The 57671-nt window shown below is 50.6% G+C and carries 51 protein-coding genes, 1 tRNA gene and 2 other RNA genes (2 of these 54 cut by a window edge); 38 read left to right on the top strand and 16 right to left on the bottom strand.

The genetic code is table 11. The features are described 5' to 3' along the window. Positions 1-884, bottom strand: partial view of a D-xylose ABC transporter substrate-binding protein gene (gene xylF / locus BEB42_RS15650; protein WP_001296518.1) — the 5' portion only. Its footprint begins 109 nt before the window's first position; only the first 884 of its 993 coding nucleotides appear in the window; it begins with the start codon at positions 882-884; its stop codon lies beyond the left edge, outside the window. A gap of 365 nt (positions 885-1249) precedes the next feature. On the opposite strand from xylF, the gene xylA reads away from it, so the two are divergent. From xylA to yiaA, 4 genes are all read left to right on the top strand, one after another. Continuing rightward, complete coding sequence (gene xylA, locus BEB42_RS15645; RefSeq protein WP_001149598.1) at positions 1250-2572, top strand: xylose isomerase; 1323 nt, start codon at positions 1250-1252, stop codon at positions 2570-2572. Positions 2573-2643: 71 nt separating this feature from the next. Further along, entirely contained in the window at positions 2644-4098 is a 1455-nt protein-coding gene (gene xylB / locus BEB42_RS15640; protein ID WP_074496933.1) for a xylulokinase, read from the top strand. A 167-nt stretch (positions 4099-4265) separates the two neighbouring features. Next, entirely contained in the window at positions 4266-4607 is a 342-nt protein-coding gene (gene yiaB, locus BEB42_RS15635) for an inner membrane protein YiaB (protein WP_010360977.1), read from the top strand. Positions 4608-4652: 45 nt separating this feature from the next. Next, positions 4653-5090 (top strand): inner membrane protein YiaA, encoded by a 438-nt coding sequence (gene yiaA, locus BEB42_RS15630; RefSeq protein ID WP_001296808.1) that lies wholly within the window; start codon positions 4653-4655, stop codon positions 5088-5090. Positions 5091-5131: 41 nt separating this feature from the next. On the opposite strand, the gene wecH is transcribed toward yiaA, so the two are convergent. Further along, positions 5132-6127 carry an O-acetyltransferase WecH gene (gene wecH, locus BEB42_RS15625; RefSeq protein ID WP_001182666.1) on the bottom strand — a complete coding sequence of 332 codons (996 nt, stop codon included), beginning with the start codon at positions 6125-6127 and terminating at the stop codon, positions 5132-5134. Between the two features lie 174 nt (positions 6128-6301). Between wecH and BEB42_RS15620 the strand changes: the two genes are divergently transcribed. The 4 genes from BEB42_RS15620 to hokA all read left to right on the top strand — a co-directional run bounded on the left by BEB42_RS15620 (position 6302) and on the right by hokA (position 10160). Continuing rightward, positions 6302-6601 (top strand): YsaB family lipoprotein, encoded by a 300-nt coding sequence (locus BEB42_RS15620; protein WP_000980156.1) that lies wholly within the window; start codon positions 6302-6304, stop codon positions 6599-6601. Positions 6602-6695: 94 nt separating this feature from the next. Next, positions 6696-7607: a glycine--tRNA ligase subunit alpha gene (gene glyQ / locus BEB42_RS15615; protein ID WP_001168544.1), complete on the top strand. Its 912-nt coding sequence runs from the start codon at positions 6696-6698 to the stop codon at positions 7605-7607. 9 nt (positions 7608-7616) lie between these two features. Beyond that, entirely contained in the window at positions 7617-9686 is a 2070-nt protein-coding gene (glyS, locus tag BEB42_RS15610) for a glycine--tRNA ligase subunit beta (RefSeq protein ID WP_001291786.1), read from the top strand. 321 nt (positions 9687-10007) lie between these two features. After that, positions 10008-10160 (top strand): type I toxin-antitoxin system toxin HokA, encoded by a 153-nt coding sequence (hokA, locus tag BEB42_RS15605; protein ID WP_001135727.1) that lies wholly within the window; start codon positions 10008-10010, stop codon positions 10158-10160. On the opposite strand, the gene BEB42_RS26735 is transcribed toward hokA, so the two are convergent. The 3 genes from BEB42_RS26735 to BEB42_RS15595 all read right to left on the bottom strand — a co-directional run bounded on the left by BEB42_RS26735 (position 10137) and on the right by BEB42_RS15595 (position 11132). Beyond that, entirely contained in the window at positions 10137-10208 is a 72-nt protein-coding gene (locus tag BEB42_RS26735; RefSeq protein WP_212734940.1) for a hypothetical protein, read from the bottom strand. The genes hokA and BEB42_RS26735 overlap by 24 nt on opposite strands. Before the next feature lie 140 nt (positions 10209-10348). Then, positions 10349-10561 (bottom strand): transcription antiterminator/RNA stability regulator CspE, encoded by a 213-nt coding sequence (gene cspE, locus BEB42_RS15600; RefSeq protein ID WP_000014594.1) that lies wholly within the window; start codon positions 10559-10561, stop codon positions 10349-10351. 280 nt (positions 10562-10841) lie between these two features. Further along, positions 10842-11132: an HTH-type transcriptional regulator gene (locus BEB42_RS15595; protein ID WP_000455798.1), complete on the bottom strand. Its 291-nt coding sequence runs from the start codon at positions 11130-11132 to the stop codon at positions 10842-10844. Between the two features lie 433 nt (positions 11133-11565). Here BEB42_RS15595 and BEB42_RS15585 point away from each other — a divergent pair, with 433 nt between their 5' ends. Continuing rightward, a complete protein-coding gene (locus BEB42_RS15585; protein WP_000190516.1) occupies positions 11566-12276 on the top strand; it encodes a DUF3053 domain-containing protein in 711 nt (236 codons plus the stop codon). A 48-nt stretch (positions 12277-12324) separates the two neighbouring features. On the opposite strand, the gene ghrB is transcribed toward BEB42_RS15585, so the two are convergent. Together ghrB and BEB42_RS15575 are read right to left on the bottom strand one after the other, a co-directional pair. Further along, on the bottom strand, positions 12325-13299 hold the full coding sequence (gene ghrB / locus BEB42_RS15580) for a glyoxylate/hydroxypyruvate reductase GhrB (RefSeq protein ID WP_000805005.1): 975 nt from the start codon (positions 13297-13299) through the stop codon (positions 12325-12327). Positions 13300-13402: 103 nt separating this feature from the next. After that, positions 13403-14062, bottom strand: a complete 660-nt coding sequence (locus tag BEB42_RS15575; RefSeq protein WP_000747625.1) for an OmpA family lipoprotein — start codon at positions 14060-14062, stop codon at positions 13403-13405. A gap of 152 nt (positions 14063-14214) precedes the next feature. On the opposite strand from BEB42_RS15575, the gene bisC reads away from it, so the two are divergent. Next, positions 14215-16548 carry a biotin sulfoxide reductase gene (gene bisC / locus BEB42_RS15570; protein ID WP_000013995.1) on the top strand — a complete coding sequence of 778 codons (2334 nt, stop codon included), beginning with the start codon at positions 14215-14217 and terminating at the stop codon, positions 16546-16548. Here the strand turns inward: bisC and BEB42_RS15565 are convergent. Further along, complete coding sequence (locus BEB42_RS15565; RefSeq protein ID WP_000617470.1) at positions 16517-16957, bottom strand: N-acetyltransferase; 441 nt, start codon at positions 16955-16957, stop codon at positions 16517-16519. The genes bisC and BEB42_RS15565 overlap by 32 nt on opposite strands. Then, on the bottom strand, positions 16954-17517 hold the full coding sequence (gene tag / locus BEB42_RS15560; protein ID WP_000438936.1) for a DNA-3-methyladenine glycosylase I: 564 nt from the start codon (positions 17515-17517) through the stop codon (positions 16954-16956). Before tag ends, BEB42_RS15565 begins: the two co-directional genes overlap by 4 nt. 157 nt (positions 17518-17674) lie before the next feature. Here tag and BEB42_RS15555 point away from each other — a divergent pair, with 157 nt between their 5' ends. From BEB42_RS15555 to dppF, 11 genes are all read left to right on the top strand, one after another. Continuing rightward, on the top strand, positions 17675-18373 hold the full coding sequence (locus BEB42_RS15555) for an autotransporter outer membrane beta-barrel domain-containing protein (protein WP_000584470.1): 699 nt from the start codon (positions 17675-17677) through the stop codon (positions 18371-18373). A 228-nt stretch (positions 18374-18601) separates the two neighbouring features. Continuing rightward, positions 18602-19810: an L-lactate MFS transporter gene (locus BEB42_RS15545; protein WP_000189052.1), complete on the top strand. Its 1209-nt coding sequence runs from the start codon at positions 18602-18604 to the stop codon at positions 19808-19810. A 323-nt stretch (positions 19811-20133) separates the two neighbouring features. After that, the gene (eptB, locus tag BEB42_RS15540; protein ID WP_001269242.1) at positions 20134-21825 is read left to right on the top strand and encodes a kdo(2)-lipid A phosphoethanolamine 7''-transferase; all 1692 of its coding nucleotides are present in this window, start codon (positions 20134-20136) and stop codon (positions 21823-21825) included. Positions 21826-21916: 91 nt separating this feature from the next. After that, positions 21917-21993, top strand: a tRNA-Pro gene (locus BEB42_RS15535). 34 nt (positions 21994-22027) lie between these two features. Continuing rightward, a non-coding RNA gene (locus BEB42_RS15530) (RtT sRNA) lies at positions 22028-22161 on the top strand. Positions 22162-22194: 33 nt separating this feature from the next. Beyond that, positions 22195-22315: non-coding RNA, RtT sRNA (locus BEB42_RS15525), on the top strand. A gap of 627 nt (positions 22316-22942) precedes the next feature. Beyond that, positions 22943-24550, top strand: coding sequence for a dipeptide ABC transporter substrate-binding protein DppA (dppA, locus tag BEB42_RS15520; protein ID WP_001222892.1), 1608 nt, complete (start codon positions 22943-22945; stop codon positions 24548-24550). Between the two features lie 150 nt (positions 24551-24700). Next, entirely contained in the window at positions 24701-25720 is a 1020-nt protein-coding gene (gene dppB, locus BEB42_RS15510) for a dipeptide ABC transporter permease DppB (RefSeq protein ID WP_000938853.1), read from the top strand. 9 nt (positions 25721-25729) lie between these two features. Then, positions 25730-26632 carry a dipeptide ABC transporter permease DppC gene (gene dppC, locus BEB42_RS15505; RefSeq protein ID WP_000084677.1) on the top strand — a complete coding sequence of 301 codons (903 nt, stop codon included), beginning with the start codon at positions 25730-25732 and terminating at the stop codon, positions 26630-26632. A gap of 10 nt (positions 26633-26642) precedes the next feature. Beyond that, positions 26643-27626, top strand: coding sequence for a dipeptide ABC transporter ATP-binding protein (gene dppD / locus BEB42_RS15500; protein WP_001196486.1), 984 nt, complete (start codon positions 26643-26645; stop codon positions 27624-27626). Next, positions 27623-28627, top strand: coding sequence for a dipeptide ABC transporter ATP-binding subunit DppF (dppF, locus tag BEB42_RS15495; protein ID WP_000107019.1), 1005 nt, complete (start codon positions 27623-27625; stop codon positions 28625-28627). The genes dppD and dppF overlap by 4 nt, the downstream gene beginning before the upstream one ends. Positions 28628-28656: 29 nt before the next feature. Here the strand turns inward: dppF and BEB42_RS15490 are convergent, their stop codons facing one another. Further along, positions 28657-29928 carry an aromatic amino acid transport family protein gene (locus BEB42_RS15490; RefSeq protein WP_001353583.1) on the bottom strand — a complete coding sequence of 424 codons (1272 nt, stop codon included), beginning with the start codon at positions 29926-29928 and terminating at the stop codon, positions 28657-28659. A gap of 475 nt (positions 29929-30403) precedes the next feature. Between BEB42_RS15490 and BEB42_RS26270 the strand changes: the two genes are divergently transcribed. Both BEB42_RS26270 and BEB42_RS15470 read left to right on the top strand, forming a co-directional pair. Beyond that, positions 30404-30511, top strand: coding sequence for a type I toxin-antitoxin system toxin Ldr family protein (locus tag BEB42_RS26270; protein ID WP_001295224.1), 108 nt, complete (start codon positions 30404-30406; stop codon positions 30509-30511). 375 nt (positions 30512-30886) lie between these two features. Beyond that, positions 30887-30994, top strand: a complete 108-nt coding sequence (locus BEB42_RS15470; protein ID WP_001295224.1) for a type I toxin-antitoxin system toxin Ldr family protein — start codon at positions 30887-30889, stop codon at positions 30992-30994. A gap of 86 nt (positions 30995-31080) precedes the next feature. On the opposite strand, the gene bcsG is transcribed toward BEB42_RS15470, so the two are convergent. Genes bcsG through bcsE form a run of 3 tightly spaced genes read right to left on the bottom strand, consistent with a single transcriptional unit; the run spans position 31081 to position 34516 of the window. Next, complete coding sequence (bcsG, locus tag BEB42_RS15465) at positions 31081-32760, bottom strand: cellulose biosynthesis protein BcsG (protein WP_000191596.1); 1680 nt, start codon at positions 32758-32760, stop codon at positions 31081-31083. Beyond that, entirely contained in the window at positions 32757-32948 is a 192-nt protein-coding gene (gene bcsF / locus BEB42_RS15460) for a cellulose biosynthesis protein BcsF (RefSeq protein ID WP_000988308.1), read from the bottom strand. Before bcsF ends, bcsG begins: the two co-directional genes overlap by 4 nt. Continuing rightward, positions 32945-34516 carry a cellulose biosynthesis c-di-GMP-binding protein BcsE gene (bcsE, locus tag BEB42_RS15455; protein WP_001204922.1) on the bottom strand — a complete coding sequence of 524 codons (1572 nt, stop codon included), beginning with the start codon at positions 34514-34516 and terminating at the stop codon, positions 32945-32947. The genes bcsF and bcsE overlap by 4 nt, the downstream gene beginning before the upstream one ends. A 271-nt stretch (positions 34517-34787) precedes the next feature. Here bcsE and bcsR point away from each other — a divergent pair, with 271 nt between their 5' ends. From bcsR to BEB42_RS15375, 14 genes are all read left to right on the top strand, one after another. Beyond that, positions 34788-34976 (top strand): cellulose biosynthesis protein BcsR, encoded by a 189-nt coding sequence (gene bcsR / locus BEB42_RS15450; protein ID WP_001063314.1) that lies wholly within the window; start codon positions 34788-34790, stop codon positions 34974-34976. A gap of 11 nt (positions 34977-34987) precedes the next feature. Then, positions 34988-35740, top strand: a complete 753-nt coding sequence (gene bcsQ / locus BEB42_RS15445) for a cellulose biosynthesis protein BcsQ (RefSeq protein ID WP_105267442.1) — start codon at positions 34988-34990, stop codon at positions 35738-35740. After that, positions 35737-38355, top strand: coding sequence for a UDP-forming cellulose synthase catalytic subunit (bcsA, locus tag BEB42_RS15440; RefSeq protein ID WP_000025853.1), 2619 nt, complete (start codon positions 35737-35739; stop codon positions 38353-38355). Before bcsQ ends, bcsA begins: the two co-directional genes overlap by 4 nt. A 10-nt stretch (positions 38356-38365) precedes the next feature. Next, entirely contained in the window at positions 38366-40705 is a 2340-nt protein-coding gene (gene bcsB / locus BEB42_RS15435; RefSeq protein ID WP_001353586.1) for a cellulose biosynthesis cyclic di-GMP-binding regulatory protein BcsB, read from the top strand. 6 nt (positions 40706-40711) lie between these two features. Next, a complete protein-coding gene (gene bcsZ / locus BEB42_RS15430) occupies positions 40712-41818 on the top strand; it encodes a cellulose synthase complex periplasmic endoglucanase BcsZ (RefSeq protein ID WP_001353587.1) in 1107 nt (368 codons plus the stop codon). Next, positions 41800-45273 (top strand): cellulose synthase complex outer membrane protein BcsC, encoded by a 3474-nt coding sequence (gene bcsC / locus BEB42_RS15425; protein ID WP_105267441.1) that lies wholly within the window; start codon positions 41800-41802, stop codon positions 45271-45273. Before bcsZ ends, bcsC begins: the two co-directional genes overlap by 19 nt. 81 nt (positions 45274-45354) lie before the next feature. After that, on the top strand, positions 45355-47343 hold the full coding sequence (hmsP, locus tag BEB42_RS15420) for a biofilm formation regulator HmsP (protein WP_105267440.1): 1989 nt from the start codon (positions 45355-45357) through the stop codon (positions 47341-47343). Positions 47344-47525: 182 nt separating this feature from the next. Next, positions 47526-48812: a C4-dicarboxylate transporter DctC gene (gene dctA / locus BEB42_RS15410; protein ID WP_000858214.1), complete on the top strand. Its 1287-nt coding sequence runs from the start codon at positions 47526-47528 to the stop codon at positions 48810-48812. Between the two features lie 219 nt (positions 48813-49031). Next, complete coding sequence (locus BEB42_RS15400; protein WP_001163161.1) at positions 49032-50528, top strand: M16 family metallopeptidase; 1497 nt, start codon at positions 49032-49034, stop codon at positions 50526-50528. 203 nt (positions 50529-50731) lie between these two features. Further along, entirely contained in the window at positions 50732-51157 is a 426-nt protein-coding gene (locus BEB42_RS15395) for a hypothetical protein (protein WP_000960685.1), read from the top strand. Continuing rightward, the gene (locus BEB42_RS15390) at positions 51157-51411 is read left to right on the top strand and encodes a hypothetical protein (RefSeq protein WP_000323301.1); all 255 of its coding nucleotides are present in this window, start codon (positions 51157-51159) and stop codon (positions 51409-51411) included. The genes BEB42_RS15395 and BEB42_RS15390 overlap by 1 nt, the downstream gene beginning before the upstream one ends. 99 nt (positions 51412-51510) lie before the next feature. Further along, entirely contained in the window at positions 51511-51990 is a 480-nt protein-coding gene (locus tag BEB42_RS15385) for a hypothetical protein (protein WP_000345504.1), read from the top strand. A gap of 21 nt (positions 51991-52011) precedes the next feature. After that, positions 52012-52314, top strand: a complete 303-nt coding sequence (locus tag BEB42_RS15380) for a hypothetical protein (protein ID WP_000286426.1) — start codon at positions 52012-52014, stop codon at positions 52312-52314. A 61-nt stretch (positions 52315-52375) separates the two neighbouring features. Then, on the top strand, positions 52376-52909 hold the full coding sequence (locus BEB42_RS15375; protein ID WP_001244697.1) for a hypothetical protein: 534 nt from the start codon (positions 52376-52378) through the stop codon (positions 52907-52909). On the opposite strand, the gene BEB42_RS15370 is transcribed toward BEB42_RS15375, so the two are convergent. From BEB42_RS15370 to kdgK, 3 genes are all read right to left on the bottom strand, one after another. After that, positions 52887-54881 carry a hypothetical protein gene (locus BEB42_RS15370; RefSeq protein WP_074500958.1) on the bottom strand — a complete coding sequence of 665 codons (1995 nt, stop codon included), beginning with the start codon at positions 54879-54881 and terminating at the stop codon, positions 52887-52889. The two genes, BEB42_RS15375 and BEB42_RS15370, sit on opposite strands and share 23 nt — an antisense overlap. After that, positions 54868-56076, bottom strand: coding sequence for a DUF3142 domain-containing protein (locus BEB42_RS15365; protein WP_001141112.1), 1209 nt, complete (start codon positions 56074-56076; stop codon positions 54868-54870). Before BEB42_RS15365 ends, BEB42_RS15370 begins: the two co-directional genes overlap by 14 nt. A 101-nt stretch (positions 56077-56177) precedes the next feature. Beyond that, positions 56178-57107: a 2-dehydro-3-deoxygluconokinase gene (kdgK, locus tag BEB42_RS15360; RefSeq protein ID WP_000037561.1), complete on the bottom strand. Its 930-nt coding sequence runs from the start codon at positions 57105-57107 to the stop codon at positions 56178-56180. 230 nt (positions 57108-57337) lie between these two features. Here kdgK and pdeH point away from each other — a divergent pair, with 230 nt between their 5' ends. Next, a protein-coding gene (gene pdeH, locus BEB42_RS15350; RefSeq protein ID WP_001353592.1) for a cyclic-guanylate-specific phosphodiesterase crosses the window boundary here: on the top strand, positions 57338-57671 show its start. 434 nt of this gene lie beyond the right edge of the window; 334 of the gene's 768 nt are visible here — the first part of the coding sequence; it begins with the start codon at positions 57338-57340; its stop codon lies off the right edge, out of view.

The following is a 57671-nucleotide window of genomic DNA, read 5'->3' as shown; positions in this document are numbered from 1 at the left end:
TTATTCAGTGTGGTATCTGCTTTTGGTTCCTGACCATTGCCCAACTCAACGGCAATTTCTGCGGCAGTATTTGCCAACAATGTAATAGGTTTATACACCGTCATAGTTTGCGTACCGGCAGCAATACGTTTAATACCTGCGAGATCCGCATCCTGGCCGGATATTGCTACTTTCCCTGATAAACCTTGCGCACTTAATGCCTGAATTGCCCCACCTGCGGTGGCATCGTTTGAGGCAACTACAGCATCAATTTTGTTATTATTGGCGGTTAGCGCGTTTTCCATAATTTTCAATGCGTTTTCCGGTAACCAGCCATCAACCCATTGGTCACCAACGACTTTAATTTTTCCGGAATCAACGTAAGGTTTTAACACTTTCATTTGTCCGGCGCGGAACAGCTTAGCGTTGTTATCTACCGGCGAACCGCCCATCAGGAAGTAATTACCTTGCGGAACAATATCGACCAGGGCTTTTGCCTGCAGTTCACCGACTTTTTCATTATCGAAAGAAATATAAAAATCGATATCCGCATCGTTAATCATACGGTCGTAAGCTAATACTTTAATACCTTCTTGTTTGGCTTCTTTTACAACGTTACTTAATACCTGACCGTTATACGGAATAATGACAAGAACATCGACACCCCGGTTAATCATGTTTTCAATCTGCGACATTTGTGTTTCTTCATTGCCATTTGCAGACTGTACAAATACTTTCGCGCCGAGAGATTCTGCCTTTTTCACAAAGATATCTCGATCTTTTTGCCAGCGTTCAAGACGGAGATCATCAATCGCCATACCTATTTTGACTTCTTTGGCGTGCGCCGCAACGTTGGTAAGCAGAAGTGAGGTGCAAAGGGTGAGTAGAATGTTCTTTATTTTCATGGTGTAGGGCCTTCTGTAGTTAGAGGACAGCTTTAATAAGTAACAATCACCGCGATAAACGTAACCAATTTTTAGCAACTAAACAGGGGAAAACAATTACAGATTTTTATCTTTCGATTACGATTTTTGGTTTATTTCTTGATTTATGACAGAGATCTTACTTTTGTTGCGCAATTGTACTTATTGCATTTTTCTCTTCGAGGAATTACCCAGTTTCATCATCCCATTTTATTTTGCGAGCGAGCGCACACTTGTGAATTATCTCAATAGCAGTGTGAAATAACATAATTGAGCAACTGAAAGGGAGTGCCCAATATTACGACATCATCCATCACCCGCGGCATTACCTGATTATGGAGTTCAATATGCAAGCCTATTTTGACCAGCTCGATCGCGTTCGTTATGAAGGCTCAAAATCCTCTAACCCGTTAGCATTCCGTCACTACAATCCCGACGAACTGGTGTTGGGCAAGCGTATGGAAGAGCACTTGCGTTTTGCCGCCTGCTACTGGCACACCTTCTGCTGGAACGGGGCGGACATGTTTGGTGTGGGGGCGTTTAATCGTCCGTGGCAGCAGCCTGGTGAGGCACTGTCGTTGGCGAAGCGTAAAGCAGATGTCGCATTTGAGTTTTTCCACAAATTACATGTGCCATTTTATTGCTTCCACGATGTGGATGTTTCCCCTGAGGGCGCGTCGTTAAAAGAGTACATCAATAATTTTGCGCAAATGGTTGATGTTCTGGCAGGCAAGCAAGAAGAGAGCGGCGTGAAGCTGCTGTGGGGAACCGCTAACTGCTTTACAAACCCTCGCTACGGCGCGGGCGCAGCGACGAACCCAGATCCTGAAGTCTTCAGTTGGGCGGCGACGCAAGTCGTTACGGCGATGGAAGCAACCCATAAATTGGGCGGTGAAAACTATGTTCTGTGGGGCGGTCGTGAAGGTTACGAAACGCTGTTAAATACCGACTTGCGTCAGGAGCGTGAACAACTGGGCCGCTTTATGCAGATGGTGGTTGAGCATAAACATAAAATCGGTTTCCAGGGCACGTTGCTTATCGAACCGAAACCGCAAGAACCGACCAAACATCAATATGATTACGATGCTGCGACAGTCTATGGCTTCCTGAAACAGTTTGGTCTGGAAAAAGAGATTAAACTGAACATTGAAGCTAACCACGCGACGCTGGCAGGTCACTCTTTCCATCATGAAATTGCCACCGCCATTGCGCTTGGCCTGTTCGGTTCTGTCGACGCCAACCGTGGCGATGCACAACTGGGCTGGGACACCGACCAGTTCCCGAACAGTGTGGAAGAGAATGCGCTGGTGATGTATGAAATTCTCAAAGCAGGCGGTTTCACCACCGGCGGTCTGAACTTCGATGCCAAAGTACGTCGTCAAAGTACTGATAAATATGATCTGTTTTACGGTCATATCGGTGCGATGGATACGATGGCGTTGGCGCTGAAAATTGCAGCGCGCATGATTGAAGATGGCGAGCTGGATAAACGCATCGCGAAGCGTTATTCCGGCTGGAATAGCGAATTAGGCCAGCAAATCCTGAAAGGCCAAATGTCACTGGCAGATTTAGCCAAATATGCTCAGGAACATAATTTGTCTCCGGTGCATCAGAGTGGTCGCCAGGAGCAACTGGAAAATCTGGTAAACCATTATCTGTTCGACAAATAACGGCTAACTGTGCAGTCCGTTGGCCCGGTTATCGGTAGCGATACCGGGCATTTTTTTAAGGAACGATCGATATGTATATCGGGATAGATCTTGGCACCTCGGGCGTAAAAGTTATTTTGCTCAACGAGCAGGGTGAGGTGGTTGCTTCGCAAACGGAAAAGCTGACCGTTTCGCGCCCGCATCCACTCTGGTCGGAACAAGACCCGGAACAGTGGTGGCAGGCAACTGATCGCGCAATGAAAGCTCTGGGCGATCAGCATTCTCTGCAGGACGTTAAAGCATTGGGTATTGCCGGCCAGATGCACGGTGCAACCTTACTGGATGCCCAGCAACGGGTATTACGCCCTGCCATTTTGTGGAACGACGGGCGCTGTGCGCAAGAGTGTACTTTGCTGGAAGCGCGAGTTCCGCAATCACGGGTGATTACCGGTAACCTGATGATGCCCGGATTTACTGCGCCTAAATTGCTATGGGTTCAGCGGCATGAGCCGGAGATATTCCGTCAAATCGACAAAGTATTATTACCGAAAGATTACTTGCGTCTGCGTATGACGGGGGAGTTTGCCAGCGATATGTCTGACGCAGCTGGCACCATGTGGCTGGATGTCGCAAAGCGTGGCTGGAGTGACGTCATGCTGCAGGCTTGCCACTTATCTCGTGACCAGATGCCCGCATTATACGAAGGCAGCGAAATTACTGGTGCTTTGCTACCTGAAGTTGCGAAAGCATGGGGTATGGCGGCAGTGCCAGTTGTCGCAGGCGGTGGTGATAATGCAGCTGGTGCGATTGGTGTGGGAATGGTTGATGCTAATCAGGCAATGTTATCGCTGGGGACGTCGGGGGTCTATTTTGCTGTCAGCGAAGGGTTCTTAAGCAAGCCAGAAAGCGCCGTACACAGCTTTTGCCATGCGCTACCGCAGCGTTGGCATTTAATGTCTGTGATGCTGAGTGCAGCGTCGTGTCTGGATTGGGCCGCGAAATTAACGGGCCTGAACAATGTCCCAGCTTTAATCGCGGCTGCTCAACAGGCTGATGAAAGTGCCGAGCCAGTTTGGTTTCTGCCTTATCTTTCCGGCGAGCGTACACCACACAATAATCCCCAGGCGAAGGGGGTTTTCTTTGGTTTGACTCATCAACATGGCCCCAATGAACTGGCGCGAGCAGTGCTGGAAGGCGTGGGTTATGCGCTGGCAGATGGCATGGATGTCGTGCATGCCTGCGGCATTAAACCGCAAAGTGTTACGTTGATTGGTGGCGGGGCGCGTAGTGAGTACTGGCGTCAGATGCTGGCGGATATCAGCGGTCAGCAACTCGATTACCGCACGGGGGGGGATGTGGGGCCAGCACTGGGCGCAGCAAGGCTGGCGCAGATTGCGGCGAATCCAGAGAAATCGCTCATTGAGTTGTTGCCACAACTGCCGTTAGAACAGTCGCATTTACCAGATGCGCAGCGTTATGCCACTTATCAGCCACGACGTGAAACGTTCCGTCGCCTCTATCAGCAACTTCTGCCATTAATGGCGTAAACGTTATCCCCTGCCTGACCGGGTGGGGGATAATTCACATCTATATATATCAGTAATTAATTAATATTTAGTATGAATTTATTCTGAAATCATTTGTTAATGGCATTTTTCAGTTTTGTCTTTCGTTGGTTACTCGTAATGTATCGCTGGTAGATATGGAGATCGTTATGAAAACCTCAAAGACTGTGGCAAAACTATTATTTGTTGTCGGGGCGCTGGTTTATCTGCTTGGGCTATGGATCTCATGCCCATTGTTAAGTGGAAAAGGCTATTTTCTTGGCGTGTTAATGACGGCAACTTTTGGCAACTATGCATATCTTCGTGCTGAAAAACTCGGGCAACTGGATGATTTTTTTATCCATGTCTGCCAGTTGGTAGCGTTAATCACAATCGGTCTCTTGTTTATCGGTGTTTTAAATGCGCCTATCAATGCTTATGAAATGGTGATTTATCCCATCGCCTTTTTTGTTTGCTTGTTTGGTCAAATGCGTTTGTTTCGCTCGGCATGAGCAACATAAAGCTCTTACACATTCAGGAATGAAAGGAATACTGTGATGGACAACAAAATATCAACCTATTCTCCGGCATTTAGTATTGTGTCATGGATAGCTCTTGTTGGTGGTATCGTTACCTATCTATTAGGGCTATGGAATGCAGAGATGCAGTTAAATGAAAAAGGATATTATTTTGCCGTGCTGGTGCTAGGACTGTTTTCTGCGGCATCTTATCAAAAGACCGTTCGGGACAAGTATGAAGGCATACCGACCACCTCCATTTATTATATGACCTGCCTGACTGTCTTTATTATCTCTGTTGCGTTATTGATGGTAGGTCTGTGGAATGCGACGTTATTACTCAGCGAAAAAGGTTTTTATGGGCTGGCTTTCTTCTTAAGCTTGTTTGGTGCAGTAGCGGTGCAGAAGAATATTCGTGATGCCGGAATAAACCCACCAAAAGAAACACAGGTTACCCAGGAAGAATACAGCGAATAATTCACATAAGCCCGGTCAGTCCAATGTGACCGGGCTTTTATTTAACTCACTAGTCTGTTTCTGTCGATTCGTTGTACCAGCATAGAAAGTAACAAACTCGCTGCCAACGTCGCGCAAAAGATCCAAATAATATCGAGTATTGGCCAGTTTTTAAGCTCAATCCCCCGGGTACGCAGTGCATGGATAATCAAGGCGTGGAATCCGTATATACCCAACGAATGGCGGGAGATTAAGCCAAGTCCGCGAATGGTACGCGTATCCAGCATGTTTTTAACCAGAGTCAATAGCGTGATTGCGCAGATAAAAACCATCGGCCCACAGTAAAGATACCAGGTATCGGCAAAATTTCCGCGCCACTGCAATTCATATAATGTCCCGCGAGAGATAATAAAAACCCCCGTCGCAAACAGTGCGGCGCACACCCACGACAGTGCTTTATGCTGTGTGTCCATCATGCCAACGGCGCGCCCCAACATGCCATACAGGATGTAGTAAAAAGTATCGCCATTGATATATAAGTTAATTGGCAGCCATTCAAAACCGTCAATTTTCTGCGGCACTGTGTTTGGGTTAGCGATAATACCAATCACCACCATTAGTACCAGCAACATTTTTCCGCCGACGTTCTTCACCTGAATCAGCGGTGAAACCAGATAAATCACCGCAATCGCGAAGAAAAACCATAAGTGGTAAAACACTGGCTTTTGCAGCAGGTTTTTCAGCGCTAACTCCACATTGATGGAGGTAAACAGCGCAATGTAGAGCAGTGCGATTGCGCTATAAAAAAGCAGACATAAGCCGATACGTAAGAAATGGCGCGGCTGGGCGCTGCGTTCGCCAAAAAAGAGATAGCCGGAAATCATGAAAAATAGCGGCACGCTGACACGAGAGGCAGAATTCAGAACATTGGCGATATCCCAGGTGACGGGGCTAACACTATGAGCATTGGTCACATACCAGGTAGTGGTGTGAATCATCACCACCATTAAACACGCTATACCTCGCAGGTTATCAATCCAGTAAATTTTGGGCTGCATCTGTGTCTCTGTATCTGGTTAAAAAAAGTCTGACCGATAAATCATTCGGTTGGCGCACTGGAATAATCTGAGTTTTATCACTACAGCTTATAGAGGCTTAAGGAAATTCGTAAGATATCAGCCACTATACCGATATAAATAATAAGACTCACCTGCAAACCAGACGGTAATTTAATGATGATGAACTCTTTCTTTCTGGCAATGGCGCTTGTAGTGTTAGTGGGATGCTCGACACCGCCACCCGTGCAGAAAGCACAACGGGTAAAGGTTGATCCTCTGCGTTCGTTGAATATGGAAGCGTTATGCAAGGATCAGGCGGCAAAACGTTATAACACCGGCGAGCAAAAAATCGACGTCACCGCCTTCGAACAGTTCCAGGGAAGCTACGAAATGCGCGGTTATACCTTCCGGAAAGAGCAGTTTGTCTGTTCTTTTGACGCGGATGGCCATTTTTTGCATCTTTCCATGCGTTAAGCCCTGCTTTTTCCCGTTTCGTACTGTATATCTTCCATCCAGCGGGTATACTGATCCCTTCCTTTAAATCCACACGTATCCAGCACGAAATAATATGCAAAAGTTTGATACCAGGACCTTCCAGGGCTTGATCCTGACCTTACAGGATTACTGGGCTCGCCAGGGCTGCACCATTGTTCAACCATTGGACATGGAAGTCGGCGCGGGAACCTCTCACCCAATGACCTGTCTGCGCGCGCTGGGGCCAGAACCGATGGCGGCTGCTTATGTTCAGCCTTCTCGTCGCCCGACCGATGGTCGCTACGGCGAAAACCCCAACCGCTTACAGCACTACTATCAGTTCCAGGTGGTCATTAAGCCATCGCCGGACAATATTCAGGAGCTGTACCTCGGTTCCCTGAAAGAGCTGGGCATGGATCCGACTATCCACGATATCCGTTTCGTGGAAGATAACTGGGAAAACCCGACTTTGGGTGCCTGGGGGCTGGGCTGGGAAGTGTGGCTGAACGGCATGGAAGTGACGCAGTTCACTTACTTCCAGCAGGTTGGTGGTCTGGAGTGTAAACCGGTTACCGGCGAGATCACCTACGGTCTGGAACGTCTGGCCATGTACATTCAGGGCGTAGACAGCGTTTACGACCTGGTCTGGAGCGACGGTCCGCTGGGTAAAACCACCTACGGCGACGTGTTCCATCAGAACGAAGTGGAGCAGTCCACTTACAACTTCGAATACGCGGATGTGGACTTCCTGTTCACCTGCTTCGAGCAATACGAGAAAGAAGCGCAGCAGCTGCTGGCGCTGGAAAATCCGCTGCCGTTGCCAGCCTACGAGCGTATTCTGAAAGCCGCCCACAGCTTCAACCTGCTGGATGCGCGTAAAGCCATCTCCGTCACTGAGCGTCAGCGCTATATTCTGCGCATTCGCACCCTGACCAAAGCAGTGGCAGAAGCATACTACGCTTCCCGTGAAGCCCTCGGCTTCCCGATGTGCAACAAAGATAAGTAAGAGGCGGCTATGTCTGAGAAAACTTTTCTGGTGGAAATCGGCACTGAAGAGCTGCCACCAAAAGCACTGCGCAGCCTGGCTGAGTCCTTTGCTGCGAACTTTACTGCGGAGCTGGATAACGCTGGCCTCGCACACGGCACCGTTCAATGGTTTGCTGCTCCGCGTCGTCTGGCGCTGAAAGTAGCTAACCTGGCGGAAGCGCAACCGGATCGTGAAATCGAAAAACGTGGCCCGGCAATTGCTCAGGCGTTCGATGCTGAAGGTAAACCGAGTAAAGCGGCAGAAGGTTGGGCGCGTGGTTGCGGTATTACCGTTGACCAGGCTGAGCGTCTGACTACCGATAAAGGCGAATGGCTGCTGTATCGCGCCCACGTGAAGGGCGAAAGCACTGAAGCACTGCTGCCGAATATGGTCGCCACTTCGCTGGCGAAGCTGCCGATCCCGAAACTGATGCGTTGGGGCGCAAGCGACGTGCACTTCGTGCGTCCGGTTCACACCGTGACCCTGCTGCTGGGCGACAAAGTCATTCCGGCAACCATTCTGGGCATTCAGTCCGATCGCGTGATTCGCGGCCACCGCTTTATGGGCGAGCCGGAATTTACTATCGACAATGCCGATCAGTATCCGGAAATTCTGCGCGAGCGCGGGAAAGTTATCGCCGATTACGAAGAACGTAAGGCGAAGATTAAAGCCGATGCCGAAGAAGCCGCGCGTAAGATTGGCGGTAACGCTGACTTAAGCGAAAGCCTGTTGGAAGAAGTCGCTTCGCTGGTGGAATGGCCGGTTGTGCTGACCGCAAAATTCGAAGAGAAATTCCTCGCGGTGCCGTCTGAAGCGCTGGTTTACACCATGAAAGGTGACCAGAAATACTTCCCGGTGTATGCGAACGACGGCAAACTGCTGCCGAACTTTATCTTCGTTGCCAATATCGAATCGAAAGATCCGCAGCAAATTATCTCTGGTAACGAGAAAGTCGTTCGTCCACGTCTGGCGGATGCCGAGTTCTTCTTCAACACCGACCGTAAAAAACGTCTGGAAGATAATCTGCCGCGCCTGCAAACCGTGTTGTTCCAGCAACAGCTGGGTACACTACGCGACAAAACTGACCGCATCCAGGCGCTGGCTGGCTGGATTGCTGAACAGATTGGCGCTGACGTTAACCACGCAACCCGTGCGGGCCTGCTGTCTAAGTGTGACCTGATGACTAACATGGTCTTCGAGTTCACCGACACTCAGGGCGTTATGGGTATGCACTACGCGCGTCACGATGGTGAAGCGGAAGATGTCGCAGTGGCGCTGAACGAGCAGTATCAGCCGCGCTTTGCCGGTGATGACCTGCCGTCTAACCCGGTAGCCTGTGCGCTGGCGATAGCTGACAAGATGGATACTCTGGCGGGTATCTTCGGTATCGGCCAGCATCCGAAAGGCGACAAAGACCCGTTTGCGTTGCGTCGTGCCGCACTTGGCGTGCTGCGTATTATCGTTGAGAAGAACCTCAATCTTGACCTGCAAACCCTGACCGAAGAAGCAGTGCGTCTGTATGGCGATAAGCTGACTAATGCCAACGTGGTTGATGATGTTATCGACTTTATGCTCGGTCGCTTCCGCGCCTGGTATCAGGACGAAGGTTACACCGTTGACACCATCCAGGCGGTACTGGCGCGTCGTCCGACTCGTCCGGCTGATTTCGATGCCCGAATGAAAGCGGTATCGCACTTCCGTACCCTGGATGCAGCTGCAGCACTGGCGGCGGCGAACAAGCGTGTATCTAACATTCTGGCGAAATCTGACGAAGTGCTGAGCGACCGCGTGAATGCCTCTACTCTGAAAGAGCCGGAAGAAATTAAACTGGCGATGCAGGTTGTGGTGCTACGTGACAAGCTAGAGCCGTACTTTGCTGAAGGTCGTTACCAGGATGCGCTGGTCGAACTGGCTGAGCTGCGTGAACCGGTTGATGCCTTCTTCGATAAAGTGATGGTCATGGTTGATGACAAAGAATTGCGAATCAACCGTCTTACCATGCTGGAGAAACTGCGCGAATTATTCCTGCGAGTTGCGGATATTTCGCTGTTGCAGTAATAACGTCGTTATTAAAAAGCCTGCCATCTGGCAGGCTTTTTTATCGCTAAATAATAGAGCAACCTTTAATAATCTTCTGATGAATAAAGATTGTCTCATATATTAATTTTATGAGATTTTTTTAGGATTATATCAAGGAGAAGAAAAGAACTTATTAAGCTAGAATAGCTGCGGGTGCTTGAGACTGTTTGTCTCAGGTATTCACCGAAAGGCAGACAGAGAAAAGCCCCACCTGACTATAAATCAAAGTGAGGCTACCCTATGCCTGAACACCATAAGGTTAGCCTCTTACTCGTTAGAAATCAACACAGGAGGCTGGGAATGCCGCAGAAATATAGATTACTTTCTTTAATAGTGATTTGTTGCACGCTTTTATTTTTCACCTGGATGATAAGAGATTCACTGTGTGAATTGCATATTAAACAGGGGAGTTATGAGCTGGCGGCATTTTTAGCCTGCAATTTGAAAGAGTAAGAGTCTTCGGCGGGAAGTTATTCCCGCCTTTCTTACGGCGTTGCGCATTCTCATTGCACCCAAATTTATTCTTCACAAAAATAATAATAGATTTTATTACGCGAACGATTATTTATTTCCTGAATAAACAAATAAAAAAATCCCCGCCATTTGGCAGGGATCTTAGATTCTGTGCTTTTAAGCAGAGATTACAGGCTGGTTACGTTACCAGCTGCCGGGCCTTTAGCGCCGCTTTCGATGGTGAAGGACACTTTCTGACCTTCGTCCAGAGATTTGTAACCATCGTTCTGGATAGCAGAGAAGTGTACGAACACGTCTTTAGAGCCATCGTCAGGAGTGATGAAGCCGAAGCCTTTGTCAGCGTTGAACCATTTTACGATACCAGTCATTTTACCGGACATAGTGTATTACCTTTAATAATTAAGTGTGCCTTTCGGCGATATGGCGTGCTTTACAGATTTTGAAGCGTTAAAGGAATGTGCACTACGAGGGGTATCAACGATAACTCTTGAAGGGACTTGCCTTACTACACTGCTTTAATGGTCTGTACGTCAAACCGTTGATGTGCATTAAGCCACGCATTGGCGGGTGATGCAACAATTATTTTTCATATTTATGATTAATCGGTTGGAAAACGGTCCTGTCATCAGGACCGTAAACAGCAATAAAGTGGATAAAAGTCTATTCCATCAACTGCTTACTTAACGCTGGGTTAGCTTGAATCAGACGCATCAATTTTAGTTCGGCACTTGAAGGCTTAACGCGTCGGGATTCCCATTCCTTTACCATGGCGACGGAAACGCCCAAAACCCGAGCGAAATCATCGATTTTTAACCCCGTACCTTTACGTAACTGCTCAATCTCGGTACAGGACGTTGTTCTATGCGTCAGAGTAATCTTCTGCGTTTCATCTTTAAAAACAATCTGTTCCAGGCTGCTCAACAGCTCATGCATGGGATCTTTATATTCCATTGAAAACTCCTCAAATCACACTGCGGGATCGTGAATTGCATCGAAGCTCATTAAGAATAGTCGGGAAAAGCAGACACAGCGGGAGTAAGGCAGGGCATGCTCTGCCTGTGATTCGATTCAGCCTGACACTTAGCGTGACTTATAGCGACCTAACGATCTGATAAATGCCGATATATCTTTTACCACTCCGGGATTGTAAAGATTTCGAAAATATGGCGTTCTGTAAAGACGTAAATCTCTGGCTAGAAAAAAGGCAACTGCAATGTCATTTTTTATCAATGAAACAACAAATTAACCTTGTTTCGTTTTCTCCATTATTTTACCAGGAAGATTACGTAGAAAGGGTATCCTGCAAGCCTGTCCTGGACTATCCTTGTCACGTCAGACACGCGTGTGTCGTTGTGCGCTTTTTTTGGGTGAAAGGAGTAAGAAAATGGCGACAGGAAAGTCCTGCTCTCGCTGGTTTGCGCCTCTTGCGGCGTTATTAATGGTAGTTAGCCTGAGTGGGTGTTTTGATAAAGAAGGCGATCAGCGTAAAGCGTTTATCGACTTCCTGCAGAATACAGTGATGCGTAGCGGTGAACGTCTACCAACCCTGACTGCCGATCAGAAAAAACAGTTTGGTCCTTTTGTCTCTGATTACGCGATTCTGTATGGTTATTCACAGCAGGTGAATCAGGCGATGGATTCCGGTCTGCGCCCGGTTGTAGACAGCGTTAACGCAATTCGCGTACCGCAGGATTACGTTACGCAAAGCGGCCCACTGCGTGAAATGAACGGTTCTCTGGGTGTGCTGGCGCAACAGCTGCAAAATGCGAAGTTGCAGGCCGATGCTGCGCACTCTGCGCTAAAACAGAGCGATGACCTGAAACCGGTCTTTGATCAGGCATTCACCAAAGTGGTAACGACGCCAGCTGATGCTTTGCAACCGTTGATTCCGGCGGCACAAACTTTCACGCAACAACTGGTGATGGTTGGAGATTACATTGCTCAGCAAGGTACTCAGGTGAGTTTTGTCGCAAATGGCATCCAGTTCCCGACTTCGCAGCAGGCAAGTGAATATAACAAACTGATTGCGCCATTACCGGCACAGCATCAGGCGTTTAATCAGGCCTGGACTACAGCAGTCACTGCAACCCAATAAAGAGTAAAAGCCCGAGCGATTATCGGGCTTTACTTCCCGCAGTCGCGGTTATTCCGCGACGTGCGGATTCACACAGTTCTTCTCAACTTTTCCCTGTAACGCATTAATCAAATTATCCACGGCGCAGGCGGCCATGCCATAACGCGTCTCATGAGTGGCTGAACCAATATGCGGTACCGCGACGACATTTGCCATTGAGAGCAACGGCGAATCTACAGACAGTGGCTCTTGTTCGAATACATCCAGCCCGGCAGCGTGAATTTCCCCTTTCTGCAATGCTGCAATCAGTGCATTTTCGTCAACCACTGGACCACGTCCGGCATTAATGAAAATGGCGGAGGATTTCATTTTGGCGAATTGTTCTGCGCCAAACAGATGATGCGTTTCATCAGTTAACGGCAGGATCAGGCAAACGAAATCTGACTCTTGTAACAGTGTATCCAAATCGCAGTAGCGGGCGTTGAAGCGTTCTTCTGCTTCTTTATGGTGGCGGCGCGCGTTATAGAGGATGGGCATATTGAAGCCAAAGTGCGCACGTTGTGCCAGCGCCATGCCGATCCGTCCCATCCCGATAATGCCCAGTGTTTTATGGTGAACGTCAGTGCCGTACCAGTCCGGGCCTATGCTCGCGGTCCATTCGCCTGCTTTTACCCGTTCTGCTACCTCCACAACCCGACGAGCGGTAGACAACACCAGCGCCATCAGCGTATCGGCGACGGTTTCCGTTAATACGGTTGGCGTGTGCATCAGCAGGATTTTTCGAGCATTAAGGGCATCGACATCAAAATTGTCATAGCCTACGGAGATCGTTGATGTGGCCCGCAGTTTCGGCATTTTTTCCAGCAATGCGGCATCAACATTCTCATTTGAACCCAGTAAACCTTCAGCTTCGGCAAAAATTGCTGCATTTTGTTCGATGGTTTGTGGGCTGAGGTTTGCCACCTGATGAACGGTGAAATGCTCTTGCAGGCGTTGCAGTAAATCATCAGGTAAGGCTTTGTAGAGGATAACGGACGGCTTCATTCTTCTCTCCATTCACTGATAAGGCGATCACCTTAGCCTGAAATATGATGAAGGAAAACTGAAGAATGCCAGGTGATTTTTGCATCACCTGGCATGAAAGGGATTACAGCGGGCTTAAGGTAATTTCTACACGGCGGTTTTGCGCCTTACCTTCTGCGGTGCTGTTGCTGGCGATTGGGTTAGCCGGGCCAAGGCCCTGAGTACGGATGCGGCTGGCGTCCACGCCCTGGGTGATCAACGCGCTGGCAACGGAATCCGCACGCTGCTGGGAGAGACGCATGTTCAGGTCGTGACCACCCGTGCTGTCGGTATAACCAATCACGTTAACCGCCGTTTTCGGATACTCTTTCAGCACCATTGCCACGCCGGTTAGGGTGTTAGCGCCTGCCGGTTTCAGGGTCGCGCTGCTGCTGTCGAAGGTTACATTGTTCGGCATATTGAGGATAATGTTATCCCCGCTGCGGGTTACGCTAACACCAGTGCCGCGCATTTTGTCACGTAGCTTCGCTTCCTGCACATCCATGTAATAACCAACGCCGCCGCCCAGAGCTGCACCCGCTGCTGCGCCAATCAGCGCGCCTTTACCGCGATCTTTCTTCGAAGAAGAGAGCGCACCAATACCCGCGCCAACGAGAGAGCCCAGACCTGCACCGATAGCAGATTTACCTGCTTCGCGTTCACCTGTGTAAGGGTTAGTGGTGCAGCCAGATACCGCCAGAGCGCCACTCACTACGGCGGCAATAAGATAAACACGTTTCTTCATTGTTAATCCTTAATAACCTTTTTATTCTTTGCCACGGGTTCCGTGGCGGGAGATTATGCCGCGTGAACATGAAGATTATTCCTGGGAATACTCGGAAATTTGTAAGTAATATTTAACTGCTCAATACATCTAACCTTTCAGGAGCCTTCGGTTTGGCCAACTCATCCTCACGATATTCCGTTCTGACTGCCGCTCACTGGGGGCCCATGCTGGTTGAAACCGACGGCGAAACCGTGCTTAGCTCGCGTGGCGCGTTAGCCACAGGAATGGAAAACTCCTTGCAGAGCGCGGTTCGCGACCAGGTTCACAGTAATACGCGGGTACGATTTCCAATGGTGCGCAAAGGCTTTCTTGCGTCACCGGAAAACCCGCAAGGCATTCGTGGGCAGGATGAATTTGTTCGTGTGAGTTGGGATGAGGCGCTGGAGCTTATTCACCAACAACATAAACGTATTCGTGAGGCTTATGGTCCGGCATCGATTTTTGCTGGTTCCTACGGCTGGCGTTCAAACGGCGTGCTGCATAAGGCCTCGACATTATTACAACGCTATATGGCGCTGGCAGGCGGTTATACCGGGCATCTGGGGGATTATTCGACCGGTGCAGCACAGGCGATCATGCCGTATGTCGTGGGGGGCAGCGAAGTTTATCAACAGCAAACCAGTTGGCCGTTGGTATTGGAACATAGCGATGTCGTGGTGCTATGGAGTGCTAACCCACTCAATACGCTGAAAATTGCGTGGAATGCATCCGATGAGCAGGGGCTTTCTTACTTTTCCGCACTGCGTGACAGCGGGAAAAAGCTGATCTGCATTGATCCAATGCGATCGGAAACCGTCGATTTCTTTGGCGATAAAATGGAGTGGGTGGCACCGCACATGGGCACCGATGTTGCGCTGATGCTGGGGATCGCCCATACGCTGGTGGAAAATGGCTGGCACGACGAAGCGTTTCTGGCGCGTTGCACCACAGGTTATGACGTCTTCGCCTCTTATTTGCTGGGCGAGAGTGACGGAATAGCGAAAAATGCCGAATGGGCGGCAGAGATTTGTGGGATTAACGCAGAGAAAATCCGCGAACTGGCGGCTATTTTTCATCAAAATACCACCATGCTGATGGCTGGCTGGGGAATGCAGCGCCAGCAGTTTGGTGAGCAAAAACACTGGATGATCGTCACCCTGGCAGCAATGTTAGGGCAAATCGGCACGCCTGGCGGGGGCTTTGGTCTTTCTTACCATTTTGCCAATGGTGGTAACCCTACGCGCCGCGCTGCGGTGCTTTCATCTATGCAGGGCAGCTTGCCAGGTGGCACCGATGCGGTAGATAAAATCCCTGTAGCCCGTATGGTTGAAGCTCTGGAAAACCCTGGCGGTGCATACCAACACAATGGCATGAACCGTCACTTCCCGGATATTCGTTTTATCTGGTGGGCGGGCGGCGCCAACTTTACTCATCATCAGGATACCAATCGCCTGATTCGTGCCTGGCAAAAACCGGAGCTGGTGGTGATCTCCGAATGCTTCTGGACGGCAGCGGCGAAACACGCCGATATCGTCCTCCCTGCAACCACCTCGTTTGAGCGTAATGACCTCACCATGACCGGCGATTACAGTAATCAGCATCTGGTGCCGATGAAGCAAGTGGTGCCTCCACGTGATGAAGCGCGTAATGATTTTGCTGTCTTTGCCGAGTTGAGTGAACGTTGGGAGAAGGGCGGCTATGCGCGGTTTACGGAAGGAAAAAGTGAGCTGCAATGGCTGGAAACGTTTTATAACGTTGCACGGCAGCGCGGGGCAAGCCAGCAGGTTGAATTGCCGCCATTTGCTGAGTTCTGGGAAGCCAACCAGTTAATTGAGATGCCGGAAAACCCGGACAGCGAGCGGTTTATTCGCTTCGCCGATTTTCGCCGCGATCCGCAGGCGCATCCATTAAAAACCGCCAGCGGCAAGATTGAAATCTTCTCGCAGCGTATTGCCGATTACGCTTATCCGGATTGCCCTGGGCATCCAATGTGGCTGGAGCCGGACGAATGGCAGGGCAATGCCGAACCGGAACAGTTGCAGGTACTTTCTGCTCATCCGGCACATCGTCTGCACAGCCAGCTGAATTACAGTTCTCTGCGCGAATTGTACGCGGTGGCAAATCGTGAGCCTGTCACCATTCATCCTGACGATGCCCAGGCGCGCGGCATACAAGATGGCGATATTGTTCGGTTGTGGAACGCACGCGGGCAAATTCTTGCCGGAGCGGTCATTAGCGAGGGAATTAAACCTGGCGTGATTTGCATTCATGAAGGGGCATGGCCGGATCTGGATTTAACCGCTGACGGTATTTGTAAAAACGGCGCGGTGAACGTTCTGACCAAAGATCTCCCCAGCTCGCGGCTGGGGAATGGCTGTGCGGGTAATACGGCGCTGGCATGGCTGGAAAAATACAACGGTCCGGAACTGACACTTACAGCGTTTGAACCACCGGCCAGCTCATAATCCAGGTGGGTAGTTGGGTTTCATCCTGCCATGCGCAGTCGACAATGTGAAAACCCTGCGCATGGTAAAAATCTATCGCCGGTTGATTTTTTTGATAAACCTCCAGCATCAGATGGGGATGGCGCTGCTGCACATACTGCATTAGCGCCTTACCAATACCGCGTCTGACGGCCTTCGGTGCGACAAACATTGCAGCCAGAAATCGGCCTTCCATAATGCTGACAAAACCGAGAAGCTTACCGTCTTCTTCCCAGACCCAGTTTTGCGCGTTGGCAAGATAGGCATCCCGCACCAGCGGAATGCAATCACGCCAGTAATTCGCTTTTATAAAGGGATGCCCCCAGGTTGTACTTTCCAGCCACAATTCGAGGATCGCGGGGAGTTCTGAACGTTGCGCTTCCCGAATCATGGTTTATTTCCCGGATAGCAACAGCAGCCAACCACATGATCATTCACCAGCCCACATGCCTGCATAAAGGAGTAACAGATTGTGGTACCAACAAACTTAAAACCACGCTTTTTCAGGGCTTTAGATAGAGCGTCGGAGGCGGGCGTAGATGTAGGGATTTCGCTCAACGTTGTGGCTTGTGTCACCTGTGGTTGATGATTGACAAACGACCAGACAAAGTCGGCAAACGGTTCGCCGTTCTGTTCCATTTGCAGGTACGCTCGCGCATTGCCAATAATTGCCTGAATTTTCCCGCGATGTCGGATAATCCCGGCGTCCTGTACCAGTCTTTCGACGTCCTCTTCCTGCATTGCTGCGACTTTCATCGGATCGAACTGATGAAAGCAGGCGCGATAGTTTTCGCGTTTTTTGAGGACGGTGATCCACGATAACCCTGCTTGTTGCCCTTCAAGGCAGATCATTTCGAACAGTTTTTTACTGTCAGTTTCAGGCACGCCCCACTCATTATCATGGTAGGCAATATAAAGCGGGTCCTGACTCACCCAGCCGCAACGTTCCATACTTTCCCTCGCTATGTACCCGATCGTAAAAATTTCAGCCGCTTTTCTTGACGCATCGGTGAAAAAGTCAATATTTAATACAGGGCTACTATGCCCGATATCCTTCATACAATGACAATAATATTGCCGAATTCGGCTCTTCCCTGGAGTCGTGTTAATGATCATAAAAAAAAGCGGTGGTCGCTGGCAGTTAAGCCTGCTGGCGAGCGTGGTAATCAGTGCCTTTTTTCTCAACACAGCTTACGCCTGGCAACAAGAATATATCGTTGATACGCAACCCGGACATTCCACAGAGCGCTACACCTGGGATAGCGATCATCAACCTGATTACAACGATATTCTGTCGCAACGTATTCAAAGTAGCCAAAGGGCGCTGGGACTGGAAGTCAATCTGGCGGAAGAAACCCCTGTGGATGTGACCAGCAGTATGAGTATGGGCTGGAATTTTCCTTTATATGAACAGGTTACAACCGGCCCGGTCGCGGCATTACATTACGATGGTACAACCACCTCGATGTATAACGAGTTTGGCGACAGTACTACTACACTGACCGATCCGTTATGGCATGCCAGTGTGAGTACCTTAGGCTGGCGTGTTGACTCCCGGCTTGGCGATCTCCGACCTTGGGCGCAAATCAGCTATAACCAGCAATTTGGCGAGAATATCTGGAAGGCGCAATCAGGCTTAAGCCGGATGACGGCGACAAACCAGAACGGCAACTGGCTGGATGTCACGGTAGGTGCTGATATGTTGCTCAATCAAAATATTGCCGCCTACGCTGCGTTATCTCAGGCAGAAAATACCACGAACAATAATGACTATCTGTATACGATGGGGGTTAGTGCCAGATTTTAACGTTATAGATACAATTGAAACCCATAAATAACAACTAATGTGGCGATAGTGGGGACTAACTTACTAAATAATAAATTTGGTGAATAATTGTCGAGTCATTCATTCCTGAACTAATGCATTTCATTCCGTTCTGATGGCATTTCATGCCGTTTTTCCCCAGGCATAAAGTGCACTTCGTTATGGTTGTCGGCAGAGATTTTTCCTTTTTATTACTGCAGGAATACTGCCATGACACCTTCAAATTATCAGCGTACTCGCTGGCTGACACTCATCGGTACTATCATTACCCAGTTTGCCCTGGGGTCGGTTTATACCTGGAGTCTGTTTAACGGCGCGCTTTCTGCCAAGCTGGGGGCTCCGGTAAGCCAGGTTGCTTTCTCTTTCGGCTTGTTAAGTCTGGGGCTGGCAATTTCGTCTTCTGTTGCGGGCAAATTGCAAGAACGTTTTGGTGTTAAACGCGTCACTATGGCTTCCGGCGTTTTGCTGGGATTAGGTTTCTTCCTGACAGCACATTCCAACAACCTGATGATGCTGTGGTTAAGCGCCGGTGTGTTGGTTGGTCTGGCGGATGGTGCGGGTTACCTGTTGACGCTCTCTAACTGCGTGAAGTGGTTCCCGGAGCGTAAGGGACTCATCTCTGCTTTCGCTATTGGTTCTTATGGACTTGGTAGTCTGGGTTTCAAATTTATCGATACGCAACTGTTGGAAACGGTCGGCCTGGAAAAAACCTTTGTTATTTGGGGCGCGATTGTACTGGTGATGATTGTCTTTGGCGCAACGTTAATGAAAGATGCGCCGAAACAGGAAGTGAAAACCAGCAATGGTGTGGTGGAGAAGGATTACACGCTGGCAGAGTCGATGCGTAAACCGCAGTACTGGATGTTAGCAGTTATGTTCCTGACTGCCTGCATGAGTGGCCTGTATGTGATTGGCGTGGCGAAAGATATCGCTCAAAGTCTGGCGCATCTTGATGCAATTTCCGCAGCCAATGCTGTGACGGTTATTTCCATCGCCAACCTTTCTGGTCGTCTGGTGCTGGGCATTCTGTCTGACAAAATCGCCCGTATCCGTGTTATCACCATTGGTCAGGTCATTTCGCTGGTGGGCATGGCGGCCCTGCTGTTTGCACCATTGAATGCAGTGACGTTCTTTGCAGCGATTGCCTGCGTGGCATTTAACTTCGGCGGCACTATCACGGTGTTCCCGTCACTGGTCAGTGAGTTCTTCGGCCTAAATAATCTGGCAAAAAACTACGGTGTGATTTACCTCGGTTTCGGTATCGGCAGCATTTGTGGTTCGATTATCGCTTCACTGTTTGGCGGATTCTATGTGACTTTCTACGTGATTTTCGCCCTGCTGATTCTGTCACTGGCGCTTTCTACGACGATTCGCCAGCCAGAGCAGAAAATGTTGCGTGAGGCGCATGGCTCCCTTTAATGACCTGCCGCGAGCTACTGGGCTTTAGCCTTAGTGTGAATCAAACGCTTCAACGCAATGTATAAACAATGACGCGTAAAATTTGGGCCAGTTAACTGGCCCTTTTTACTGCTTTTTGTAACGCTAAAGTCTCTTTTCAAACTTGCATTTTTGTAAATTTGTGCTTCATGCACACTCTTTCCCCACACTTTTTCCCTTTGCTGTGGTCTACTTATTCGCGCGTGTAGATTTTACTTATCTGACTACCTCCGCACTTTTCCCCTGCCGGGCCTGAAAAGCCACTAAGCAGGGTGTTATCACCTGTTTGTCCAGGGTTTGTTTGCATGAGATACATCAAATCGATTACACAGCAGAAGCTGAGCTTTTTGCTTGCAATCTATATTGGCCTTTTTATGAATGGCGCGGTTTTTTACCGCCGCTTCGGCAGCTATGCGCACGATTTTACCGTCTGGAAAGGCGTTTCTGCTGTTGTTGAACTGGTCGCTACCGTACTGGTGACCTTCTTTTTACTGCGTCTGCTTTCGCTGTTTGGCCGCCGCAGCTGGCGAATTCTGGCATCGCTGGTGGTGCTCTTTTCTGCAGGTGCCAGCTATTACATGACTTTCCTTAATGTGGTCATTGGTTATGGCATCATCGCATCCGTCATGACCACCGATATCGACCTGTCAAAAGAAGTTGTTGGTCTGAACTTTATTCTCTGGTTAATCGCCGTAAGCGCATTGCCTCTTATCCTTATCTGGAATAACCGCTGTCGCTACACCTTGCTCCGACAACTGCGAACCCCAGGGCAACGTATTCGGAGTCTGGCGGTCGTCGTACTGGCGGGTATTATGGTTTGGGCACCGATTCGTTTGCTGGATATCCAGCAGAAGAAAGTGGAGAGGGCGACAGGTGTTGATTTGCCGAGTTATGGTGGCGTTGTCGCGAACTCTTATCTGCCATCAAACTGGCTTTCGGCGTTAGGTCTTTATGCCTGGGCGCGGGTCGATGAATCTTCCGATAACAATTCTCTCCTTAACCCTGCGAAGAAGTTTACGTACCAGGCTCCACAAAACGTTGATGATACATATGTCGTTTTCATTATTGGTGAAACCACGCGCTGGGATCATATGGGCATTTTCGGCTATGAACGCAATACCACACCGAAACTGGCTCAGGAGAAAAATCTGGCGGCGTTTCGTGGCTATTCTTGTGACACGGCGACCAAACTTTCTCTGCGTTGCATGTTTGTGCGTCAGGGTGGAGCAGAAGATAATCCGCAGCGCACATTAAAAGAACAGAACATTTTCGCGGTATTGAAGCAGTTAGGATTCAGTTCTGATCTCTACGCTATGCAAAGCGAAATGTGGTTCTACAGCAACACGATGGCAGACAACATTGCTTATCGTGAGCAGATTGGTGCGGAACCGCGTAACCGCGGCAAGCCGGTAGATGATATGTTGCTGGTAGACGAAATGCAGCAATCGCTGGGGCGCAACCCGGATGGTAAGCATCTGATCATTCTGCATACCAAGGGGTCGCACTTTAACTACACCCAGCGTTACCCGCGCAGCTTTGCGCAGTGGAAGCCAGAATGTATTGGTGTTGATAGCGGCTGTACCAAAGCGCAGATGATCAACTCCTACGACAACTCGGTGACCTATGTGGATCACTTTATTTCCAGCGTGATTGATCAGGTTCGCGATAAGAAAGCGATTGTGTTCTACGCAGCTGACCACGGTGAGTCAATTAACGAACGCGAGCACCTGCACGGCACACCGCGTGAACTGGCACCGCCGGAGCAGTTCCGCGTACCGATGATGGTCTGGATGTCGGATAAATATCTGGAAAATCCAGCCAACGCGCAGGCATTTGCGCAGTTGAAAAAAGAAGCTGATATGAAAGTGCCACGCCGTCACGTAGAGCTGTACGACACCATCATGGGTTGTCTTGGCTATACTTCACCGGACGGTGGTATTAACGAAAACAACAACTGGTGTCACATCCCGCAGGCGAAAGAGGTCGTGGCTAACTAAGAGGCCTGCTGACTTTCTCGCCGATCAAAAGGCATTTTGCTATTAAGGGATTGACGAGGGCGTATCTGCGCAGTAAGATGCGCCCCGCATTCGGTGATTGGCGCAGCCTGGTAGCGCACTTCGTTCGGGACGAAGGGGTCGGAGGTTCGAATCCTCTATCACCGACCAAATTCGAAAAGCCTGCTCAGCGAGCAGGCTTTTTTGCATTTGAAGCCCATGAGGATGAGAACCTCCGGGGGCGGGGAGGTTCGACTCGAGCGAAGCGAGAGAACGTTGCGCCAGCAACGGCCCGCAGGGCGAGCCACGAAGTGGCGAGTAATCCTCTATCACCGACCAATTTAGAAAAACCAGCCTACGGGCTGGTTTTTTGCTTTCTGCGGCCTGAAGAGGATGAGAACTTCCGGGGGCAGGGAGGTTCGACTCCAGCAAAGCGAGAGAACGTTGTGGCAGCAACGGCCCGCAGTGGCGAGTAATCCTCTGGCACCGACCAAAACGGCCCCGCATTCATTGTCGGATACAGCGTACCTGTCTTATCCGATCTAAACGGCAACACACCACATATTTCCCTGCCAAATTTGCGCCCCACATCTCACTATCCATTAACGGATTTGTGACAGAATCCATTGTCTTTTTTTATATTTGCTTAAATCTTTTTTTGCGTTACTTATGGCTGGCGCTGGCATTTTCCGCTGTGCGTTTTAGCGTTCATGGTATTAATCGCTCAGATATCCATCTTTTCCTCAGATTTTTTTCATTAAATGCATAAAACTTAATCACCAAATGTTGCTAAATATTAAGCTGATTGTTCTGGTTATGTTGGCATAGCACAAATTTCTCTGCTGCAAATAGCTGTTTGAAGTTTTTTTAATCTTTGTTTGTGGATTCTCACCGTTGGTGTAAATCCCGGTTGGCTGTATTGACGTTTTCACATTCTGTTGACAGATTGTAGGTCACGAGGGGCATTTTATGGAGGATCCGCACTGTTACACTGATGTTAATTAGTACGGCATCCCCACCTCATAACGTTGACCCGACCGGGTAAAAAACAAAAAAGGTCAGGCAGCGACAACCCACTGCAAAGGGTTAAAACAACAAACATCACAATTGGAGCAGAATAATGCGTATTTCCTTGAAAAAGTCAGGGATGCTGAAGCTTGGTCTCAGCCTGGTGGCTATGACCGTCGCAGCAAGTGTTCAGGCTAAAACTCTGGTTTATTGCTCAGAAGGATCTCCGGAAGGGTTTAACCCGCAGCTGTTTACCTCCGGCACCACCTATGACGCCTCTTCCGTACCGCTTTATAACCGCCTGGTTGAATTTAAAATCGGCACCACTGAAGTGATTCCGGGCCTCGCTGAAAAGTGGGAAGTCAGCGAAGACGGTAAAACCTATACCTTCCATCTGCGTAAAGGTGTGAAGTGGCATAACAACAAAGAATTCAAACCGACGCGCGAACTGAATGCCGATGACGTGGTGTTCTCGTTCGATCGTCAGAAAAACGCGCAAAACCCGTACCATAAAGTTTCAGGCGGCAGCTACGAATACTTCGAAGGTATGGGCTTGCCGGAGCTGATCAGCGAAGTGAAAAAGGTGGACGACAACACCGTTCAGTTTGTGCTGACTCGCCCGGAAGCGCCGTTCCTTGCTGACCTGGCAATGGACTTCGCCTCTATTCTGTCAAAAGAATATGCTGACGCGATGATGAAAGCCGGTACGCCGGAAAAACTGGACCTTAACCCAATCGGCACCGGTCCGTTCCAGTTACAGCAATATCAAAAAGATTCCCGTATTCGCTACAAAGCGTTTGATGGCTACTGGGGCACCAAACCACAGATCGATACGCTGGTCTTCTCTATTACCCCTGACGCTTCCGTGCGTTACGCTAAATTGCAGAAAAATGAATGCCAGGTGATGCCGTACCCGAACCCGGCAGATATCGCCCGCATGAAGCAGGATAAATCCATCAACCTGATGGAAATGCCGGGGCTGAACGTCGGCTATCTCTCGTATAACGTGCAGAAAAAACCACTGGATGACGTGAAAGTTCGCCAGGCACTGACCTATGCGGTGAACAAAGACGCGATTATCAAAGCGGTGTATCAGGGCGCGGGCGTATCAGCGAAAAACCTGATCCCGCCAACCATGTGGGGCTATAACGATGATGTTCAGGACTACACCTACGATCCTGAAAAAGCGAAAGCCTTGCTGAAAGAAGCGGGTCTGGAAAAAGGCTTCTCTATCGACCTGTGGGCAATGCCGGTACAACGTCCGTATAACCCGAACGCTCGTCGCATGGCAGAGATGATTCAGGCAGACTGGGCGAAAGTCGGCGTACAAGCGAAAATCGTTACCTACGAATGGGGTGAGTACCTCAAGCGTGCAAAAGATGGCGAGCACCAGACGGTAATGATGGGCTGGACTGGCGACAACGGGGATCCGGATAACTTCTTCGCTACCCTGTTCAGCTGCGCTGCCTCTGAACAAGGCTCCAACTACTCAAAATGGTGCTACAAACCGTTTGAAGATCTGATTCAACCGGCGCGTGCTACCGACGACCACAACAAGCGTGTTGAATTGTACAAACAAGCACAGGTTGTGATGCACGATCAGGCTCCGGCACTGATCATCGCTCACTCCACCGTGTTTGAACCGGTACGCAAAGAAGTTAAAGGCTATGTGGTTGATCCATTAGGCAAACATCACTTCGAAAACGTCTCTATCGAATAATTAAAAGCCATACCCGGTGGTGCTGTGCCTTTAAGTGCAGCACCATCCGGCAGCAATACTTAATTCCTTGTCCTATAAGGGCGGGAATTGATTTGTGAGCAATACAGACTCGCAGTTCCAGGCTGCGGGTCACTACAGAGAATCCGGGTTATGTTGCAGTTTATTCTCCGACGTTTGGGACTCGTCATCCCCACGTTTATCGGTATTACCCTTCTCACATTTGCCTTTGTCCACATGATCCCGGGCGATCCGGTGATGATCATGGCGGGTGAACGTGGGATCTCCCCAGAGCGTCACGCGCAATTGCTGGCAGAACTCGGCTTGGATAAACCGATGTGGCAGCAGTATCTCCATTACATTTGGGGCGTAATGCACGGTGATTTAGGCATTTCGATGAAAAGCCGAATTCCGGTATGGGAAGAGTTCGTGCCGCGCTTCCAGGCCACGCTGGAACTTGGCGTCTGCGCGATGATTTTTGCGACCGCGGTCGGTATTCCGGTTGGTGTGCTGGCTGCGGTTAAACGCGGTTCTATTTTCGATCACACGGCGGTTGGTCTGGCGCTGACCGGCTACTCCATGCCGATCTTCTGGTGGGGCATGATGCTGATCATGCTGGTTTCAGTGCACTGGAACCTGACGCCCGTCTCCGGTCGCGTGAGCGACATGGTGTTCCTCGATGACTCCAATCCGTTAACCGGTTTTATGCTAATCGACACCGCCATCTGGGGTGAAGACGGTAACTTTATCGATGCCGTCGCCCATATGATCCTGCCCGCCATTGTGCTGGGTACTATCCCGCTGGCGGTCATTGTACGTATGACGCGCTCCTCGATGCTGGAAGTGCTGGGCGAGGATTACATCCGCACCGCGCGTGCCAAAGGGCTGACCCGCCTTAGGGTGATTATCGTCCATGCGCTGCGTAATGCCATGCTGCCGGTGGTGACCGTTATCGGCCTGCAGGTGGGAACATTGCTGGCAGGCGCGATTCTGACCGAAACCATCTTCTCGTGGCCAGGTCTGGGGCGCTGGTTGATTGACGCGCTGCAACGCCGCGATTATCCGGTAGTGCAGGGAGGCGTATTACTGGTGGCGACGATGATTATCCTCGTCAACCTGCTGGTCGATCTGCTGTACGGCGTGGTGAACCCGCGTATTCGTCATAAGAAGTAAGGGGACATCATGTCACAGGTTACTGAAAATAAAGTGATTAGCGCACCGGTGCCGATGACCCCGTTACAGGAGTTCTGGCACTATTTTAAACGCAACAAAGGCGCGGTTGTCGGGCTGGTTTACGTCGTCATCGTGCTGTTTATCGCGATCTTTGCCAACTGGATTGCACCCTATAACCCAGCGGAACAGTTCCGCGATGCACTGCTCGCCCCGCCAGCCTGGCAAGAAGGCGGCAGTATGGCGCACTTGCTGGGCACCGATGACGTAGGTCGTGATGTGCTGTCGCGGCTGATGTACGGCGCGCGCTTGTCGCTGCTGGTTGGCTGTCTGGTAGTGGTGTTATCGCTGATTATGGGCGTTATTCTCGGCCTGATCGCTGGTTACTTTGGCGGCCTGGTCGATAACATCATCATGCGCGTGGTCGATATCATGCTGGCGCTGCCAAGTCTGCTGCTGGCGCTGGTGCTGGTGGCGATTTTCGGCCCGTCGATTGGTAACGCCGCGCTGGCGCTAACCTTCGTTGCGCTGCCGCACTATGTGCGCTTAACCCGCGCCGCCGTGCTGGTGGAGGTGAATCGCGATTACGTCACCGCGTCTCGCGTGGCGGGGGCCGGGGCGATGCGTCAGATGTTTATTAACATCTTCCCGAACTGCCTTGCGCCGCTGATTGTTCAGGCGTCGCTCGGTTTCTCTAACGCCATTCTCGATATGGCTGCTCTTGGTTTCCTCGGCATGGGAGCGCAGCCGCCAACACCGGAGTGGGGCACCATGCTCTCCGATGTGTTGCAGTTCGCGCAAAGCGCCTGGTGGGTCGTAACCTTCCCCGGTCTGGCGATCCTGCTGACGGTGCTGGCATTTAACCTGATGGGTGACGGTCTGCGTGACGCGCTCGATCCCAAACTGAAGCAGTAAGAGGTTCGAGATGGCGTTATTAAATGTAGATAAATTATCGGTGCATTTCGGCGACGAAAGCGCACCGTTCCGCGCCGTAGACCGTATCAGCTACAGCGTAAAACAGGGCGAAGTGGTCGGAATTGTGGGTGAGTCTGGCTCCGGTAAGTCGGTCAGTTCACTGGCGATTATGGGGCTGATTGATTATCCGGGCCGCGTGATGGCAGAAAAGCTGGAGTTTAACGGCCAGGATTTGCAGCGTATCTCGGAAAAAGAGCGCCGCAACCTGGTGGGTGCCGAAGTGGCGATGATCTTTCAGGACCCGATGACCAGCCTCAACCCGTGTTACACCGTAGGTTTCCAGATTATGGAAGCAATTAAAGTGCATCAGGGCGGTAATAAGAGCACTCGCCGTCAGCGGGCGATTGATCTGCTGAATCAGGTCGGTATTCCCGATCCGGCATCGCGTCTGGATGTTTACCCGCATCAGCTTTCTGGCGGCATGAGCCAGCGTGTGATGATCGCCATGGCGATTGCCTGTCGGCCAAAACTGCTGATTGCTGATGAGCCGACCACCGCGCTGGACGTGACCATTCAGGCACAAATCATCGAACTGCTGCTGGAGCTGCAGCAGAAAGAGAACATGGCGCTGGTGTTGATTACCCATGACCTGGCGCTGGTGGCGGAAGCGGCGCATAAAATCATCGTCATGTATGCAGGCCAGGTGGTGGAAACGGGCGATGCCCACGCCATCTTCCATGCACCGCGTCATCCGTATACTCAGGCATTGCTGCGCGCGCTGCCGGAATTTGCCCAGGACAAAGAACGTCTGGCGTCATTGCCTGGCGTCGTTCCTGGCAAATACGACCGACCGAATGGCTGCCTGCTTAACCCGCGTTGCCCCTATGCCACTGACAGATGCCGTGCTGAAGAACCGGCGCTGAATATGCTCGCTGACGGGCGTCAGTCCAAATGCCATTACCCACTTGATGATGCCGGGAGGCCCACACTATGAGTACGCAAGAGGCCACCCTGCAACAACCGCTGTTGCAGGCGATCGACCTGAAAAAACATTATCCGGTGAAGAAAGGCATGTTCGCGCCGGAACGTCTGGTTAAAGCGCTGGATGGCGTTTCGTTCAACCTTGAACGTGGCAAAACGCTGGCGGTAGTAGGTGAATCTGGCTGCGGTAAATCGACCCTCGGTCGGCTGCTGACGATGATCGAAACACCTACCGGCGGCGAACTGTATTACCAGGGGCAGGATCTGCTCAAGCACGATCCGCAGGCGCAGAAGTTGCGTCGGCAGAAAATCCAGATCGTCTTTCAGAATCCCTATGGCTCGCTGAATCCGCGTAAAAAAGTCGGGCAAATTCTCGAAGAGCCGCTGCTGATCAACACCAGTTTAAGCAAAGAACAGCGTCGGGAAAAAGCGTTGTCGATGATGGCAAAAGTTGGCCTAAAAACCGAGCATTACGACCGCTACCCGCATATGTTCTCCGGCGGTCAGCGTCAGCGTATCGCCATTGCCCGTGGTCTGATGCTCGACCCGGATGTGGTGATTGCCGATGAACCGGTTTCCGCGCTGGACGTTTCAGTGCGTGCGCAGGTGCTGAATCTGATGATGGATTTGCAGCAGGAGTTGGGGCTGTCTTATGTCTTTATCTCGCACGACCTGTCGGTGGTGGAGCACATTGCTGATGAAGTGATGGTGATGTACCTGGGCCGCTGCGTGGAGAAGGGAACGAAGGACCAAATCTTCAATAACCCGCGTCATCCGTACACCCAGGCGCTACTCTCCGCGACGCCGCGCCTGAACCCGGACGATCGCCGCGAGCGCATCAAGCTCACCGGTGAACTGCCAAGCCCGCTCAATCCACCGCCGGGCTGCGCGTTTAACGCCCGCTGTCGTCGGCGCTTCGGCCCCTGCACCCAGTTGCAGCCGCAGCTAAAAGACTACGGCGGTCAACTGGTAGCTTGTTTTGCTGTTGATCAGGATGAAAATCCGCAGCGGTAACTCACAAAACCGGGGCCATGCGCTCCGGTTTACTCAATCAGCTTCAACAGTGGCGACAAGCATAACAAAATGCCGTACAGCAGAATCATCCAGGCTTTAAACCCGCGAAGTTTTTCCAGTTGTGAGACTTTATAGATCAGGAAAAATGGAATGAGGCACGACACAATGCCATATAACGGGCTTCCCAACTGAAAGAACACCAGCACCGATACACGAAACGAAACCCAAATCGTCAACGTAATGACGATAAAAGCGCAGATCGCCAGAGTCAGCATGCGTGAGTTAATTTTCTTGGTATCAATAATTCGGCTTAACAGATTGAGAATAATGCCTTTAATGGCCTCGTGGAAACCGAGATAAATGCCAAAGAATGCGGTCAGTACGGCAAAGATATTCAGCACCGTAGAGGTGATATGAATGATATGCCCAGGGATCACCTGCGCGGCCAGTGCCAGTGCCGAGATATTTTGTTCAAAGGCAGAAACGGCTTCTTCGTGGCTAATTGAGAAGGTAAACGAAAAGGCAAAAAACAGGATCACCGCGATGAGCGTGACATAACTAATTCGGTGGGTGCGCAGCGCGAGCCGGGTTGCCAGTACTTTATCCGCTTCCCGTTTACGATAGGCAATATTCATTGGGTTAAGTACCTGAATAAATACCGCAGAAAAGAAGCAAAAGGGAATGGTAAGCAGGACATCGCGGAAAAAGACGGAGGCTTGCGGGAAGGCGGTTATATTGGCGAAATTCCAGTGCGGGATCATCGCAAAACCGAACACGACGATAATCCCTACTTTGACCACCACCATTGGCCCGGAAATCTTAAACAGTAATCGTTCACCACCAGACGCAATTGCCACCAGTACGGCGAAAATGGCGACTTTATAAAGTAGAGATTGTGAAAGATCGGCATCGGTTAAACCGAAGGTTTTCAGGTACGAGGCGCTGTCGAAAACCACGGAGAGAGAGTAGATAAAAATCCCGTGGATAATCATCAAAAAGTAGATAACCCCGAGGAAAATTCCCCAGTTCTTCCCCAGGTAATGACTGATAATATCGGTGTAGTCATTACAGGAATCGCTTTCAGAAAGGGTTTTTAAATAAATGTCCTGCACTACCCAGGTGGCAGGATAAGCAATGATCGCTGCGGTAATAAATACCCAAATTCCCTTCAAGCCAATTTGTACTGGCATCAGCACGGTTCCGGCACCAATCGCCATGCCTATGCATAATAAAACCCAGCCGAAGTCGTAGCGTGTAAACGGCATTTTCTGATCGTGTTTCGGTAGTGTGTTGTGCTGCATAAAGTCCTGTCCAGAAAGAAGTCGGCCTCGCAAAAATGAATAAACCCAGTTTCTCTTGCGCAACAGGTGGAGAAGTCGAATACGCAGTATGTAAAAAATGAGGCAACAGATTCACTGGGGAGGTCGCGAGGAGGCGCAATTCTACAAAATTGCGCATTTCACTACCAGTCTGGAGTCAGCCCGGATATGAACTGCAACTATTGCAAATAAAGAAATTAAGCTGGAAGGCATCACGCAATGAGGAAGATTGCCGGGTGCTGACGGTAAAAAGCAATCGTAAAAGCAGCGGCAAGCCGGAAAGGTTCCGGTGAGGCGCAATGTTGCGAGGGCTTAATCCCTGGTGGCATTGGTTGCTGGAGAGAGAAAACCCCCGCACGTTGCAGATATTCACCTGACAACATCACGGGGGCTAATCTTGAACCTAGACCACTCAAGAATAGCCGCGAAACGTTGTCATTACAACACAGGCGGCTATATGACGCTCGCAGAACTGGGCATGGCCTTCTGGCATGATTTAGCGGCTCCGGTCATTGCTGGCATTCTTGCCAGCATGATCGTGAACTGGCTGAATAAGCGGAAGTAACGTGTCAGACGGGCGTCAGGCTGCCGTAATGGCAATTTGCGCCCGGACCAGGCCGCAGGGATAAAACTCTGCGGCCTTTTTCGTAAGAAAAATGCAACGGTTGCAAGCGGATAATATTCTGCGGAATGCGCAGCACAGAGTGAAGAAGTGATGGATTCCGGAACAGAAAAACAGTCGTAGAATCAGCGGCAAGCCGGAAGGGTTCCGGTGAGGCGCAATGTTGCGGGGGCTTAATCCCTGGTGGCATTGGTTGCTGGAGAGAGAAAACCCCCGCACGTTGCAGGTATGCACCTGACAACATCACGGGGGCTAATCTTGAACCCAAACAACTCAAGAATAGCCGCGAAACGTTGTCATTACAACAGAGGCGGCTATATGACGCTCGCAGAACTGGGCATGGCCTTCTGGCATGATTTAGCGGCTCCGGTCATTGCTGGCATTCTTGCCAGCATGATCGTGAACTGGCTGAATAAGCGGAAGTAACGTGTCAGACGGGCGTCAGGCTGCCGTAATGGCAATTTGCGCCCGGATCAGGCCGCAGGGGTGAAACTCTGCGGCCTTTTTCGTTCTTATTGCGGGTAAGGCACCCAGTCGCCGCCGTTCAGGCGAACGTACGGTTTATCCTGGTATTGAATAACTACTGCATTTGAGTTCTCGGAGACCGGTGCTGTTTGTGGCAACCCACTGGTGAGTTTTTTCCAGTCAACATTGTCTTCGGTGAAAATCTTACCATCAAGAACGCGAACCACCAGATCGGAGATAGCCAGGAAGCTGCTCGGTTGGTCGATGACAATCGGTGCCCCCTGATGTGGTGCCTTCATGCCGAAGAATTTCACCCCAACGGGGACGTCTGTGATAGACGGGCTAGGGATATCACGTAGGCCAGATACCTGCATTCTGTCGCCCTTCAGCGCGCCACCGTGTTCCGGCACCACTACCACCATCACTTTACGACCCGATTTCTCCAGTTCAGTAAAGAAGGCGTCCAGCTCATCAAAGAATTTCTGCGCTCGCGCTTTGTAATCCGCTGTTTTGCTGACGCCCGGATAATGGTTGCCGTCATGCAGTGGAAGCGTGTTGTAGAACGTGGCACTACGGCTGTTTTTATCTTTTTCGGTAACGTCCAGCCAGCGGTTAAGCACGGCGGTATCGTCATAAACCGGCGAACCATCAAAGCCCAGCAAAATAACCGGCAGATTTGTTTGATCCATCAATTCGGTCTGCATGCCGCCATTTTCGCGAACTTCTTTCAAAAAACCGCCGAACTGGCCGTTATGTCCCATCATCAGGTGCTGGGTAAAGCCCAGTTTCGACAGGTTATCAAACAGATAGCAGTCGTTATTTGCCGGTTGATACAGATTAGTGTGCGAAGTCTGCCCGCAGCTGGCGCGCAGTAAACGGATCGCCGCCGGGCCACTGTAGGAGGTGGCGGAGTTAAAGTTCTTGAACTCAATATCGAAATGCGACCACAGCGGATGCGACATCAACCCGGCGGCTTCAATATCCGACCAGGAAAGCGAACAGATATTAATCACCAGTAGTTCAAATGGCTGAGCATCAGCGGGCAGCGAAGACGGGAAGGTCGATTTACGTTTCGCCTCCGCGTTATAGAAATTATTCAGCCAGGCGTTAAGGTTCGCCGTTGTTGGCGGTGCAGTTTGTGCGGGCATATCACCCACTACCGGTGCGCCACCCGTCGCCGCAACGGTTGCCGCTGCGTTACCACCCGTCGTTGTTACAGTGGTCGTCGGTTGACCGGCAGGCCACAAGGAGAAACTTGGTCCCGCCAGGGTAAGTACGTTCAGCCATAGCAGAATGGCAACCACAAAAACGGTAATGCGAATCCATTGTGACAGGAATAACCAGGCCACTAATAAAACAAAAATGGCCCCAATCATCTGCCAGTTAATAAAGCGTGTGACAAGGTCGATTAAATAATCGGTACTGAACCCCGCCACCTGCGAACCCTGGCTCATTATGCTTTCCGGGCCAGGCAACCAGGTGTCATGCCAGAACAAAGCAAAGCCGATCGGCAGGGCAATCCAGTGGCGTAAGCGATGCAGGCTGTAGCGCGGAATGGGCATCAGCAGAAACGCGGCAAACACCAGATTGAGGAGCGGATGGAAGTTAAGATATCCCGCCCACAACAGGCCGAACTTAACCAGAAAATAGAAGTTCCAGCCGGAAAGGCCGCGCCAGTATTGCCAGAGGGAAGAAGGCATGGCGGTATTTTGCGTAAATTGAGTCATTTTTTGGTTGCCCTGGCTTTTTCCGTGCGGCGTAACGTCCCGGCCGGTTTAACATAACGAGGTTTAGCAAAGAACAAACGTAAGGTGTCGCGAATGCGTCGCAAAGAGTGCCGCGCCAGATAGCCCAGCGGGAAAAATATCAGTGCGCAAACGACAATAATTTCAATGATATCGCTGATGGTCATCATGATGAGCGCTCCACAGTATCATCTAACAGTCGCATTGGTTCTGGTATTCTTCGCCAGTGGCGACCATCGTGCTCGGCATTGATGACCGGTTTAGAACTTTGCGTTAAAGGCAGCGGCATGCCCCATTGTTCTGGAGCAAGCAGGCGCATCTGCACCAGCTCGGCACTGATTTGATCATCTTCAAACCAGACCATACGGTTTGAGAAAATGTCGCCAGTCGGCAATGGGAAAATATGATTCAACGCGGTATCCAGATCGTTAATCCGACAGAATGAGAGAAACAGCACCAGCCGATTACCGCCAATGGTCATGATATCGCCGGTACGGTTAGGGCGACACAGCGTCAGGGCTTGCTCAACGCGGATACCCGGTACCGGACGTAGGGCAACCAGAACGCCTTTACCATGTGCAGGCAAGAGAGGGTTATTCATCATGTTGTTAACGGCATTACAGAACACATCCCACTTCTGGAAACCACGTAGTTTGAGCGGCTGGGTCATTGACAGCAAGGTAGTGATATCTTCCGGCACATAGCGACTAAACTTCTGCCCTTGCACGCTTTCGATCATCGTCAGACAGCGGGAGAGTGGCGCATTCCACGGGATAACCATATTTGCACCGCAGGCCAATAACAAACGTTCATCGGTGGCGCGCAAGCTTGCGGTATTTTCCCGTACGAGGATTTTCATCGCACTACCGCGCTGGCGACGCAGAGTATGAATGCTGCGGGCCAGTGGCTCGATTTGCGCATTTTGCTGTAAAGAAAAGACCACCGTCGCCGCCTGAGCGGTACGGGCTTCATTGAACAGAATTTCGTTATTGTTGAACAGTTGCCAGTGTTCCGATAGCGGCGGCGCACCTTCCAGTACAGCAACATTACTCAGAATGCGTTTTTCGTCGCTGCGTGGTTGGATCTCCGCCTCTTCGCTTTGAACTAATGTCCAGATACCATTTTGTTGCTGAACGCTAAGCTGCTGACGGGCGCTGACCCCTTTTTCGTTGCACCAGAAGGCAATATCCAGCAAATGTTGGTCTCCCTGAAAACGCAAACTGGCAAGACCAAAAAGTGAACGGTATTCCTCAAGCAACAATGAAAATTGTTTATCGTTATTATTTCCGGGATTAATTACCAAAAGCGAACAATGGTTTAACCTGCTCCATTTATTCATTTTATCCAACCATGAGCGAAGCCGCTCGGCAGGAATGTTTTGCCATGCGTTATTTGCGCAAACAAGAATAAAAAGGTAATTATTGGGATCAATAGAACACTGCAAATCACGGGCCAAATAGTATAGACCTTTTTCATGATTTAGCATTGAAAATAATTTTATTTTTTCCGGCCCTTGAGAATCATCTAATTGAAAGATTTTCGCCGGATCGCTGTCCATGCTAATGACCGCGACGTGTGCGGTTTCAGCCTGGGATGCAATTGTTTGATTCGCCAGACTGATAGCATCTTCATGGCGATCGACGTTAAACCACCAGACGCCGCCTGCTGGCATATGTCGCAGCTCATCCCATAATGATGAGATACCGATAGAGAATACAGGGTCCACAATGTCCCTCATGTCATCATTTTGTCTGATTATCAGTTTACTAGCGAAAGCTAAGAAATAAACCTACCATTGAAATTAAAACTTATCAGATTTAGCATGTGAATCAATTTAGCAGGTCACAAGACGTGTGATTTTAGTCTTTTCGTTTTTAACTTTTTTTGTTGCGTAACGGAAAGTCAAAAAGTGAGCAAATTCCCGTCTCGCCGTAAACAATAAAACGGCGAAATGCTCACGGTTAGAATTGTCTCATGAACGGTACGGTTATTTCATAGGGATCAAGCAAATGAATAACAATGAACCAGATACTCTGCCTGATCCCGCGATAGGCTATATCTTCCAGAATGATATTTTGGCGTTAAAGCAGGCGTTTTCACTGCCTGATATTGATTATGCCGATATTTCCCAACGCGAACAGTTGGCCGCGGCATTAAAACGCTGGCCGTTGCTGGCAGAGTTTGCGCAACAAAAGTAGGGGATTGGTGAATGGCCGTACTGGGATTGCAGGGGGTGCGGGGAGGCGTGGGGACAACAACCATCACTGCCGCATTAGCCTGGTCATTACAAATGTTGGGAGAAAATGTCCTGGTGGTCGATGCCTGCCCGGACAATTTGTTGCGCCTGTCATTTAACGTTGATTTTACCCACCGTCAGGGCTGGGCCAGAGCCATGCTGGACGGTCAGGACTGGCGTGACGCCGGGTTGCGCTATACCTCGCAGCTCGATTTGCTGCCTTTTGGTCAGTTATCCATTGAAGAACAAGAAAATCCTCAGCACTGGCAAACCCGGTTGAGCGATATTTGCTCCGGCTTACAGCAACTCAAAGCTAGCGGGCGTTACCAGTGGATTTTGATCGACTTACCGCGTGATGCCTCACAGATAACCCACCAGTTGCTGAGTTTGTGCGATCACTCGCTGGCAATCGTCAATGTGGATGCCAACTGCCATATCCGGCTGCATCAGCAGGCGCTGCCGGATGGCGCGCATATTTTGATTAATGACTTCCGTATCGGCAGTCAGGTTCAGGACGATATTTACCAGCTTTGGTTGCAAAGCCAGCGCCGATTACTGCCAATGCTCATTCATCGTGATGAAGCGATGGCTCAATGCCTGGCGGCTAAGCAACCAGTCGGTGAATACAGCAGTGATGCGCTGGCGGCTGAAGAGATACTGACGCTGGCTAACTGGTGCCTGTTGAACTATTCCGGGCTGAAAACGCCAGTCGGGAGTGCATCATGAGTATCCTGACCCGGTGGTTGCTTATCCCGCCGGTCAACGCGCGGCTTATCGGGCGTTATCGCGATTATCGTCGTCACGGCGCGTCGGCTTTCAGCGCGACGCTCGGCTGTTTTTGGTTGATCCTGGCCTGGATTTTTATTCCGCTGGAGCACCCGCGCTGGCAGCGTATTCGCGCAGAACATAAAAACCTGTATCCGCATATCAACGCCTCGCGTCCGCGTCCGCTGGACCCGGTCCGTTATCTCATTCAAACATGCTGGTTACTGATCGGTACATCGCGCAAAGAAACGCCGAAACCGCGCAGGCGGACATTTTCAGGTCTGCAGAATATTCGTGGACGTTACCATCAATGGATGAACGAGCTGCCTGAGCGCGTTAGCCATAAAACACAGCATCTCGATGAGAAAAAAGAACTCGGCCATTTGAGCGCCGGGGCGCGGCGGTTGATCCTCGGTATCATCGTCACCTTCTCGCTGATTCTGGCGTTAATCTGCGTTACCCAGCCGTTTAACCCGCTGGCGCAGTTTATCTTCCTGATGCTGCTATGGGGTGTAGCACTGATCGTACGACGAATGCCGGGACGCTTCTCGGCGCTGATGTTGATTGTGCTGTCGCTGACTGTTTCTTGCCGTTATATCTGGTGGCGCTACACCTCTACGCTGAACTGGGACGATCCGGTCAGTCTGGTGTGCGGGCTTATACTGCTGTTCGCTGAAACGTACGCGTGGATTGTGCTGGTGCTCGGCTACTTCCAGGTGGTATGGCCGCTGAATCGTCAGCCGGTACCGTTGCCGAAAGATATGTCGCTGTGGCCGTCGGTAGATATCTTTGTCCCGACTTACAACGAAGATCTCAACGTGGTGAAAAATACGATTTACGCCTCGCTGGGTATCGACTGGCCGAAAGACAAGCTGAACATCTGGATCCTCGATGACGGCGGCAGGGAAGAGTTTCGCCAGTTTGCACAAAACGTGGGGGTGAAATATATCGCCCGTACCACTCATGAACATGCGAAAGCAGGCAACATCAACAATGCGCTGAAATATGCCAAAGGCGAGTTCGTGTCGATTTTCGACTGCGACCACGTGCCGACGCGCTCATTCCTGCAAATGACCATGGGCTGGTTCCTGAAAGAAAAACAGTTGGCGATGATGCAGACGCCGCACCACTTCTTCTCACCGGACCCGTTTGAACGCAACCTCGGGCGTTTTCGTAAAACGCCAAACGAAGGCACGCTGTTTTATGGTCTGGTGCAGGACGGCAATGATATGTGGGATGCCACTTTCTTCTGCGGTTCCTGTGCGGTGATTCGCCGTAAGCCGCTGGATGAGATTGGCGGTATTGCCGTCGAAACGGTAACCGAAGATGCGCATACTTCTCTGCGTTTGCACCGTCGTGGCTATACCTCTGCATATATGCGTATTCCGCAGGCGGCGGGGCTGGCGACCGAAAGTCTGTCGGCGCATATCGGTCAGCGTATTCGCTGGGCGCGCGGGATGGTGCAAATCTTCCGTCTCGATAACCCGCTCACCGGTAAAGGGCTGAAGTTTGCTCAGCGGCTGTGCTACGTCAACGCCATGTTCCACTTCTTGTCGGGCATTCCACGACTGATCTTCCTGACTGCGCCGCTGGCGTTCCTGCTGCTGCATGCCTACATCATCTATGCGCCAGCGTTGATGATCGCCCTGTTCGTGCTGCCGCATATGATTCATGCCAGCCTGACCAACTCGAAGATCCAGGGCAAATATCGCCACTCTTTCTGGAGTGAAATCTACGAAACGGTGCTGGCGTGGTATATCGCACCACCGACGCTGGTGGCGCTGATTAACCCGCACAAAGGCAAATTTAACGTCACCGCCAAAGGTGGACTGGTGGAAGAAGAGTACGTCGACTGGGTGATCTCACGGCCCTACATTTTCCTGGTATTGCTCAACCTGGTCGGTATTGCGGTCGGTATCTGGCGTTACTTCTACGGCCCGCCAACCGAGATGCTCACTGTCATCGTCAGTATGGTGTGGGTGTTCTACAACCTGATTATTCTCGGTGGTGCGGTAGCGGTATCGGTAGAAAGCAAACAGGTTCGCCGATCGCACCGCGTGGAGATGACGATGCCCGCGGCAATTGCCCGTGAAGATGGTCACCTCTTCTCGTGTACCGTTCAGGATTTCTCCGACGGTGGTTTGGGGATCAAGATCAACGGTCAGGCGCAGATTCTGGAAGGGCAGAAAGTGAATCTGTTGCTTAAACGTGGTCAGCAAGAATACGTCTTCCCGGCCCAGGTGGCGCGCGTGATGGGTAATGAAGTTGGGCTGAAATTAATGCCGCTCACCACCCAGCAACATATCGATTTTGTGCAGTGTACGTTTGCCCGTGCGGATACATGGGCGCTCTGGCAGGACAGCTATCCGGAAGATAAGCCGCTGGAAAGTCTGCTGGATATTCTGAAGCTCGGCTTCCGTGGCTACCGCCATCTGGCGGAGTTTGCGCCTTCTTCGGTGAAGGGCATATTCCGTGTGCTGACTTCTCTGGTTTCCTGGGTTGTATCGTTTATTCCGCGCCGCCCGGCGCGGAGCGAAACGGCACAACCATCGGATCAGGTTTTGGCTCAACAATGATGATAACGCGATGAAAAGAAAACTATTCTGGATTTGTGCAGTGGCTATGGGGATGAGTGCGTTCCCCTCTTTCATGACGCAGGCGACGCCAGCAACGCAACCACTGATCAATGCTGAGCCAGCTGTAGCCGCCCAGACGGAACAAAATCCGCAGGTGGGGCAAGTGATGCCGGGCGTGCAGGGCGCTAATGCCCCCATCGTGGCGCAGAACGGTCCTTCGCGTGATGTGAAGCTGACCTTTGCGCAAATTGCGCCACCGCCGGGCAGCATGGTGCTACGTGGCATTAACCCGAACGGCAGCATTGAGTTTGGTATGCGCAGCGATGAAGTGGTGACGAAGGCGATGCTCAACCTCGAATACACGCCATCGCCATCGTTACTGCCTGTCCAGTCGCAGTTAAAGGTTTATCTCAATGATGAACTGATGGGCGTGCTGCCAGTGACCAAAGAACAGTTGGGTAAAAAAACGCTGGCACAAATGCCAATTAACCCACTGTTTATTACCGACTTCAACCGTGTGCGGCTGGAGTTTGTCGGTCATTATCAGGACGTGTGCGAAAACCCGGCCAGCACCACGCTTTGGCTGGATGTTGGGCGGAGCAGTGGACTGGATCTGACCTATCAGACCCTGAATGTGAAGAATGATCTGTCACACTTCCCGGTACCATTCTTTGACCCGCGTGATAACCGCACCAACACCTTGCCGATGGTCTTTGCGGGTGCGCCGGATGTTGGGCTGCAACAAGCATCTGCCATTGTCGCCTCGTGGTTTGGTTCGCGTTCTGGCTGGCGTGGGCAGAACTTCCCGGTGCTCTATAACCAACTGCCGGATCGCAATGCCATCGTTTTTGCCACTAATGACAAACGCCCGGACTTCCTGCGCGATCATCCGGCGGTAAAAGCCCCGGTGATTGAGATGATCAACCATCCACAGAATCCTTACGTCAAACTGCTGGTGGTCTTTGGTCGTGACGACAAAGACCTGTTGCAGGCAGCAAAAGGTATCGCTCAGGGTAACATTCTGTTCCGTGGTGAAAGCGTGGTAGTGAATGAAGTAAAACCGCTGCTACCGCGTAAGCCGTACGATGCGCCGAACTGGGTGCGTACCGATCGCCCGGTCACCTTTGGTGAACTAAAAACCTATGAAGAACAGTTACAATCCAGCGGTCTTGAGCCAGCAGCGATTAACGTTTCGCTAAACCTGCCGCCGGATCTCTACCTGATGCGCAGTACCGGCATTGATATGGATATCAACTATCGCTACACCATGCCGCCGGTGAAAGACAGTTCGCGGATGGATATCAGCCTGAATAACCAGTTCCTGCAATCCTTCAACCTGAGCAGTAAACAGGAGGCGAACCGCCTGCTGCTGCGTATTCCGGTATTACAAGGTTTGCTGGATGGCAAAACGGATGTCTCTATTCCGGCGCTGAAACTGGGCGCGACCAACCAGTTGCGGTTCGACTTTGAGTATATGAACCCGATGCCGGGCGGTTCGGTGGATAACTGTATTACCTTCCAGCCGGTGCAGAATCATGTGGTGATTGGTGACGACTCCACCATCGACTTCTCGAAGTATTACCACTTCATCCCGATGCCGGATCTACGCGCCTTTGCTAACGCGGGCTTCCCGTTCAGCCGGATGGCGGATCTGTCACAAACCATCACCGTGATGCCGAAAGCGCCTAACGAAGCACAGATGGAAACCTTGCTGAATACCGTTGGCTTTATCGGTGCGCAGACGGGCTTCCCGGCGATTAACCTGACGGTGACCGATGATGGCAGCACCATTCAGGGCAAAGATGCCGACATCATGATCATCGGTGGTATCCCGGACAAACTGAAAGACGACAAGCAGATCGACCTGTTGGTGCAGGCGACCGAAAGCTGGGTGAAAACGCCGATGCGCCAGACCCCGTTCCCCGGCATTGTGCCGGACGAGAGCGATCGCGCGGCAGAAACTCAATCAACGCTGACCTCTTCCGGTGCGATGGCAGCGGTGATTGGCTTCCAGTCGCCGTATAACGACCAGCGTAGCGTGATTGCGCTGCTGGCAGATAGCCCACGCGGTTATGAAATGCTTAACGATGCGGTGAACGATAGCGGCAAACGCGCCACCATGTTCGGCTCGGTCGCGGTGATCCGCGAGTCCGGTATCAATAGCCTGCGTGTTGGCGACGTCTATTACGTTGGCCATCTGCCGTGGTTCGAACGCTTATGGTATGCGCTGGCAAACCATCCGATTCTGCTGGCGGTGCTGGCGGCAATCAGCGTCGTGCTGCTGGCCTGGGTACTGTGGCGTTTGCTGCGTATTATCAGCCGTCGTCGTCTTAACCCGGATAACGAGTAATTGAAGATGAATGTGTTGCGTAGTGGACTCGTGACGATGCTGCTGCTGGCTGCCTTTAGTGTTCAGGCAGCCTGCAACTGGCCTGCCTGGGAGCAGTTCAAAAAGGATTACATCAGTCAGGAAGGGCGCGTCATCGACCCCAGCGACGCGCGCAAAATCACCACCTCCGAAGGGCAAAGTTACGGCATGTTCTTTGCCCTGGCGGCTAACGACCGTGCAGCTTTCGATAATATTCTCGACTGGACGCAGAACAATCTCGCTCAGGGTTCTTTAAAAGAACATTTGCCCGCCTGGCTGTGGGGCAAGAAAGAGAACAGTAAGTGGGAAGTGCTGGACAGCAATTCGGCCTCTGATGGTGATGTCTGGATGGCCTGGTCGTTGCTGGAGGCGGGGCGGTTGTGGAAAGAGCAGCGTTATACGGATATCGGCAGCGCGTTGTTAAAACGTATTGCGCGGGAGGAAGTAGTGACGGTGCCTGGGCTGGGTTCCATGTTGTTGCCGGGCAAAGTGGGATTTGCTGAGGATAACAGCTGGCGTTTTAACCCCAGCTACCTGCCGCCGACGCTGGCGCAGTATTTCACCCGCTTTGGCGCGCCGTGGACTACGCTGCGCGAAACCAATCAACGTTTATTGCTGGAAACCGCCCCGAAAGGCTTTTCGCCAGACTGGGTGCGCTATGAGAAAGACAAAGGCTGGCAGCTAAAAGCCGAAAAAACATTGATCAGCAGCTACGACGCTATCCGTGTTTACATGTGGGTAGGCATGATGCCTGACAGCGATCCGCAAAAAGCGCGGATGCTCAACCGGTTTAAACCGATGGCGACATTCACCGAGAAAAACGGCTATCCGCCGGAAAAAGTCGATGTGGCTACGGGGAAAGCGCAGGGTAAAGGACCGGTCGGTTTTTCTGCCGCCATGCTGCCCTTTTTACAAAACCGCGATGCACAGGCCGTTCAGCGCCAGCGCGTGGCCGATAACTTTCCCGGCAGCGATGCCTATTACAACTATGTGCTGACCCTGTTTGGACAAGGCTGGGATCAACACCGTTTCCGCTTCTCGACAAAAGGTGAGTTATTACCTGACTGGGGCCAGGAATGCGCAAATTCACACTAAACATATTCACGCTTTCCCTCGGTCTGGCCGTCATGCCGATGGTCGAGGCAGCACCAACCGCTCAGCAACAGTTGCTGGAGCAAGTTCGGTTAGGCGAAGCGACCCATCGTGAAGACCTGGTGCAACAGTCGTTGTATCGGCTGGAACTTATTGATCCGAATAACCCGGACGTCGTTGCCGCCCGTTTCCGTTCTCTGTTACGCCAGGGCGATATTGATGGTGCGCAAAAACAGCTCGATCGGCTGTCGCAGTTAGCGCCGAGTTCAAATGCGTATAAATCGTCGCGGACCACAATGTTACTTTCTACGCCGGATGGTCGTCAGGCACTGCAACAGGCAAGATTGCAGGCGACTACCGGTCATGCAGAAGAAGCTGTGGCGAGTTACAACAAGCTGTTCAACGGTGCGCCGCCGGAAGGTGACATTGCCGTCGAGTACTGGAGTACGGTGGCGAAAATTCCGGCTCGCCGTGGCGAAGCGATTAATCAGCTAAAACGCATTAATGCGGATACGCCGGGCAATACGGGCCTGCAAAACAATCTGGCGCTATTGCTGTTTAGTAGCGATCGGCGTGATGAAGGTTTTGCTGTACTGGAGCAGATGGCGAAATCGAACGCCGGGCGCGAGGGAGCCTCTAAAATCTGGTACGGGCAGATTAAAGACATGCCTGTCAGCGATGCCAGTGTGCAGGCGCTGAAAAAATATCTCTCGATCTTTAGTGATGGCGATAGCGTAGCTGCTGCGCAATCGCAACTGGCAGAACAGCAAAAACAACTGGCCGATCCTGCTTTCCGCGCTCGTGCGCAAGGTTTAGCGGCAGTGGACTCTGGCATGGCGGGTAAAGCCATTCCCGAACTACAACAGGCAGTGCGGGCGAACCCGAAAGACAGTGAGGCACTGGGGGCGCTGGGCCAGGCGTATTCTCAGAAAGGCGATCGCGCCAATGCGGTGGCGAATCTGGAAAAAGCTCTCGCACTGGACTCGCACAGCAGCAACAACGACAAATGGAACAGTCTGCTGAAAGTAAACCGCTACTGGCTGGCGATCCAGCAGGGTGATGCCGCGCTGAAAGCCAATAATCCTGACCGGGCAGAACGCCTGTTCCAGCAGGCGCGTAACGTTGATAATACTGACAGCTATGCAGTGCTTGGGCTGGGCGATGTGGCGATGGCGCGCAAAGATTACCCTGCCGCCGAACGCTATTACCAGCAGACCTTGCGTATGGACAGCGGCAACACTAACGCCGTGCGCGGGCTGGCGAATATTTACCGCCAGCAGTCGCCAGAAAAAGCCGAAGCGTATATCGCCTCGCTCTCTGCCAGCCAGCGGCGCAGCATTGATGATATCGAACGTAGCCTGCAAAACGATCGTCTGGCACAGCAGGCAGAGGCACTGGAAAACCAGGGCAAATGGGCGCAGGCAGCAGCACTTCAGCGGCAACGACTGGCACTGGACCCCGGCAGCGTGTGGATTACTTACCGACTTTCGCAGGATCTCTGGCAGGCCGGACAACGCAGCCAGGCTGATACATTAATGCGCAATCTGGCACAGCAGAAGCCGAACGACCCGGAGCAGGTTTACGCTTACGGGCTGTATCTCTCTGGTCATGACCAGGACAGAGCGGCACTGGCGCATATCAACAGCCTGCCGCGCGCGCAATGGAACAGCAATATTCAGGAGCTGGTTAATCGGCTGCAAAGCGACCAGGTGCTGGAAACCGCTAATCGCCTGCGAGAAAACGGTAAAGAGGCAGAAGCAGAAGCGATGCTGCGCCAGCAACCGCCTTCCTCGCGTATTGATCTGACGCTGGCTGACTGGGCGCAACAACGACGTGATTACGCTGCTGCCCGTGCTGCATATCAGAATGTCCTGACGCGGGAGCCAACTAACGCTGATGCCATTCTTGGCCTGACGGAAGTGGATATCGCTGCCGGTGACAAAGCGGCGGCACGTAGCCAACTGGCGAAACTGCCTGCCACCGATAACGCCTCCCTGAACACACAGCGGCGCGTGGCGCTGGCGCAGGCGCAGCTTGGCGATACCGCAGCGGCGCAGCAGACATTTAACAAGCTGATCCCGCAGGCAAAATCTCAGCCGCCGTCGATGGAAAGTGCGATGGTGCTGCGCGACGGTGCGAAGTTTGAAGCGCAGGCGGGCGATCCAAAGCAGGCGCTGGAAACCTACAAAGACGCGATGGTCGCATCCGGTGTGACCACGACGCGTCCGCAGGATAACGACACCTTTACCCGGCTGACCCGTAACGACGAGAAAGATGACTGGCTGAAACGCGGCGTGCGCAGCGATGCAGCGGACCTCTATCGCCAGCAGGATCTTAACGTCACCCTCGAGCACGATTACTGGGGGTCGAGCGGCACCGGTGGTTACTCCGATCTGAAAGCGCACACCACCATGTTGCAGGTGGACGCACCGTATTCTGACGGGCGGATGTTCTTTCGCAGTGATTTCGTCAATATGAACGTCGGCAGTTTCTCCACTAATGCCGATGGCAAATGGGATGACAACTGGGGCACCTGTACATTACAGGACTGTAGCGGCAACCGCAGCCAGTCGGATTCCGGTGCCAGCGTGGCGGTCGGCTGGCGAAATGACGTCTGGAGCTGGGATATCGGCACCACGCCGATGGGCTTCAACGTGGTGGATGTGGTCGGCGGCATCAGTTACAGTGATGATATCGGGCCGCTGGGTTACACCGTTAACGCCCATCGTCGGCCCATTTCCAGTTCTTTGCTGGCCTTTGGCGGGCAAAAAGACTCCCCGAGCAATACCGGGAAAAAATGGGGTGGCGTGCGTGCTGATGGCGTAGGACTAAGCCTGAGCTACGATAAAGGTGAAGCAAACGGCGTCTGGGCATCGCTTAGCGGCGACCAGTTAACCGGTAAAAATGTTGAAGATAACTGGCGTGTGCGCTGGATGACGGGCTATTACTATAAGGTCATCAACCAGAACAATCGCCGCGTGACAATCGGCCTGAACAACATGATCTGGCATTACGACAAAGACCTGAGTGGGTACTCACTCGGTCAGGGCGGTTACTACAGCCCGCAGGAATACCTGTCGTTTGCCATTCCGGTGATGTGGCGTGAGCGGACAGAAAACTGGTCGTGGGAGCTGGGGGCGTCTGGTTCGTGGTCGCATTCGCGCACCAAAACCATGCCGCGGTATCCGCTGATGAATCTGATCCCGACTGACTGGCAGGAAGAAGCTGCGCGGCAATCCAACGATGGCGGCAGCAGTCAGGGCTTTGGCTATACGGCGCGGGCATTACTTGAGCGTCGCGTCACATCCAACTGGTTTGTCGGTACGGCAATTGATATCCAGCAGGCGAAAGATTACGCGCCCAGCCATTTCCTGCTCTACGTACGTTATTCCGCCGCCGGATGGCAGGGTGACATGGATTTACCGCCGCAGCCGCTGATACCTTACGCCGACTGGTAAGTTTTCAGATAGCGCCTCTCTTAATGCCGCTGCGATCGGGTATACTCGGGCGGCAATCTGGGATTTCCGGGGGGAGACAATTTGCGCGTAAGTCGCTCGTTAACAATCAAGCAGATGGCAATGGTGGCAGCCGTTGTCCTGGTGTTCGTTTTTATTTTTTGCACCGTTTTGCTGTTCCATCTGGTCCAGCAGAATCGCTATAACACGGCTACGCAACTGGAAAGCATTGCTCGCTCTGTCCGCGAACCCTTATCTTCTGCCATTTTGAAAGGCGATATTCCCGAAGCGGAAGCTATTCTTGCCAGCATTAAACCGGCAGGCGTGGTCAGCCGTGCCGATGTGGTGCTGCCTAACCAGTTCCAGGCGCTGCGTAAAAGTTTTATTCCAGAGCGTCCGGTGCCGGTAATGGTTACTCGCATGTTTGAGCTACCGGTGCAAATCTCGCTGGGCGTTTACTCGCTGGAACGTCCGGCAAACCCGCAGCCAATTGCCTATCTGGTGCTACAGGCGGATTCCTTCCGCATGTATAAGTTCGTGATGAGCACCCTCTCAACGTTAGTGACCATTTACTTACTTTTGTCGTTAATATTGACGGTGGCGATTAGCTGGTGCATTAACCGCCTGATTTTGCATCCGTTACGCAATATTGCTCGTGAACTTAACGCCATCCCAGCCCAGGAGCTTGTTGGTCACCAACTGGCATTACCACGTCTGCATCAGGACGATGAAATCGGTATGCTGGTGCGCAGTTACAACCTCAACCAGCAATTGCTGCAGCGCCATTATGAAGAACAGAACGAAAATGCGATGCGCTTCCCGGTGTCGGATTTGCCGAACAAAGCCTTGCTGATGGAGATGCTGGAGCAGGTTGTCGCGCGTAAACAAACCACCGCGCTGATGATTATCACCTGTGAAACCCTGCGTGATACTGCGGGCGTGCTGAAAGAGGCGCAACGAGAAATTCTGCTGCTGACGCTGGTGGAAAAACTCAAATCGGTACTGTCGCCACGTATGATCCTCGCGCAAATTAGTGGTTATGACTTTGCTGTCATTGCCAACGGTGTACAGGAACCGTGGCATGCTATTACTTTAGGTCAGCAAGTGCTCACTATCATGAGCGAGCGCCTGCCGATTGAACGTATTCAACTTCGTCCGCACTGTAGCATTGGCGTGGCGATGTTCTACGGCGATCTCACCGCCGAACAGCTTTACAGTCGCGCTATTTCTGCGGCATTTACCGCTCACCATAAAGGTAAGAATCAGATTCAGTTCTTTGATCCGCAGCAGATGGAAGCCGCCCAACAGCGGTTGACGGAAGAGAGCGATATCCTTAATGCACTGGAAAATCATCAGTTTGCGATTTGGTTACAGCCACAGGTCGAGATGACCAGCGGTAAACTGGTCAGTGCGGAAGTGTTACTGCGTATCCAGCAACCGGATGGCAGTTGGGATCTGCCGGATGGCTTAATCGATCGCATTGAGTGCTGTGGGCTGATGGTTACCGTCGGTCACTGGGTGCTGGAAGAGTCCTGTCGACTGCTGGCTGCCTGGCAAGAGCGCGGCATTATGTTGCCCTTGTCGGTAAACCTCTCAGCGCTGCAACTGATGCACCCGAATATGGTAGCGGATATGCTGGAACTGTTAACCCGCTATCGCATTCAGCCGGGAACACTGATTCTGGAAGTGACAGAAAGCCGACGTATTGACGACCCTCATGCAGCGGTGGCAATCCTCCGCCCGTTGCGTAATGCCGGCGTTCGGGTGGCGCTGGATGATTTCGGCATGGGCTACGCAGGGCTGCGTCAGCTGCAGCATATGAAATCGTTGCCAATCGACGTGTTAAAAATCGACAAAATGTTTGTTGAAGGCTTGCCGGAAGATAGCAGCATGATTGCTGCAATTATCATGTTGGCGCAAAGCCTGAACTTACAAATGATTGCCGAAGGCGTGGAGACTGAAGCACAACGCGACTGGCTGGCAAAAGCGGGCGTTGGTATTGCCCAGGGCTTCCTTTTTGCTCGCCCACTCCCTATTGAAATCTTCGAAGAGAGTTACCTGGAAGAAAAGTAGCTACCCCAAACTGATTACAAAACTTTAAAAAGTGCTGGTTTGTGCGAGCCAGCTCAAACTTTTTAACCTTTTTGTTTCAATTATGATCCAGGTACATTTCTGTGATGTTGTCTGGGTGTTATTTTAAGGCCGCAGGTACCCCATAACCTTACAAGACCTGTGGTTTTACTAAAGGACACCCTATGAAAACCTCTCTGTTTAAAAGCCTTTACTTTCAGGTCCTGACAGCGATAGCCATTGGTATTCTCCTTGGCCATTTCTACCCTGAAATAGGCGAGCAAATGAAACCGCTTGGCGACGGGTTCGTTAAGCTCATTAAGATGATCATCGCTCCTGTCATCTTTTGTACCGTCGTAACGGGCATTGCGGGTATGGAAAGCATGAAGGCGGTCGGTCGTACCGGCGCAGTCGCACTGCTTTACTTTGAAATTGTCAGTACCATCGCGCTGATTATTGGTCTTATCATCGTTAACGTCGTGCAGCCTGGTGCCGGAATGAACGTCGATCCGGCAACGCTTGATGCGAAAGCGGTAGCGGTTTACGCCGATCAGGCGAAAGACCAGGGCATTGTCGCCTTTATTATGGATGTCATCCCGGCGAGCGTCATTGGCGCCTTTGCTAGCGGTAACATTCTGCAGGTGCTGCTGTTTGCCGTACTGTTTGGTTTTGCGCTCCACCGTCTGGGCAGCAAAGGCCAACTGATTTTTAACGTGATCGAAAGTTTCTCGCAGGTCATCTTCGGCATCATCAATATGATCATGCGTCTGGCACCTATTGGTGCGTTCGGGGCAATGGCGTTTACCATCGGTAAATACGGCGTCGGCACACTGGTGCAACTGGGGCAGCTGATTATCTGCTTCTACATCACCTGTATCCTGTTTGTGGTGCTGGTACTAGGTTCAATCGCTAAAGCGACTGGTTTCAGTATCTTCAAATTTATCCGCTACATCCGTGAAGAACTGCTGATTGTACTGGGGACTTCATCTTCCGAGTCGGCGCTGCCGCGTATGCTCGACAAGATGGAGAAACTCGGCTGCCGCAAATCGGTGGTGGGGCTGGTCATCCCGACAGGCTACTCGTTTAACCTTGATGGCACATCGATATACCTGACAATGGCGGCGGTGTTTATCGCCCAGGCCACTAACAGTCAAATGGATATCGTCCACCAAATCACGCTGTTAATCGTGTTGCTGCTTTCTTCTAAAGGGGCGGCAGGGGTAACGGGTAGTGGCTTTATCGTGCTGGCGGCGACGCTCTCTGCGGTGGGCCATTTGCCGGTAGCGGGTCTGGCGCTAATCCTCGGTATCGACCGTTTCATGTCAGAAGCCCGTGCGCTGACTAACCTGGTCGGTAACGGCGTAGCGACCATTGTTGTTGCTAAGTGGGTGAAAGAACTGGACCACAAAAAACTGGACGATGTGCTGAATAATCGTGCGCCGGATGGCAAAACGCACGAATTATCCTCTTAATCTCACCACTTATGCCCGCACTCCCTTCCCCGAGTGCGGGTGTTTGCGCATAATTGACCCCTGTGCCTGAACTTACCACCTGGGTGAGTTCAGGTTTATTTCACTTCTTCCGTGACATTTTCATGTTCTTGCGGTCTAACACGAAGTGTTTTTAATGTCATTTAGACTGACCGACAACGGGCAGTTTTTTATTACCAGGATAGTTGATCAGGGGTTCACATGCAGGGCACAAAAATTCGACTTTTAGCGGGCGGTTTGCTGATGATGGCCACTGCTGGCTATGTGCAGGCAGATGCGCTCCAGCCTGATCCAGCATGGCAACAGGGGACGCTTTCCAACGGTTTACAGTGGCAAGTGCTGACCACGCCCCAGCGTCCCAGCGATCGCGTTGAAATTCGCCTGCTGGTTAATACCGGTTCGCTCGCCGAAAGTACACAACAGAGCGGTTACAGTCACGCCATCCCTCGTATTGCGTTAACGCAAAGCGGTGGCCTTGAAGCAGCACAGGCGCGTTCATTGTGGCAGCAGGGGATCGACCCTAAACGCCCGATGCCGCCGGTAATTGTCTCTTATGACACCACGCTGTTTAATCTGAGTTTGCCCAATAACCGTAACGACTTGCTGAAAGAAGCGCTCTCTTATCTGGCAAATGCCACTGGCAAACTGACTATCACGCCAGAAACCATCAACCACGCGCTGCAAAGTCAGGACATGGTGGCAACCTGGCCTGCCGATACTAAAGAGGGCTGGTGGCGCTATCGTCTGAAAGGATCAACCTTGTTAGGTCACGATCCTGCCGATCCGCTGAAACAACCCGTTGAAGCGGAAAAGATTAAAGATTTCTATCAGAAATGGTACACCCCGGATGCAATGACGCTGCTGGTGGTGGGAAACGTGGATGCGCGCTCGGTTGTCGACCAAATCAACAAAACGTTTGGCGAACTGAAAGGCAAACGTGAAACACCGGCTCCGGTGCCGACGCTTTCTCCGCTGCGTCCTGAAGCGGTGAGTATTATGACCGATGCGGTACGTCAGGACCGGTTATCTATCATGTGGGATACGCCGTGGCAGCCTATTCGTGAATCAGCCGCACTGCTGCGCTACTGGCGTGCGGACCTGGCCCGTGAGGCGCTGTTCTGGCACGTTCAGCAAGCGTTAAGCACCAGTAACAGCAAAGACATCGGTCTTGGATTTGACTGCCGTGTGCTGTATCTGCGTGCGCAGTGTGCCATCAACATCGAATCACCAAACGACAAGCTGAACAGCAACCTTAATTTGGTAGCGCGTGAGCTGGCAAAGGTTCGCGATAAAGGTCTGCCGGAAGAAGAGTTCAATGCGTTAGTGGCGCAAAAGAAACTGGAGCTGCAGAAACTGTTTGCCGCCTATGCGCGAGCTGATACCGATATTTTGATGGGTCAGCGGATGCGTTCGTTGCAAAATCAGGTCGTTGATATCGCGCCGGAGCAATATCAGAAACTGCGCCAGGACTTCCTTAACAGCCTGACGGTGGAGATGTTAAATCAGGATCTGCGTCAGCAGTTGTCGAACGATATGGCGTTAATTCTTCTGCAGCCGAAAGGCGAGCCAGAATTTAACATGAAAGCGTTGCAGGCGGCCTGGGATCAAATCATGGCCCCATCTACTACTGCTGCCACAACCTCAGTTGCCACGGATGACGTACATCCTGAAGTGACGGATATTCCACCCGCACAGTAATAAATCACCCGGCAGCGTTTCTTCTGCGCTGCCGGGATTAACGGTAATAAATTAGTTACCGTGATATAACCGCAGATATTTTTCCTGGCACGGCGGTAGCGCGCAGATAACCATTCATTATTAAAATAAACTTACCGTAGAGTGGGTTTAATTATTTATTAGCTGAATAAATTATACCGGTGCCTCCTGGAAGGAGTGAGTTTATGCTTGTGTTAAAATCACAATCGATTGGATTCAGGATTTCCACAGCTTATTTATCTTTAACATATACAGAGTCTGATGGCGTCAAGATTAAAGTAGATGCTCTGGAGTTAATATCAACAGAGAGAGATTATGTTCAAATTGAACTGGTCTTCACTACTGTTGCTGAAGTTAAGTGTGCTACCGTCAATTTTTATGAAGCCAACTATAACAATATTGTTATTAAGAAGGTTGATGGTGAAAATCTGGACTCCGGTATATATCAAGTAATGAATTCTGTACCGCTTGAAGAAAAAGAGAAATTATATGATCCTAAAAAACGGTTGAAGTTAAAACATTATATTATAGCAGGTTATGATAGTTATGTTGAGATTTTAGCTACTGGTTTTAGCTGTATACGATGCCAGGCAATAGATGGTGTTAAATAATGGCCTATCATATAGAAATATTGAAAATTGAAGAAACTGATAAAGTAGTAAAATATGAATTTGGACCTACATCTTCTGACTATTGTAGATCTGATTACGGCGAATTCGTGATAGATAAAAGAACGGGTGAGATGACATTAGTCAGAATGGTTAAAAACGATTCAGCTAATAAATTTTATTTGCGAGCGAGTTTTAAGATTCTGACCTGTTGGCGAAAGGGCTATTTGCCAAAAAATGAGGAATGGGCTTCTTAATAAGTAACTTTGCAGAATAAGTGAATTTTCCCATTTTTTTGGGGGCAGTCGTTGATTCTTACACAGTTTATGTTATGGGTGCCAAATTTAGGATAGGCTATGGATTTTCACTTGGATATTTTGCTCCCTACACAATTCGCTCCAGAGGAACTAGATCTACAAGAGGTTATGATTCACTGGGGTGGGGAAACCTTTCATCGCGACCCTCCGGTATACGCCTGGTGTAATCATCATCTTTTGCAGAGATGCAATCTACCGATTACTTATGGCCCACCTTTAGATGAGCACATAGACTTTAATGAATATCATGTTTACAACTTCAATGGTTCTTTAGTCGATGACCTGGAAATGGCTGTGAATAAAGGAAAGGATATTTCAACCAATCCTATAATTAAATTTATTAACAACCTGGTTAGCAAAAATTACGGGGGGTGGGTAATCTTGTCATTAGATGATGAAAAAATAGAAGTGATTAAAAATATAAGCTTCCAGTATTCTTTTCTATCATTATTAGTTGATGGACTAAAATGGGAAAGACCGCATGGGGTGGCAATATTATATAATTCACACTTAATTTAATTAATTAATGAATGGAAACATATGTATCGTGTAAAGGTTGTTTGGCTTACAGAAAATGAAGGTGGCAGAAGGAGCGCACCTCCTATCGGTAGATATTATCCCGTCTCCAGGTTTCCAGAGGAGAAAACTGACTGGCAAAATAATGCATGGAGTGTTGTTTTTGAATTGGAAAAACCTAATGTAACCGATGGACGTATCGTTTCAATGGGGTGCGTTCAGTTCCTTTTCGATACCGCCCCTGAACAATGGATGACTAAGTACGAGGCATTTGAGATCTACGAAGGACCAAGAAAAGTCGCAGATGTATTATTGATAGGGAATTAATTTTATTTATGTCAGGCTATTTAATTATATTTGCGACCTCAACGCATTTTCAGGAGTATAAATGCGTAACAAAAAACGCATACTATTCTTGCTAACAGTCATTTTTTGCTTAACAGGTCTTTATTCCTGCAACAAAAATTTTCTCTTACTCTGGGATGCCAATAATATGTATGTCAGCACAAGAAATAATATCGATAAAGACAAGGTAAAAATAGAATTCGGTATCAGCGTCAACACGATCAACCGAGAAACGGATGCCGAATTATTTGCTGACAGAGATAAGTATGCAGTGCTCTTCGATGGTAGCCTGAAAAATAAGATGATAAGCGAATACGGAGAAAATGATTTTTTAATTACCTACGATAACCGCTGCTATTTATCATTTCGTCAATTTAAAACAAATCGTCGTCATCAACATGACTATTATTTTGACTTCTTTAACAAGGATGGGAATGTCTTCGTCACGGTCGAAATTAAAGGTGAGAACCCGCTTAAATTTACGCGTAGTTTTAATGATATGCGTCAGCAGTTTTCACCATTCCGTAAGGGTAGCCCTTCTCACTCCTGCAAGGTTATTTCTTCAGATCCTTCTTAAACACTGGTTCTGGACAATCACGACCAAAATGCGCCGCCCAGTCAAAAGATTTACCGTTTTTCACGTAGCGTTGATAAATTAATGCACCGGTTTCTGGATCAAGATATCTGATCCAACTTGCAGCATGGCATAACACGGCAGCCCAAGCCTGGGTTTTAGGGTGAAGTAAATCGGCTGATTGTCCGGCCCATTCCGCAGCCTGCCAGCGGTAATGCAAAAAATGCTCATCAACAGTGGGGATTGCGTGGCGGAAACGTTGTTTTTCTTTACGACTTATCCACTGATCGTTATTGCTGTATTCAAAGGGTTCTGAATACTGCCCGCTGGTAATGGCATAATCGGGATACATTTCATAAGCCGCCAATTCGATACCACTGAAACGCAAAAGCCGCGCAGCTTCGTATTGCGCCTGGGCGCGTTGCTTATCAGGGATGTTTTTATTTTTTGCTATCGCCATTAAATCAGCCAGTTTTTGTGCGGCCTGGCGATAATTGGGAATATCAAACCAATTGATGGCCTGCTGGTACTGGCCATGACGAATTAATCGTCTACCCAATAACGCCCGTAATTTAACATCCGTTGGAATGATATCTGGCGAAAGATAATAACCGTCATTGTTATTATTTAAATCTACAGGTTTTAAAGGGTGCTGAGGTACCGGTACGTTTTTTTCAACAAACGCCTGTAACTCCGGTAAGGTCAAAACGTTTTCTGCAACCCAGGCTAAATCGGCCCAATAGAGATCTTTGGCCTGGTAAAACAATGCGGTGGCCTGAAGATAATCATCGCGTTTTAATGCCAAAATCGCCTGCTCACTGGCAATACGGCAAGATGGGATAATAACTTTATCTCCATGATAATAAGGACTTTCCGGGTCCATACTTCCCCACACTTCATCGGTCGGGAACATCGGGGCTGCGCGAGCATAGTGACGCGTTGCCAGTGGAATATCTCCGGCTCGTAATGCCATTTTTGCTTTTAACCATTCGCTTAATCCACTTTCTGGCGCATCCTGCAACAGCGTTTGTGCTAACGAATAATTTCCTGCCCGATACGCCAGTGCTGCCAGGCGATCGCTATAACTAAATCCTTTAACTCTGTGTTGACTTAGCAACTTAATTAAACGGTCGCGATGCGTTGGACAGGTATAATCTACAAGGTCCTTAGTACAGGCTTCGCTAACATACCCCCAGTCATGACGAATAAAGAGCTCTGCGATTACCAGTTGCTGAACCAGAGAATCATTAATAACCGACTCCAGCAGTGGTAAATTTTTCTCCCTGGTTATATACAGCGAAATCATCCGTAGCGACGCTTTCCCGGAGGGCGAACCCTGGGCCGCTTGCCGGGCATACATTTTTACTGCCGCAGCGACATCACCTTTTTTCAGATAATAATGCCCAATCTGACCGAGACTGGCGAGAGAGAGCAATTCAGGATCGGCTGCGCCATTACGCACTTCTTCAATGATTTGCTGATAACGCTGTATGGCCTGCTCAGCAAGTTCCTGATTAAAGCCACCTTTATTGATTATAAGATCGAGATCGTCGTCAGAGGCATCAAATCCCCCCCTTGCCAGACTATATAGCGCAGCCAGCCGCCATTCTCCTTGCTCTGTTTTCGGCAAGGCTAATAATTGCTGAAAGTATGGGCTATCGTATTTTCCCTGATGGAAATCCTTAGCTCCTGAATAATAAAGTTCCAGTGCCCGATTTTGCACAGGAGGTTCAGCATCTGTATCTGTCTGCGTTGCCTCTTCAGGCGTATTTTCTTGCCATACTGGTAAACCAGGATCGCGTTTAACCAACTGTTGTACTTCAAAGACAAAACTGCCATTTGGCATTTCCAGCAGTGCGCTATTGCGGTCAGTTAACAGATGATTGGGAATAAATGGTCCACAGGCATTAACGTTGGCGCTAATTAGCGAGAGAAATACAACAACGGAAAGCCGCGATATTTTAGGGGATAACATTGAACTCTCCTTGTAAATTTGGGGTGCATCGCGCCCATCCCAGCGCACTGCTTTCACCAGCACGCAACTGCCTGGTACTGATGCGAATAAAACGTAACGAGGATGCGTTGGTTTGTGCCTGATAATGGCCTGCGCCATCAGCATATGTGCATTGAGCAGCAGGCAGCTCGATCTGTTGTGGCAATGGCGCGTCAATATCACCATTGTTTTTAATGGCCAAATCAATAAGTTGCTTGTCAGCCTGTGGCGAAATTATCAAAGACCAGCGCGGCGTCAAAGGTTTATGGTGAATAACGGCATCTAAAGTAGACAGGGACCAGGCGCGGCGATCATTTGCCAGCGGGAGTCGGAACCAGATAAATCCCTGTAACCCTGAGGGCGGTTTTTGTTCCAGCTGTTGGGTAAAATCAGCCAACGTTTGTGGCGCCACACTCAGCTCCCGCAACTCTTGTGCAATATACAGTGGGGCTTCGCTTTCAATACGGTTATCGCGCGTCAGCGCAGAACCGTAAGCCGGCAGAGCGATGTAAAAAGGATGGGGAGAAATACGTGCATATTGCGTGCTCCAGCGCTTAGCCAGTTTACTGTCGAATAATCCCTGTTGCGGCGATAACACCGTATGCACCTGCAAAACAGAAATATCGGCGTCAGCCAGCAGCGCAGGCAGATGTGGTGAATTCAGCCAGTCAGGTAATGCAGTAATACTGAGTTTTAATTCTGCAGGAAGATTCTGGCGCAATGTCCTTAGCAACTGTTGGTATTCCACCAGTTTTGCCGTTGGCGCATCGAAATCAATTTCAATGCCAGCCAGCTTAATACCCGCCTCTTTCCACTCATTCATTGTTCGTACAATGTTCTGCACAACATTTTGTTGATTAATATGAGAGAGCTTACCGTCCAGTCGCGCAACCAGCCAGACGGGGCGATCATCTTGTTTTATAAATGTTTTATTAACGGCGGTGTAGCGTATACCTTCCTGAGGATGAACTTGTAGCCCCAGAATGCGTAGCGTTGAGAACAGATTACGGCTCTGTTTTAGTGCGTGCTCATGTTGCGCGGTCCACAAACGCTGCCAGATATAGACTTGTTGATCGAGGGGGCGTGTTTTTTGCGGCATAAGCCGGGTCAGCAGCCCATATCCAGAGCCGATAAAAACGATGAGTGAAATGGCAAAAATCCATTTGCGAGAGGGCATTTGAACCCGGAATCCATGTGGTCAATAACAGAAAGTATACTGCGGAACTATTTAGCGGAGAAATTATTCCATTAATTTCTCCGCTATGATTGATGTGTTATTTACTGAGGCATGGCTTCGCGAGGAATAATCGCGCCGCGATACTGAATAACGGTACTTGCGGTCAGGTGCCCGCGTTTCGCCGCATTTTCCGCACTGGCGCCCGTCAAACGTACCGCCAGATAACCGGCACTGAAAGAGTCGCCAGCTGCAGTGGTATCGATCACTTTTTCTTTTGGCAGTTTCACCGCCGGAACATCCACTAACCCCTCGCCAGCAATGGACACCAGGCAAGAATCCGCCCCGCGTTTCACCACCACTTCTTTCACGCCCGCGTTATGGGTGCGCGCAATGACGTCTTCCACCGGTTGTTGACCCCACAGCGCGTCTTCGTCGTCCAGCGTCAGGAAGGCGATATCCGTGCATTCCAGCATTTGCTGGTACATCTGCTGTGTCTCTTCTTTGCTGGCCCACAAGCGCGGACGGTAGTTATTGTCGAAAATCACTTTTCCACCGTTAGTGCGGCATTCGCGCAGCAGGGAAAGCAGCTTTTCGCGGCTGGTCGGGCTTAAGATTGCCAGGCTAATCCCGCTCAGGTAGAGATAATCAAAATTCGCCAGCTCTGCACAAATCGCTGCGGATTGCTCACTCTCCAGCCAAAATTTGGCGGCGGCTTCGTTACGCCAGTAGTAGAACGTACGTTCGCCAGTGCTGTCGGTTTCAATGTAGTAAAGACCCGGCAGACGGTTTTCCATCCGCTGGGTCAGGGAAGTATCAACGTTCTCGCCGTGCCAGGCGTCCAGCATCTGCTGACTAAAACTGTCCGTTCCCAGCGCCGTCACGTAATGAACGGTTAATGCCGCAGGATCGACCTGACGGGCGATATAGACGGAAGTGTTCAGGGTATCGCCGCCGAAACCGCGCTTAACGTCCGCGCCTTTCTCGGAAAGCTCAATCATGCATTCGCCAATCACGGCAATCTTTTTGGACATAGTCGTGAACCTGATCTGTAAAAATTAGCGTTAGTTTGCGCTGTGGTGGTTTGCTGGTCAACCATATTAAAACAGTGTTCCATTATTTTTTTGAGCCAGAACGTATTCCTGAAAGATTCCGTAGTGGAGTGGGGAAATTTAACCCGGTCAGGCGGTAAAGTTCTGCTCTTGCGCGCCGATAATCTTTGTCGAGTCCGGGCAGCATCACTTTTAAACACAGGACATCTTTGATGATAAGGCAGGTTATCCAGCGAATAAGCAACCCTGAAGCAAGCATCGAGAGCTTGCAGGAACGGCGTTTTTGGTTGCAGTGTGAGCGTGCTTACACCTGGCAGCCGATCTATCAAACCTGCGGACGGTTAATGGCCGTGGAGCTATTAACGGTGGTCACGCATCCCTCGAACCCTTTACAACGTCTGCCGCCGGATCGCTATTTTACTGAAATCACCGTCAGCCATCGGATGGAGGTTGTGAAAGAGCAGATTGATTTGCTGGCGCAAAATGCCGACTTCTTTGTCGAGCACGGCCTGCTGGCATCGGTCAATATTGATGGTCCTACGCTCA

Source organism: Escherichia sp. MOD1-EC5990, assembly GCF_002965285.1.
Lineage (GTDB): Bacteria > Pseudomonadota > Gammaproteobacteria > Enterobacterales > Enterobacteriaceae > Escherichia > Escherichia coli_F.
This window is presented reverse-complemented; position numbering and strand designations above follow the sequence as displayed.

Excerpts from the sequence above, each read along its gene's own strand:
- xylB (WP_074496933.1), top strand. The coding sequence starts at position 2,644 with ATGTATATCGGGATAGATCTTGGCACCTCGGGCGTAAAAGTTATTTTG.
- glyS (WP_001291786.1), top strand. The coding sequence starts at position 7,617 with ATGTCTGAGAAAACTTTTCTGGTGGAAATCGGCACTGAAGAGCTGCCA.
- eptB (WP_001269242.1), top strand. The coding sequence starts at position 20,134 with ATGAGATACATCAAATCGATTACACAGCAGAAGCTGAGCTTTTTGCTT.
- BEB42_RS15385 (WP_000345504.1), top strand. The coding sequence starts at position 51,511 with ATGGATTTTCACTTGGATATTTTGCTCCCTACACAATTCGCTCCAGAG.
- bcsC (WP_105267441.1), top strand. The coding sequence starts at position 41,800 with ATGCGCAAATTCACACTAAACATATTCACGCTTTCCCTCGGTCTGGCC.
- bcsR (WP_001063314.1), top strand. The coding sequence starts at position 34,788 with ATGAATAACAATGAACCAGATACTCTGCCTGATCCCGCGATAGGCTAT.
- ghrB (WP_000805005.1), bottom strand. The coding sequence starts at position 13,299 with ATGAAGCCGTCCGTTATCCTCTACAAAGCCTTACCTGATGATTTACTG.
- BEB42_RS15370 (WP_074500958.1), bottom strand. The coding sequence starts at position 54,881 with ATGTTATCCCCTAAAATATCGCGGCTTTCCGTTGTTGTATTTCTCTCG.
- BEB42_RS15380 (WP_000286426.1), top strand. The coding sequence starts at position 52,012 with ATGTATCGTGTAAAGGTTGTTTGGCTTACAGAAAATGAAGGTGGCAGA.
- yiaA (WP_001296808.1), top strand. The coding sequence starts at position 4,653 with ATGGACAACAAAATATCAACCTATTCTCCGGCATTTAGTATTGTGTCA.
- BEB42_RS15620 (WP_000980156.1), top strand. The coding sequence starts at position 6,302 with ATGATGATGAACTCTTTCTTTCTGGCAATGGCGCTTGTAGTGTTAGTG.
- BEB42_RS15375 (WP_001244697.1), top strand. The coding sequence starts at position 52,376 with ATGCGTAACAAAAAACGCATACTATTCTTGCTAACAGTCATTTTTTGC.
- bcsG (WP_000191596.1), bottom strand. The coding sequence starts at position 32,760 with ATGACTCAATTTACGCAAAATACCGCCATGCCTTCTTCCCTCTGGCAA.
- dppA (WP_001222892.1), top strand. The coding sequence starts at position 22,943 with ATGCGTATTTCCTTGAAAAAGTCAGGGATGCTGAAGCTTGGTCTCAGC.
- kdgK (WP_000037561.1), bottom strand. The coding sequence starts at position 57,107 with ATGTCCAAAAAGATTGCCGTGATTGGCGAATGCATGATTGAGCTTTCC.
- BEB42_RS15490 (WP_001353583.1), bottom strand. The coding sequence starts at position 29,928 with ATGCAGCACAACACACTACCGAAACACGATCAGAAAATGCCGTTTACA.
- dppD (WP_001196486.1), top strand. The coding sequence starts at position 26,643 with ATGGCGTTATTAAATGTAGATAAATTATCGGTGCATTTCGGCGACGAA.
- bcsA (WP_000025853.1), top strand. The coding sequence starts at position 35,737 with ATGAGTATCCTGACCCGGTGGTTGCTTATCCCGCCGGTCAACGCGCGG.
- BEB42_RS15585 (WP_000190516.1), top strand. The coding sequence starts at position 11,566 with ATGGCGACAGGAAAGTCCTGCTCTCGCTGGTTTGCGCCTCTTGCGGCG.
- dctA (WP_000858214.1), top strand. The coding sequence starts at position 47,526 with ATGAAAACCTCTCTGTTTAAAAGCCTTTACTTTCAGGTCCTGACAGCG.
- bcsE (WP_001204922.1), bottom strand. The coding sequence starts at position 34,516 with ATGAGGGACATTGTGGACCCTGTATTCTCTATCGGTATCTCATCATTA.
- dppB (WP_000938853.1), top strand. The coding sequence starts at position 24,701 with ATGTTGCAGTTTATTCTCCGACGTTTGGGACTCGTCATCCCCACGTTT.
- wecH (WP_001182666.1), bottom strand. The coding sequence starts at position 6,127 with ATGCAGCCCAAAATTTACTGGATTGATAACCTGCGAGGTATAGCGTGT.
- dppF (WP_000107019.1), top strand. The coding sequence starts at position 27,623 with ATGAGTACGCAAGAGGCCACCCTGCAACAACCGCTGTTGCAGGCGATC.
- cspE (WP_000014594.1), bottom strand. The coding sequence starts at position 10,561 with ATGTCCGGTAAAATGACTGGTATCGTAAAATGGTTCAACGCTGACAAA.
- BEB42_RS15595 (WP_000455798.1), bottom strand. The coding sequence starts at position 11,132 with ATGGAATATAAAGATCCCATGCATGAGCTGTTGAGCAGCCTGGAACAG.
- BEB42_RS15470 (WP_001295224.1), top strand. The coding sequence starts at position 30,887 with ATGACGCTCGCAGAACTGGGCATGGCCTTCTGGCATGATTTAGCGGCT.
- BEB42_RS15395 (WP_000960685.1), top strand. The coding sequence starts at position 50,732 with ATGCTTGTGTTAAAATCACAATCGATTGGATTCAGGATTTCCACAGCT.
- BEB42_RS15565 (WP_000617470.1), bottom strand. The coding sequence starts at position 16,957 with ATGATTCGGGAAGCGCAACGTTCAGAACTCCCCGCGATCCTCGAATTG.
- BEB42_RS15365 (WP_001141112.1), bottom strand. The coding sequence starts at position 56,076 with ATGCCCTCTCGCAAATGGATTTTTGCCATTTCACTCATCGTTTTTATC.
- bcsZ (WP_001353587.1), top strand. The coding sequence starts at position 40,712 with ATGAATGTGTTGCGTAGTGGACTCGTGACGATGCTGCTGCTGGCTGCC.
- BEB42_RS15575 (WP_000747625.1), bottom strand. The coding sequence starts at position 14,062 with ATGAAGAAACGTGTTTATCTTATTGCCGCCGTAGTGAGTGGCGCTCTG.
- bcsB (WP_001353586.1), top strand. The coding sequence starts at position 38,366 with ATGAAAAGAAAACTATTCTGGATTTGTGCAGTGGCTATGGGGATGAGT.
- hokA (WP_001135727.1), top strand. The coding sequence starts at position 10,008 with ATGCCGCAGAAATATAGATTACTTTCTTTAATAGTGATTTGTTGCACG.
- BEB42_RS15400 (WP_001163161.1), top strand. The coding sequence starts at position 49,032 with ATGCAGGGCACAAAAATTCGACTTTTAGCGGGCGGTTTGCTGATGATG.
- bcsQ (WP_105267442.1), top strand. The coding sequence starts at position 34,988 with ATGGCCGTACTGGGATTGCAGGGGGTGCGGGGAGGCGTGGGGACAACA.
- glyQ (WP_001168544.1), top strand. The coding sequence starts at position 6,696 with ATGCAAAAGTTTGATACCAGGACCTTCCAGGGCTTGATCCTGACCTTA.
- tag (WP_000438936.1), bottom strand. The coding sequence starts at position 17,517 with ATGGAACGTTGCGGCTGGGTGAGTCAGGACCCGCTTTATATTGCCTAC.
- BEB42_RS15390 (WP_000323301.1), top strand. The coding sequence starts at position 51,157 with ATGGCCTATCATATAGAAATATTGAAAATTGAAGAAACTGATAAAGTA.
- bcsF (WP_000988308.1), bottom strand. The coding sequence starts at position 32,948 with ATGATGACCATCAGCGATATCATTGAAATTATTGTCGTTTGCGCACTG.
- dppC (WP_000084677.1), top strand. The coding sequence starts at position 25,730 with ATGTCACAGGTTACTGAAAATAAAGTGATTAGCGCACCGGTGCCGATG.
- BEB42_RS26270 (WP_001295224.1), top strand. The coding sequence starts at position 30,404 with ATGACGCTCGCAGAACTGGGCATGGCCTTCTGGCATGATTTAGCGGCT.
- BEB42_RS15545 (WP_000189052.1), top strand. The coding sequence starts at position 18,602 with ATGACACCTTCAAATTATCAGCGTACTCGCTGGCTGACACTCATCGGT.
- BEB42_RS15555 (WP_000584470.1), top strand. The coding sequence starts at position 17,675 with ATGATCATAAAAAAAAGCGGTGGTCGCTGGCAGTTAAGCCTGCTGGCG.
- xylA (WP_001149598.1), top strand. The coding sequence starts at position 1,250 with ATGCAAGCCTATTTTGACCAGCTCGATCGCGTTCGTTATGAAGGCTCA.
- yiaB (WP_010360977.1), top strand. The coding sequence starts at position 4,266 with ATGAAAACCTCAAAGACTGTGGCAAAACTATTATTTGTTGTCGGGGCG.